Here is a 56,437-nt window from a genome sequence, read left to right as displayed (position 1 = left end):
TCCTGATCAATGACCGCCGTGTCGCCCAGTCGGCCGCGGATGACCGGGAAACCCGCAGCAGCTTTCTCAAGCGGCTGGAAGAGATCATCGGAACCCCGGAAACCACCGGGTCGCTGACCGCCCGCATCGGCGCGCTGGACAAGGCCCTGCTGGAAGCCGCCAGCCGCCCCGAGTCCGAGGCGCGTCTGGCCGCCGCCGTCAGCGCCGCCAGCGATCTGGCGCTGGGTCTGAACCAGGCCAGCGACGCCATTCAGGCCGAACGCGCCAAGGCTGACAGCCAGATTGCAGGCGCGGTCGGCACGCTGAACACCGCCTTGCAACAGGTGCAGGATCTGAACACGCAGATCCGCAGCTTCACCGGCGCCGGGCGCGATGTCTCGGCGCTGCTGGACCAGCGTCAGCAGATCATCGACGAAATTTCCGGCCTGGTTCCCGTGCGGGAAATCGCGCGGGACCATAATCACGTGGCGCTGATCACCACCGGCGGCGCGGTCCTGCTGGACGGAACCGCTGGCCAGTTCGGCTTTACCGCGGTTCACACCGTTGTCCCTGAAATGACCCAGGCCTCTGGCGGGCTGTCCGGGCTGACACTGAACGGCCGGCCGATGGCAACGGCGGGCGAGGCCAGCCTGATCAGCGGCGGCGAACTGTCTGCGCTGTTCGCGGTGCGCGACGATCTGGCGACGGAAGGTCAGGCCCGGCTGGATGCGCTGGCGCGCGATCTGGTGGAAAGATTTTCCGCCGCCGGTCTGGACCCAACGCTGACACCCGGGACCCCCGGCCTGTTTACCGATTCCGGGGGCGCCTTTTCTGCCACCAACGAAGCGGGTCTTTCATCCCGCCTGTCGGTCAACGCGCGGGTTGATCCCGCCCAGGGTGGCCTTGTCACACGGCTGCGCGACGGGCTGGGGGCCACCGCGACCGGCCCCTCCGGCAACGCGGGCCTGCTGCTTGCGCTGTCGAATGTCCTTGGCGCGGCACGGCCCACAGCCTCGGCCGCCCTGCCCGCGGCCAGCCGCAGCCTGGCCGGGCTTGCGTCCGATCTCCTGTCGCTGACCTCAACCGACCGGCTCTCGGCCGACAGCGAAACCGCCTATACCGCCGCCCGCTACGCCGCCCTGGATGAGATGGAGCGGGCGGGTGGCGTTGATACCGATGAAGAGATGCAGGCGCTTCTGGTGATCGAGAAGACCTACGCCGCTAATGCCAAGGTGCTGCAAACCGTGAATGACATGATCAACACCCTGCTGGAGCTGTGACCATGGACCGGATCGCCGCCAACGCCTTTCTGACCGCCGGGCTGTTTCGCCAGGGCGCCACGCTGAGGGCCGAGGTGACGCGCGTCTCGATGGAAATGACGACCGGCAAGAAGGCCGATACCGGCGCGGCGGTGGGGGGTGATTTCTCTGCGCTTGCGGCGATGGATCACGCGCTGGCGCGGATCGGGGGCTATGGTGCCATCACCACCGAAGCGGGTCTTCTGGCCGAAGCGATGCAAACCGCGCTGGGTGTCATCTCGACCGCCGCCGAAGACCTGTCCGGAAATCTGCTGCGCAATCTGGGCCTTTCGACGCCGGAAAACCTGACGGCTGTCACCCTTGAAGGGCGGCAGAAGTTTGAAGCGGCCATCGCCGCGCTCAACACCCGCCTTGCGGACCAAAGCGTCTTTGCCGGCGTGGTCTCTGAAACCGCGCCCCTGCCGGATGCCGATACGATCCTTGCCTCGCTTGAAACCGCGCTGACCGGGGTGACAACGGCCGCCGGAGCGCAGACGGCGATCAATGACTGGTTCGATGGCGCCACCGGATATGCCGCGTTGTATCAGGGGGGCGCGGCCCGCGCGGCGCTGCCGGTGGCCCCGGGTGACAGCGTCGATCTGCCGGTCACCGCGCTGGACCCCGCCCTTCGCGACACGTTGAAAGGTCTGGCGACGGTTGCGCTGCTGGACCGGGGCCTTCTGGCCGGCCAGGCCGATGCGCGGGCCGGGCTTGCGCAGGCCGCCGGCGTTTCGCTGGCGTCATCCGGCACCGCGCGGGCAACGCTGGCGGCGCGGATCGGCACGGCGCAGGCGGACATCGCCGATGCCAGGGCCCGAAACGAGGCCGAGAAAACAGCCCTTGGCCTTGCCCGGAACGGTCTGGTCGAGGCCGATCCCTATGAAGCGGCAACCCGGCTGGAAGACCTGCAGTCGCGGCTTGAATCGCTTTACCTGCTCACCTCGCGCCTGTCGAAACTGAAACTGACGGATTACCTGTGATGCTGCGCCTGATCCTTTGCCTTCTTTTCCTGGCCTGGCCCGCGCTGGCCGATCAGGTCCGCATCAAGGATCTGGTCGAGGTGGATGGCGTGCGCGGCAATGATCTGGTCGGTTACGGCCTTGTCGTCGGGCTGAACGGCACCGGCGACGGTATCCGCAACGCCCCCTTCACCGAAGAGATCATGGCCAACCTGCTGGAGCGGCTGGGTGTCAATGTCGCCGGAGAGGAGTACCGCCCGAAGAACGTGGCGGCGGTCTTCGTCACCGCGACCCTGCCGCCCTTTGCGCGGGCGGGCGGCCGGATCGACGTGACGGTATCCGCCATCGGCGATGCCAAAAGCCTGCTGGGCGGGACATTGGTGATGACGCCGCTGAACGGGGCAGACGGGCAGATCTATGCGGTGGCGCAGGGCACGATCATCGCCGGCGGCATTTCGGCCGAAGGCAAGGCGGCGCGGGTCGTGCAGGGGGTGCCGACGGCGGGCACAATTCCCTCTGGCGCACGGGTCGAACGGGAGGTTCCGTTCGACTTCACCACGATCTCATCGGTGCGGCTTGCCCTGAAGTCCGCGGATTTCACCACTGCGGCCCGGATCGAAAAGGTCATCAACGGCGCTTTCGGCAAGCGCGTGGCCACCATGCTGGATGCGGGAACAGTGTCCTTCGATCTGGAAAGAACCGGGCTGCCCCCCGCCCATGCGCTGGCCCGGATCGAGGGGTTGCTGGTCGAACCGGAAACCCGGGCGCGCGTGGTGGTGGACCAGCGGTCGGGCACCATTGTCATGGGGGCGGATGTGCGGATCAGCCGGGTTGCGGTGGCCCAGGGAAATCTGACGCTGCGGGTTGAGGAAAGCCCGCTGGTCGTGCAAGCCAATCCCTTTGCCGAAGGCGAAACGGTGGTGGTGCCGCGCAGCTCGGCCGACATTTCAACCGATGGCAAGGGTCTGGCCGAGGTTCCCCCCGGCACCAGCCTGTCAGAGGTGGTCGCCGGGCTGAATGCGCTGGGTGTCGCGCCCTATGACATGATCGACATCCTGAAAAGCATCAATGCCGCTGGCGCCCTGCATGCAGATTTCGTGATTCAGTAAGCATTGAGGCATGGCGCACCGTTCGGCCCGGTGCGGGTTTAGCCCGTTCTTCAACCCTCGGGCGGCCGCTTGCGGGTGTAATGCGGGGGTAAAATAGCACGGCAAGCGCATGATCCAGGGTTGCGACCGCGCAGTCGGCGTTCTGCCGCACTTCGCCCAAGGGTGGCCGGAATGCGGGTCGGCAGGCTGCTACAGATAGCCCTGCGCGCGAAAGCTGAGTTCGCGCGATTTGCCGATGATCAGGTGGTCATGCAGGGTAAGCCCCAGCGTCTGGCAGGCATCCTGCACCTGGGCGGTCATGCCGATGTCGGCCTCGCTGGGGGTGGGGTCGCCCGACGGGTGGTTGTGCACCAGGATCAACGCGCTGGCGTTCAGTTCCAGCGCGCGCTTCACCACTTCACGCGGATAGACCGGCACATGGTCCACCGTGCCCTTCGCCTGTTCCTCATCCGCGATCAGCACGTTCTTGCGGTCAAGAAACAGGATGCGGAACTGTTCGGTTTCCCGATGCGCCATGGTGGTGTGGCAGTAATCCAGCAGCGCATCCCAGCTTGACAGCAGCGGCCGGTGCATCACCCGCGCCCGCATCATCCGCTGTGCGGCGGCTTCGACGATCTTCAGCTCCTGCACCACCGCATCGCCCACGCCCCTGACCATCATCAGGCGCGGGACCGAGGCGGTCACGACGCGGTTGAAATCGCCGAACGTGTCCAGCAACAACCGGGCCAGCGGCTTGACATCCTGGCGCGGGATGGCGCGGAACAGCAGCAGTTCCAGCAGTTCATAATCCGGCATGGCCTGCGCGCCGCCCTCCATGAAGCGGGCGCGCAGCCGTTTGCGGTGATCGGAAATATAGCTGGGCAGGCGGCCGGTCAGCGCATGACCGGCCGCCTCATCCTCATCCCCCGACGGGGGGAAAAGCGGAAGATGCGCATCTGAGAAGCCGGGGTTTGCCATGGCAGAAAGCCTGCCACAGCCTTGGTGAAAGAAGGGTTAACGCCGCTTGGCCCGGCGTCAGCCCTTCATCCCGTCCCAGAAACTTTTGACCTTGGCGAAGAACGAACTGCCCTCGGGGTTGTTTTCCTCGCTCAACCGCTCGAACTCGTGCAGCAGCTCTTTCTGCCGCGCGGTCAGGTTGACCGGGGTTTCCACCGCCAGTTCGATCACCATGTCGCCCACGCCGGCCCCGCGCAGCGCCGGCATCCCCTTGCCGCGCAGCCGCATCTGCTTGCCCGACTGGGCACCGGCCGGCACCTTCACCCGCGCGCTGCCCCCGTCGATGGTGGGCACCTCGACCTCACCCCCCAGGGCGGCCGAGGGCATCGAGATCGGCACGCGGCAGAACAGGTGCACGCCGTCGCGCTGGAAGATCGGGTGATCCTTCACCTCGATGAAGATATACAGATCGCCCTGCGGTCCGCCGCGCAGGCCCGCCTCGCCCTCGCCGGCCAGACGGATGCGGGTGCCGGTTTCCACGCCCGAAGGAATGTTCACCGACAGGGTCCGCTCACGTTCAACCCGGCCCGCGCCGTGGCAGGTCTTGCAGGGGTTCTTGATGATCTGGCCCATGCCGTTGCAGGTGGGGCAGGTGCGTTCGACGGTGAAAAAGCCCTGCTGCGCCCGCACCTTGCCCATGCCCGAACAGGTGGGGCAGGTGACCGGCTCGGCGCCGCCTTCGGCCCCGGTGCCGTGGCAGGTGTCGCATTGCACCGACGTGGGCACGTTGATGGTTTTCTGAACGCCCTTCCAGGCCTCTTCCAGGCTGACGCGCAGGTTGTAGCGCAGGTCAGACCCGCGCTGCGCCCGGCTGCGCCCGCCACCACCGCCGCCGCCCCGGCCCATGAAATCGCCGAACAGGTCTTCGAACACGTCCGAAAACGCGCTGGCGAAATCGCCCTGCTGGAACCCGCCGCGCGGACCGCCGCCGCCCATGCCGCCTTCAAAGGCGCCATGGCCAAAGCGGTCATAGGCCGCCTTCTTCTGTTCATCCTTCAGAACGTCATAGGCCTCGTTCACTTCCTTGAACTGGGCCTCGGCCTGAGGATTCTGGGAATTGCGGTCGGGGTGCAGCTCTTTCGCCTTCTGGCGATAGGCTTTCTTGATCTCGTCGGGCGAAGCGCCGCGCGCAACCCCCAGCACCTCGTAGAAATCGCGTTTTGCCATCGCAAAACCCCTGTCCTGAACCGGGAGGGGGCGGCTCGTTGCCGAACCGCCCCCCGTTCCGGTTCAAGCGGAATTACTTCCGCTTGTTGTTGCCCAGATCCTCGAAGTCGGCGTCGACGATGTTCTCGTCATCCACCGGGCGCGGGTCATCCTCATCGCCCTTGCCGCCTTCGGCCTGGCTGGCCTTGTAGATGGCCTCGCCCAGCTTCATCGCGGCTTCGGTCAGGTTCTGGATGCCGCTGCGGATCTTGCCCGCATCTTCGCCTTTCAGCGCGTCTTCCAGCGGGCTCATCGCCAGCTCGATCGCCTCGACGGTGGACGGGTCCACCTTGTCGCCATGATCGGCCAGCGACTTCCGGGTCGAATGCAGCAGGCTTTCGCCCTGGTTGCGGGTTTCCACCAGTTCCTTGCGGGCCTTGTCGGCCTCGGCATTGGCTTCGGCGTCGCGGACCATCTTTTCGATGTCCTCGTCCGACAGGCCGCCCGAGGCCTGGATGGTGATCGCCTGTTCCTTGTTGGTGCCCTTGTCCTTGGCCTTCACCGACACGATGCCGTTGGCGTCAATGTCGAAGGTCACCTCAATCTGCGGCACGCCACGCGGGGCGGGCGGGATCTGTTCCAGATTGAACTGGCCCAGCATCTTGTTGTCGGCGGCCATCTCGCGTTCGCCCTGGAACACGCGGATGGTCACCGCGTTCTGGTTGTCCTCGGCGGTGCTGAACACCTGGCTCTTCTTGGTCGGGATGGTGGTGTTGCGGTCGATCAGCCGGGTGAACACGCCGCCCAGCGTTTCGATGCCCAGCGAGAGGGGCGTCACGTCCAGCAGAACCACGTCCTTCACGTCGCCCTGCAGAACGCCGGCCTGAATCGCCGCGCCCAGCGCCACCACTTCATCGGGGTTCACGCCCTTGTGGGGCTCTTTCCCGAAGAACTTGGTCACTTCCTCGATCACGCGGGGCATACGGGTCATACCGCCAACCAGCACAACCTCGTCGATGTCGTCCTTGGACACGCCGGCATCCTTCAGCGCGGCTTGGCAGGGCTTGATCGACTTCTTGATCAGATCGTCCACCAGGCTTTCCAGCTTGGCGCGCGTCAGCTTCATCACCAGGTGCAGCGGCTGCCCGGTGTTGCGGTCCATGCTGATGAACGGCTGGTTGATTTCGGTCTGGCTGGAGGACGAAAGCTCGATCTTGGCCTTTTCGGCGGCTTCCTTCAGGCGTTGCAGCGCCATCTTGTCCAGCGTCAGGTCGGCGCCGTGCTCTTTCTTGAACTCGTCGGCCAGATACTGGACGATCCGCATGTCGAAGTCTTCGCCGCCCAGGAAGGTGTCGCCGTTGGTGGACTTCACCTCGAACAGGCCGTCGTCGATTTCCAGAATGGTGATGTCGAAGGTGCCGCCGCCAAGGTCATAGACGGCGATGGTCTTCGATTCCTTCTTGTCCAGACCATAGGCCAGCGCGGCCGCGGTTGGCTCGTTGATGATGCGCAGCACTTCCAGACCGGCAATCTTGCCGGCGTCCTTGGTGGCCTGGCGCTGGGCGTCGTTGAAATAGGCGGGCACGGTGATCACGGCCTGGGTGACGGATTCACCCAGATAGCTTTCCGCCGTTTCCTTCATCTTCTGCAGGATGAAGGCCGAAACCTGGCTGGGCGAATACTTTTCGCCGCGCACTTCAACCCAGGCGTCGCCGTTGCCGCCATCCACGATGTTGTAGGGGACAAGTTTTTTGTCCTTCTCAACCTCGGCATCGCCAAGGCGGCGGCCGATCAGCCGCTTGACGGCAAAGATCGTGTTGCTGGCGTTGGTCACGGCCTGGCGCTTGGCGGGCTGGCCGACCAGACGCTCGCTTTCCGTGAAGCCCACGATCGAGGGGGTGGTCCGGGCGCCTTCGCTGTTCTCGATGACGCGGGGGGCGGCGCCGTCCATGATGGCGACGCAAGAGTTGGTGGTGCCGAGGTCGATACCGATGACTTTGGCCATGTGCGTATCCCTTTCATTCAGGCGATGCACCGGACAGGGGCCCTGCGTATTCGGCACCCCCGGCCGGGGTATGGTTTTGGCCCGATGTCTGGCACCGGACCGCTTGACTGGGCGTATATAGGCGGGCGTATTCGGCCCTGCAACGGTCTGGCACCAATGTCTGTTGCGAATTTTCGGGGATTACGATGGCAACCGGGGCTTTTCAGATCAGGGGCCTGCACGTCTGGCCGGGCTATCTTGATCGCCCGGCACAGGAATCGCTGGTGGCCGACCTGCGCAAGGTGGCGGAAGCGGCGCCTTTCGTCACACCCGTCACCCCCGGCGGCCGGCAGATGAGCGTTCGGATGACCGCCGCCGGGCGGCTGGGCTGGGTGACCGACCGGCGCGGGTACAGGTATCAGCCGCAGCATCCTTCGGGGGCGGCCTGGCCGCCGATCCCCCCGGCGGTGCTGGCCATCTGGCGTAATCTGACCGGGCTTTCCCGCGATCCGGACTGTTGCCTTGTCAACTTCTACGATTCCGGCGCCCGGATGGGCCTGCATCAGGACCGCGACGAAGGCGATTTCTCATTCCCCGTCCTGTCCGTCAGCCTGGGCGACGACGCGCTGTTCCGCATCGGCGGGGCCGATCGCAGCGAAGGCACGCAAAGTTTCTGGCTGCGATCCGGCGATGTGGTTCTGATGGGCGGGTCGGCGCGGTTGGCCTGGCACGGGGTTGACCGCATCCGCCCCGCGTCTTCAACCCTGCTGCCGCAGGGCGGGCGCATCAACCTGACCTGCCGGGTCGTGACGGCAGTCTGATCCGCCGCTCAGGGCCGGGCCAGCGAACAGCAGCCGGTCAGGTGCCGCGAACTTGCCGGACCGTCGGGCGTCTGGCCCGTCAGGAACACATCCAGCGCCAGGCCGAAGGCGTTGTCGGACATGCCGTCCGAACAGGCGGCCCCGCGCAAGACCGCCGTCATGCCCGTTGCGCCAAGGGCAACCAGGTTTGATCCGGGCTGAATTCCCCAGCGCGCCGTAACAGGCAGGGCCGTCTTGCCGGTTTCGGGGTCATCCAGCGTGGCGGTGCCGGCCACCGGGTCATAGGTCAGGCCCCAGAACGGCTCGGTTCCGTGGCAGTGCAGGGGCAGGTCAAGGCTGGCCCAACTGCCGGCGCCCGCGCGGCGCAGATAGGTCATCGAGGCGTAGCCGACGCCTTCGCCGGTGTTCACCTTGCCCCAGGTGCCGGACAGTTCCACCACCTCGACCCCGCGCGTGTTCGGGCGCAGCGTTGCCACCACCTGCGCCCGCGCCGAAGGTTCGGCGCGGATGTTCAGCACATCGCCGGCGGCCACGCCTGTCACATCGTAAAGCGCCGGCAGATCGTCTGCCTGCGCCGGCAGGGCCGACAGCGCCACAAGCAAAGCCAGTGCGCGGATCATCGACGCTTGCCCCAGCTTGCCGAGATATGCCCGCGGGTGAAGAATTCGATCATCAACCCGATGACCACACAGACCATTCCCACCTTTATCGGATAGACCATCGAGGTGAAATGCGGGTTGTAGTTCAGGAAAATGAAACCGCGCGTCTGGTCAATGATGTGAAACAGTGGGTTCCAGTCGAACAGCGCCCTGAGCGGTGCCGCCGTCATATTGGCCACCACCATCTTGCCGCTCGCGATCATGTTCACCCGCTGATAGATTTTTGAGGCGACGCCAAAGAATTCCGGCTGCCACGGGGTTGCCGAATAGAAGATCAGCCCGATGGCGGCGCCCGTCCACCAGGCCAGCAGAACCATCCCCAGCGCGGGGACCGGGTCTCTGATCGTGATCGGCTCAAACAGGGTGTGGTAGAACAGCAGAATGATCGCGCCCGAAAAGATCTGCCGGTACAGCGATGCCAGTGCCGCCGAGGTGACCGCGACGATGGGGTTCATCGGCGCGTGCATCATCATCGCCGAGGCCTGACCGTCCGCGCCGGAAACAGCGCCGATCGCGGCGGCATGGGCGCGGAACATGAACACGCCCGACATGACGTAAAGCACGAAATCCCCGCGGATCGCGACGCGCCGCAACCCCAGAATGTGGAACATTGCCACGAAGACGGTCACCATCAAGGCGGCGTTCACCACCTCCATCACCAGGCCAAGAACCGCATTGCTGTAGTTCTTGCGCAAGGCGCGCGCCGTGGAATGATAGATGAGTTCGAGAAGCTCGAACCCGGTTCTCATATGCGAGAGTCTGGTTGCCTGCGGTCGGAACATCCCGTGCCTTTTCGCCTGTCCTGTGGCCCCCAGCCTAAGCGGGACTTCTTGCCGATCCGTTGCCGGCAGAGGATAAGGGCCCGGCCCGTCTAAGGCAACAAGGAGAGACCCATGGATCACAATCACCTTATCCCCATCCTTCGCCAACTGGCGCTTGAGGCGGGGGATCGTATCCTTGAGGTCTATAACGGCCCCGATTTCGAGGTGCGCGCCAAGGGCGATGCCTCGCCCGTGACCGAGGCCGACGAAGCGGCCGATGCCCTGATTTCCGCCGGGCTGCGGGCCGCCTTTCCCGATCTTCCCCTCATCACCGAGGAACAGGCCGACAGCCATGCCCTTCAGGCGGCCACCTTCCTGATCGTCGATCCGCTGGATGGCACCAAGGAATTCGTCCAGCGCCGCGGCGATTTCACCGTGAACATCGCCTATGTCGAAAACGGCGTGCCGGTCCGGGGCGTGGTCTATGCGCCGGCGCAGGGGCGGCTGTTCTACACCCTGGCCGACGGAACTTCTGTTGAAGAACTGGCAGATGGCAGCCTGCGCCCGCTGCGCGTGGCAACGCCGGACAATGCCGCGCTGATGGTGGTGGCGTCGAAATCCCATCGCGATGCGGCAACCGACGAATACATCAACCGTTACGCGGTGAAGGATTCCCGCAGCGCCGGTTCCAGCCTCAAGTTCTGTCTTGTCGCCACGGGCGAGGCCGACCTTTACCCCCGGCTTGGCCGCACCATGGAATGGGACACCGCCGCCGGCGATGCCGTGCTGCGCGGGGCGGGCGGCATCTGCGTGCGCTTTGATGACCACACGCCGCTGACCTATGGCAAACCCGGCTGGGACAACCCCCATTTCATCGCCCATGCCCCCGGTGTGGTGCTGAAATGAAGACGCTGATCGCCATCCCCGCCCGCTATGCCAGCACCCGGTATCCGGGCAAACCGCTGGTTTCCCTGCGGGGCCCCGATGGTGACAAGACCCTGATTCGCCGAAGCTGGGAGGCAGCGATGGCCGTCCGGGGCATCGACCGCGTTGTCGTTGCCACCGATGACGACCGGATTGCCGACCACGCCCGCGCTTTCGGCGCCGAGGTGGTGATGACCTCCTCCGACGCGCGCAACGGAACCGAGCGCGTGGCCGAGGTGGCGACGCACCTGCCCGGCTTTGATGTGATCGTGAACCTTCAGGGCGACGCGCCGCTGACCCCGCCGTGGTTCGTCGAGGATCTGGTCGCCGGTCTTGCCGCCGATTCGCAGGCCGACATCGCCACGCCTGTCCTGCGCTGCGACGGGGCCGCCCTGTCGGGGTTCCGCGCCGACCGCCGCGCCGGGCGCGTTGGTGGAACCACCGCTGTTTTCGGGCAGGGTGGCCGCGCGCTCTACTTCTCGAAAGAGGTCATCCCCTACACCGGCCGCGACTATGCCGATGATGAGCCGACCCCGGTCTTTCACCATGTGGGCGTCTATGCCTATCGCCCCGCCGCCCTTGCCGCCTATTCCGGCTGGCCGGTCGGCCCGCTGGAAACGCTGGAAGGTCTGGAACAGCTTCGCTTTCTTGAACAGGGCCGCCGCGTCCTTTGTGTCGAGGTCGAGGCCCGTGGCCGCAAATTCTGGGAATTGAACAATCCCACGGATGTGGCAGTCTTGGAATCGATGTTGGCAGATATGTGCTGACGGGGCGCAAGGCGGTGCTTTTCCCCCCATTAGGTGCTTCCCGTAAGGTCTGTTACCCGGTATCTCACGCCCACGCCCGAATCCTGCCGCTGTTTCCGCAGGATCTTATGTAGCCAGACGGCTGTTCGTCCGTTTGTCGGGGAAATGAAACGAGTGATGTGATGAAGCCCAAGAAGGTTACAAAAGCCGTCTTCCCGGTCGCAGGTCTGGGAACACGGTTTCTGCCGGCAACGAAGTCGATCCCGAAAGAGATCATGACACTGGTCGACCGGCCGTTGATCCAATACGCGATCGACGAAGCCCGCGCCGCCGGGATCAAGGAGTTCATCTTCGTCACCTCGCGCGGAAAATCCGCGCTTGAGGATTACTTCGACAACGCCCCCGAGCTTGAATCGGAGCTGCGCCGCAAGGGCAAGACCGAGCTTCTGGAAATGCTCAAGGACACCAACATGGACAGCGGCGCCATCGCCTATGTCCGGCAGAACCGGCCCATGGGCCTGGGCCATGCCGTCTGGTGTGCCCGCCGCCTGATCGGCGACGAACCGTTTGCCGTCCTGCTGCCCGATGACGTGATCGCCGCCGAAAAGCCCTGCCTTCAGCAGATGGTCGAAGCCTATGCCGAAACCGGCGGCTGCATGGTTGCGGCCATGGAAGTGCCGCCCGCCAAGGCCAGCTCTTACGGCGTGCTCGACATTGCCGAGGATCGCGGCGCCATTGTCCGCGCCAAGGGTATGGTCGAAAAGCCCAAGGCCGAAGACGCACCGTCGAACCTTGCGGTGATCGGGCGCTACATCCTGTCGCCGCAGATTCTGGTCAACCTCAACCGCATGAAACAGGGCGCCGGCGGCGAGGTCCAGTTGACCGACGCCATCGCCGAAGAGGTCGACTCGAAGGCCGGCGTCCACGGCTTCCGCTTCCGTGGCCTGCGCTACGACTGCGGATCGAAGGCGGGGTTCCTGCAAGCCACCGTTGCCTTCGGCCTGTCACGCCCCGATCTGCGCGATGAGTTTCAGAGCTATCTGACCGACATGTTCGCGCAACAGCGGGCTGCGCAATAGGGCAATGGGGGCAGAGCCCCACGCCTATCCGATCCTTGATCTGCCTGCGCCCCAACGGGGCGCGGTGCAGGTCTGGCGGTCTTTCCGCCTGCGGCTGCGCCGCCGTGTCCTGATCGCGCGCGCGCTGCGCAAACGCCGCGAACTGACCCCGATCACCGACAGAACCGCCGGCCTGCGCCGCCGCGCCATCCTCTGCGTGATGGTCGTCCGCAACGAGGCCGAGCGTCTGCCGCATTTCCTGGAGTACCATCGCCGCCTGGGCGTCGATCACTTCCTGATCGTGGACAATGCCAGCACCGATGACACCGCGGCCCTGCTGCGCGATTGTGCCGATGTCTCGCTCTGGCAGACCGCCGCCAGCTACCGCCGGTCACGCTTCGGGCTGGACTGGACGAACTGGCTGCTTCTGCGGCATGGCCATGGCCGCTGGTGTCTGACGCTGGATGCCGACGAACTGCTGGTCTACCCGCATTGCGAGACGCGGCCCCTGCCGGCGCTGACGCGCTGGCTTGATGACCACGGCATCGACAGTTTCGGCGCCATGATGCTGGACCTTTACCCCGAAGGGCCGCTTTCCGCACACAGCTTTCAGCCGGGCGACGATCCGCTTGCCATCCTGCGCTGGTTCGACAGCGGCAATTATCAGGTGCAGGTCCAGCCCCGAATGCGCAATCTCTGGATTCAGGGCGGGGTGCGGGCGCGCACCTTCTTTGCGCAAGACCCCCGCCGCGCGCCGACGCTCAACAAGATTCCGCTGGTGCGCTGGCACTGGCGCTATGCCTATGTGAATTCAACCCACTCCGCCCTGCCGCCGCGCCTGAACGCCACCTTTGACGAAACCGGCGGCGAACAGATTTCGGGCGTGCTGCTGCACACGAAATTCCTGCCGTCGGCGGCCCGGCGGGCGGCCGAGGAAAAGACCCGCCGCGAACATTTTGCCGATCCGGCCCGCTATGCCGATTACTGGGACAGTCTGGCCACCGATCCCGTGCTGCACGGCCCCGCCTCGCAGCGCTATCAGGGCTGGCGGCAACTGGAAGGCCTTGGCCTGATGTCGCGCGGAGGCTGGATCTGATGCCGTGCAAAGGGCGCCAGTGTTTACTTGACCGGCCTCACATTCTAGACACGAACAGTTGTGGCATTGACCGGCGCGGGCGCTCACCTATGTGGACTGAAAGGATTTTCGGCGCTGCCATCGCCGCGCCCTGTCCCGCGGCAGGACGGTTGGCCTGCCGGTTCGGGCATGAATCCGTCAAGAACAGGGTCGTCGGGTGGGCTTGATCGGTTCATATCGCCTGCGGATGCGGCGACGGCGTCTGATCGCCCGGGCCGTGTTGCGGCGCAAGGATCTGGTCCCCGTGGCCCAGCGGACCGAGTCCCTGCGGCCGGATGCAATTCTTCTGTTCGCAACCCTGCGGAACGAACGGGTCCGCCTGCCCTATTTCCTGAAGTATTACCGCGATCTGGGGATCGACCACTTCCTGTTCGTTGACAACGACAGCACCGACGGAAGCCGCGATTATCTGGCCGCACAGCCGGATGTGTCGCTCTGGACGACGCCCGCGTCCTATCGGAAATCGCGCTTCGGGATGGACTGGATCATGTCCCTTCTGCGCGCGCATGGGCACAACCGCTGGTGCCTGACGGTCGATGTCGATGAATTCCTGATCTACCCCTTCTGCGAAACCCGCCCGCTGCGCGCCCTGACCGACTGGCTGGATGCCAGCAGTATCCGCACCTTCTCGGCCATGATGCTGGACATGTATCCGCAGGGCCCGATCCAGGATCAGCCCTATCGCGAAGGCCAGAACCCGTTTGAAATCGCCCAGTGGTTTGACAGCGGCAACTACACCTTCACCCGCAACTGGCCCTACGGAAACCTGTGGATTCAGGGCGGACCTCGCAGCCGCACCTTCTTTGCCAGCCGGCCGCGGCAGGCCCCGGCATTGAACAAGATTCCGCTGGTCCGCTGGGACCGCTCCTTCGCCTATGTCAGTTCGACACACATGCTTCTGCCGCGCGGGCTGAACCTTGTCTATGATCGCGCCGGCGGCGAAAAGACCAGCGGCTGCCTGCTGCACGCCAAGTTCCTCGACACCTTCGCCCTGAAGGCGCAGGAAGAGATGGCGCGCGGCGAACACTATGCCGAAAGCCGCGAATACAAGGCCTATCTCAACGGGTTGGCCGAACAGCCCGATTTCTGGTGCAAGTGGAGCGAGAAGTACATCAACTGGCGGCAGCTCGAAATTCTGGGTCTCATGTCCACGGGGAACTGGGCATGAGGCTGGGCTTCGTCATGCTGACGCATACCGCGCTGGACCGTGCCGCGCAGGTTGCGCGCTATTGGGCCAGCAACGGCTGCCCCGTGGTCATTCACGTCGACCGCCGCACCCCCGCCGCCGAGCATGATGCCCTGCGTGCCGGTCTGGCAGATCTGGCCAATGTCCGCTTCTCGCCCCGGCATGTCTGCGAATGGGGCACCTGGGGCCTTGTGGCCGCAACGCAGGCGGCCTCAAGCATGATGCTGGCCGAGTTCCCGGAGGTGCAGCGCGTCTATCTGGCCTCCGGCTCATGCCTGCCATTGCGCCCGGTTGGCGAATTGCAATCCTATCTTGACCAGCACCCCCGGACCGATTTCATCGAAAGCGTGACCGCCGCCGATGTTGACTGGACGATCGGCGGCCTGAACTCCGAACGGTTCACGCTGCGCTTCCCGTTCTCGTGGCGCAAGCACCGCGTCCTGTTCGACGGATATGTCCGCCTTCAGCGCCGCCTTGGAATACGCCGCCGCCTGCCCGAAGGGCTTGTGCCGCATCTGGGCAGCCAGTGGTGGTGCCTGACGCGGCAAACCCTGTCGGCCATTCTCGACGGGCCCGGCCGCGCCGCCTATGACCGCTTTTTCCGCAAGGTCTGGATCCCCGACGAAAGCTATTTCCAGTCGCTGGTCAGGATACATTCGACCAACATCGAAAGCCGCTCGCTGACGCTGTCCAAGTTCGATTTCCAGGGCAAGCCGCACATCTTCTATGATGACCACCTGCAACTTCTGCGCCGGTCTGACTGTTTCGTCGCCCGCAAGATCTGGCCGCAGGCCGACAAGCTGTATGAAACCTTCCTCTCGCCCGAAGCCGCCAGCCAGCCCCGCGCCGAACCGAACCCGGGCCGGATCGACCGGCTGTTTTCCAAGGCGGTCGAACGGCGGCTGACCGGCCGCGCCGGCCTTTACATGCAGTCGCGCTTTCCCACGCGGGAACGCGAAAACGGCCGGACCGCCGCGCCCTATTCGCTGTTCCAGGGCTTTGCCGAGCTGTTCGAGGATTTCGAGACCTGGCTTTCCAAATCCGCCGGCACCCGCGTGCATGGCAACCTGTTCGCGCCGGATCGTGTGCAGTTTGCCGGCGGTGTCGGCATCTACAATGGCTGCCTGTCTGACAGCACCGCCCTGCGCGACTATAACCCGCGTGCCTTTCTTGCCAGCCTGATCTGGAACACCCGCGGCGAACGCCAGTGTTTCCAGTTCGGGCCCGACGACGCGCAGAAGATCACCGAATTCATCGCCGGCGACCCCAACGCCCAGGTGTCGGTCATCACCGGCGCCTTCGCGATTCCGCTGTTCCGGTCCAACCTGAACTTCGGCATCATCCGGACCGAGGCCGCCCGGTTGCAGCGCATCGAATCCGAATTTCTTTCCGTCTTGCGGGCGCCCACCTCCAAGGCCCGGGTCCGCATCTGGAACCTTGCCGAGTTCCTGGAAAACCCCATAGAACCCCTTCAGACCATCGTCGATGAAATCAACCCGCGCAGCCCGCACCGCCTGTCCGAGGTGCCGCGGCTGGTTGATCTTACCGGCTTTGGTCAGTTCCTTCAGAATCTGCGCAATCAGGGCATGAAGCCGGTCCTGATGGGCGATTTCCCGGTAAATGGTCCTTCTCCAACCTCGGGTCGTCGTGCCCGGTCCAAGCAATGAAGTGATCGCCGATGCCTGTATTCACCTCTTTCGTCATGCTTGCCGGAATGCGGACAGGCTCGAACTTTCTTGAGGCGAACCTGAATGCCCTTCCGGGCGTTGCCTGTCTGGGTGAGGTGTTCAACCCGCATTTCATCGGCAAGAAGGATCAGACCGAACTGTTCGGCGTTGATCTTGAACAGCGCGATCAGAACCCCGCGCTGTTGTTGCGCCGCATCCGCGCGAAAACGCCCGGTCTTTCCGGCTTCCGCTATTTCCATGATCACGACGCCCGCATCCTGCCGCTGCTGCTGGACGATCCGGCCTGCGCCAAGATCGTGCTGACCCGCAACCCGGCGGAAAGCTATGTAAGCTGGAAGATCGCGCAGGCCACCGGCCAGTGGAAGCTGACCAACGTCAAGAACCTGCGGCAGGCAAAGGCACAGTTCGACCCCGCCGAGTTCGAGCGTTACCTGACCGCCGCGCAGGATTTCCAGTTGCAGATCCTGCGCGCGCTTCAGACCAGCGGGCAGACGGCGTTCTATCTTGATTACGAAGACATCGGCGATGTCGCGGTGCTGAACGGCCTGGCCGGCTGGCTGGGGGTCGAGGCGCGGCTTGAAGCGGTGGATGGCACGCTCAAGAAGCAGAACCCTGAAGAGCTTGGCACCAAGGTCGCCAATTTCGACCAGATGGAAACCGCGCTGACGCGGCTTGATCGGTTCAACCTGTCGCGCACGCCGAACTTCGAACCGCGCCGCCCGCCGGCCATTCCGTCCTATGTGGCCGCGTCGGGGCTGCTGTTCATGCCGGTCCGCTCCGGCCCCTCTGCGGCGGTGCGGGACTGGCTGGAAAAGCTGCACCCCGGCGAGGTGATCGAGGAATTCACCCAGAAATCGCTGCGCCAGTGGAAGCGGGCCAACTGCCCGCACCGCAGCTTTACCGTGCTGCGCCACCCGCTGCTGCGCGCCCATGCGGCCTTCCGCGAGATGATCGTCTCCGGTCGTCTGGCCGATCAGCGCGCCAGCCTGATCCGGCTGCAAAAGGCAGACCTTCCGCCGCCGGGCCTGCCTTTCGCCGATGCAGACCAGCACCGACAGGCTTTCCTGGCCTTCCTGCGCTTTGCCCGGCTTTCGGTTGCGGGCCAGACCGGCCCGCGGGTTGATCCGCACTGGGCCAGCCAGACCGCGGTTCTGCAAGGCTTCGCCGGGTTCCAGCCGCCCGATGTGATCTTGCGCGAAGACCGTCTGGCCGATGGCCTAGCCTATCTGGCGGCAGAGCTGGGCCTGACTGCCCCATCCGCCCCGCGCGCCGACAGTGCCGCCGAAACGGCCCTGTCGGAAATCTGGGATGCCTCTCTCGAAGAGGCCGCCGAAGAAGCCTATGCCCGCGATTATCTGGGCTTCGGCTTCGGCCGCTGGCGCGACTGAGGCCGCCATTCCGGTCCGCAGCCTGCCGGAAGCGTGCGGTTTGTGACGAAACTGAAAGACGAATTTACGCCCTGCGGCCACATTGTCGAAACTGGCGGGTTGAATCCGCAGCCCCTGCGCCTTCATAAAGCGTAAGGGTCAATCACGGGGTATCGGGGTTGCTGCAACCGCCCGCGGGCGGATGGGCGGCCTTGTGCGTTCGCGGTCGCCGCCCTTTCCCGGTTGCAACAAAGTGAGTGAAAGACCGCCGCTGCATGATTGAGCAGAACCTGATCCTGGTCCTTGCGTTCCTGCCCTTCGTGGCGGCGCTGGCAACGGCAACGTTGCCGGAAAATGCCCACGGGGCGGCGGCCTGGGTGTCGGGGGCGCTGCTGCTGGCGGGGCTTGGGGTCATGGCGGGGTTGCACGGCGCCGTTGCCGATGGCGAACCAGTGCGCGCCGTTCTGCGCTGGGTGCCGTCGCTGGGTCTGAACCTTTCGTTCCGCATCGACAGTTTCGTCTGGCTGTTCATCACCCTTGTGCTGTCCATCGGTATTCTGGTGGTGATCTACGCCCGCTACTACCTTGCCGAAACCGACCCGGTTCCCCGGTTCTATTCCTTCCTCATGGCCTTCACCGGCGCCATGATCTGTATGCTGATGTCCGGCAACATCCTGATGCTGGTGGTGTTCTGGGAACTGACCTCGATCATTTCGTTCCTGCTGATCGGCTACTGGTATCAGGGCCAGGCCGCGCGCGATGGTGCGCGGATGGCGCTGATCGTCACCGCAAGCGGCGGCCTGTGCCTGTTGCTGTCGATGCTGATCATCGGCCAGATCCTGGGCACCTATGACCTGGATCGCGTTCTGGCCTCGGGTGACCTGATCCGCGCGCATCCGCTTTATCCGCTGGTTCTGGTGCTGTTCCTGCTGGGCGCCTTCACCAAATCGGCGCAGTTCCCGTTCCATTTCTGGCTGCCCGGCGCCATGGCCGCGCCGACGCCGGTGTCGGCCTTCCTTCATTCGGCCACCATGGTGAAGGCCGGGGTATTCCTGCTGATCCGCTTTTCCCCCGCGCTGGGCGGGACCGAGCTCTGGTTCTTTGCCGTTACCGGCACCGGCATGGCCACGCTGCTGATGGGCGCGGTGATCGCGCTGTTCCGGCATGACCTGAAGGGTCTGCTGGCCTATTCCACCATCAGCCACCTTGGCCTGATCACCGCGCTGGCCGGGCTTGGCAGCAGCACCGCCATTCTGGCGGCGATCTTCCACATCGTGAACCATGCGGTGTTCAAGGCGTCGCTTTTCATGGCGGCGGGGATCATCGCGCATGAAACCGGCACCCGTGACATGCGGCGCCTCAGCGGGCTGATGCGCTACATGCCCATCACCGGAACGCTGGCCATCGTCGCTTCGGCCGCCATGGCGGGGGTGCCGTTGATGAATGGCTTTCTGTCGAAAGAGATGTTCTTCGCCGAGGCGGTGGATTGGCACAACGGCACCTGGCTGGACAATGCGCTGCCCTGGATCGCCACGCTGGCCAGCATATTTGCCGTCGCCTATTCGCTGCGCTTCATCGCCGCCGTGTTCTTCGGGCCCGCGCCGACCGACCTGCCGCAAACCCCGCATGAACCCGTGGCCTGGCTGCGCCTGCCGGTCGAGGCGCTGGTTCTGGCCTGCCTTGTGGTCGGGGTGTTCCCCGGCCTGACGCTGGGGCCGACGCTGAACCTGGCGGTCGAATCCGTGACCGGCACCACCCTGCCCGATTATGACATCGCCATCTGGCACGGCATCAACACCCCCCTGCTGATGAGCCTGGGCGCCCTTGCCGGCGGGGTGATCCTGTATTTCGCCTTTGCCCAGCGCATTGCCGAAGGGCCTGAAGGCCCGCCGCTGCTGCACCGGCTGCGGGCGCAGCGGCTGTTTGAAAAGGGTCTGCTGCTGCTGTCCTGGCGGGTGCCGCGCGCGGTCATGGCCATCATCGGCAGCGAGAAGCTGCAAACCCAGTTGCGCACCATCGTTCTTCTGGCGATTGCCGGTGTCGGGCTTGCGCTTTGGGGCACCCTGCAACAGGCGGCCGAACCGCGCACCAACGCGCTGAACCCGTCCTTTGCCCTGATGTGGATCGTGGGCGCCGCCTGCGCGCTGGGCGCCGCCTGGCAGGCGAAGTATCACCGCTTCGCTGCCCTTACGCTGCTGGGCGGCGCGGGGCTGGTCACCTGCCTGACCTTCGCGTGGTTTTCCGCCCCCGATCTGGCGGTGACGCAGCTTCTGGTCGAAATCGTGACAACCGTGCTGCTGCTGCTGGGCCTGCGCTGGCTGCCGCGCCGGCGCGAAGAGATTCACGAAGACACGCTGCTGCCCGCCCGCGCCCGCCGCCTGCGCGATCTGATCATCGCCTCGGTGGCCGGGGCCGGCATCGCCGCCATGGCCTTTGTCATCATGACCCGGCCGCTGATCCCGAACATCGGCGACTGGTTTCTGCGCAACGCCTATTACGAGGCGGGCGGCACCAATACCGTCAACGTCATCCTTGTCGATTTCCGGGCCTTCGACACCTTCGGCGAAATCACCGTTCTGGCCATCGTGGGGCTGACGGTCTTTGCGCTGCTGCGCCGGTTCCGCCCCGCCCCCGAAAGCCTGCGCGACCTGCGCCCCGAGGAAGAGGCCGACGCCGAAACCCGGTCGCTGGCCGATTACCTGCTGGTGCCTTCGGTCATCATGCGCTGGATGTTCCCGCCGATCATCGTGATCTCGGCCTATCTGTTCCTGCGCGGCCATGATCTGCCGGGCGGCGGCTTCTCGGCCGGGGTGACGCTGGCCATCGGCTTCCTGCTGCAATACCTGGGCCATGATGTCCGCTGGGTCGAGGCACGGCTGACCGTGCTGCCGATCCGCTGGATGGGCTTTGGCCTGCTGATCGCCGGTGCCACCGGCGTGGCCGCCTTCGCCTTCGGCTATCCGTTCCTGACGGCCCATGCCCAGTATGTTGACCTGCCGCTGATCGGCAAGGTTCCGGCCGCCACCGCGCTGATCTTCGATACCGGCGTGTTCTCGCTGGTGGTGGGGGCAACCGTGCTGATGCTGATCGCCATCGCGCACCAGTCGCTGCGCCTGTCGCGGATGCGCGAACACGAAGCGGCCGAAGCCCAGGCGAAAGAGGCCGCGTGATGGAAATTGTGCTCTCCGCCGCCATCGGCATCCTGGCCGCCTCGGGCATCTGGCTTCTGCTGCGGCCCCGCACTTTTCAGGTGATCGTGGGCCTGTGCCTGCTGTCCTATGCGGTGAACCTGTTCATCTTCTCGATGGGTCGGCTGACGGTGGGGGTGCCGCCGATCATGCCGCAGGGCGGGTTCGTCAACCCCACGCTTTACGCCGATCCGCTGCCGCAGGCGCTGGTGCTGACGGCCATCGTCATCAGCTTTGCCACCACGGCGCTGTTTCTGGTGGTCATCATCGCCTCGCGCGGGCTGACCGGCACCGACCATGTTGACGGGAAGGAGCGCGAAGGATGAACGGCGGCCCCGATCACCTGATCATCGCGCCGATCCTGATCCCGTTCTTCGCGGGCGCGCTGATGCTGCTTTACGAAGACCGCCGCCGCCGCGCCAAGTTCTTCATCAGCCTTGCCGCAACCGTGGCGCTGCTCTTCGTCGCGATCGAGCTTCTGAACCGTTCCAAGGGCAACGAACTGTCGGGCGGCAACGACATCGGCTTTTACCTGCTGGGCGACTGGGCTTCGCCCTTCGGCATCGTTCTGGTGATCGACCGGCTTTCCGCGATGATGCTGGTGCTGTCCTCGCTGGTGGCAATTCCGGCGCTGGTCTATTCGGCCGCCGGGTGGAACCGGCAGGGGCAGCATTTCCATTCGATGTTCATGTTCCTGCTGATGGGCCTGAACGGCGCCTTCCTGACGGGCGACCTGTTCAACCTGTTCGTGTTCTTCGAGGTGCTTCTGGCCGCCTCTTACGGAATGTTGCTGCATGGCGGCGGGCAGCTTCGGGTGCGCGCGGGGCTGCATTACATCGCGGTCAACCTGACCGCCTCGCTGCTGTTCCTGCTGGGCGTTGCCATCATCTATGGCGTCACCGGCACGCTGAACATGGCGCAGCTTTCCAAGCTGGTGCCGCTGATGGCACAGGAAAACCGGCCGCTGTTCCACGCCGGCGCCGCGCTGATGGGGCTGGCCTTCCTGATCAAGGCCGGCATCTGGCCGGTCTCGTTCTGGCTGCCGCTGGCCTATCAGGCCGGGGCGGCCCCCGTGGCGGCGCTGTTTGCCATCATGACCAAGGTCGGCATCTATGTCCTTCTGCGGCTGTCGATGCTGATGTTCGGCACCGCCGCCGGCATTTCCTCGGGCTTCGGCGCCGAGGTTCTGATCGCCGGCGGCATGGCAACGGTGGTCTTCGGTTTTGTCGGCGTTCTGGCCTCGCAGGGGCTGGGCCGGATGGCGGCGCATCTGGTGCTGGTCTCTTCGGGCACGCTGCTGGCGGTGAACGGGCTGGCGCTGGCGGGCGGCGGGGCGGCCCTGCTGGCGGGCGGGCTGTTCTACATGCTGAACTCCACCCTCGCGACCAGCGCCCTGTTCCTGCTGATCGAACCGATGAGCCGCGAAGAAGGCGGCATCGCCGCCATGCTGGCGCTGACCGCCGACGCCTATGGTCTGGATGAGCGCGAGGAAGACAGCCAGCCTGAAGTGGGCCTTGCCATTCCCGGCACGCTGACCGTGCTGGGCCTGACCTTCGGCGCCTGCCTGCTGGTGCTGGCGGGCCTGCCGCCCATGGCGGGCTTCATCGGCAAGGTCGCCATCCTGCGCGGCGTTCTGGCGACCGATGCCGTTTCACCCGCCGTCGGCTGGGCGTTTGTCGTGCTTCTGCTGCTGGCCGGTCTTGCCACGCTGATCGGCCTGGTCCGCATCGGGATTCAAACCTTCTGGGCTGGCGACGGCATCGTTCCGCGCGTGCTGGCGCTGGAAATCGCGCCGGCGCTGGCGCTGACCGCGCTGATGCTGGTGCTGACGATCAAGGCCGATGATGTGCTGCGCTACATGCGCGCCACGGCCGAGGCGCTTCATGCCCCCGCGATCTATGCCGATGGTGCGCTGGGCGCCCCCCGCGCCGTCGATGCCGAACCCGAGGAGGAGGAGTGATGCGCCTTGTTCCGCACCCCCTTCTGTCGCTGGCGCTGACACTGATGTGGCTGCTGCTGAACCGCTTTTCACCCGGTCACCTGTTGCTGGGCGCCGCCATCGGCCTGTTCGCCGGCTGGGTTTTCCAGAAACTGGAACCCAAGGGTCCGCGCATCCGCGCGTTCTGGCCGCTGATCCGGCTGATGGGGATCGTCAGCATCGACATCATCCGCTCCAACATCGCGGTGGCCTGGCTGATCCTGACCAATGGCCGCAACGGGGCCCGCCGGTCGGGCTTTGTCGAAATCCCGCTGCGCATCAGCAACCCTTCCGCGCTGGCCCTGCTGGCGCTGATCGTCACCGCCACGCCCGGCACCGCCTGGATGGAATACCGCCCCGGTTCGGGCGTGCTGCTGCTGCATGTCTTTGACATGATCGACGATGAGGCCTGGCGCAGCCTGATCCGCGACCGTTACGAAGCCCTGCTGCTGGAGGCTTTCGCATGACCGCCGCAACGCTGATCTGGTGGGCCCTGACCTATGCCCAGTTCATGCTGGCGCTGGCGGCCATCCTTGCCATGGTTCGCACCCTGCGCGGCCCGCGCGCGCAAGACCGGGTGCTGGCGCTGGATTCGCTCTACATCAACGCGATGCTGCTGTTCGTCGTCACGGGTATGCGTCTTGGCACCCCGTTCTTCTTCGAGGCGTCTCTGGTCATCGGCGTGCTGGGCTTCGTGGCCACGGTGGCGCTGGCCAAGTTCCTGATCCGCGGCGAGGTGATCGAATGACCTCGTTCGAAGCCCTGCCGCTGTGGGTTGCCATCCCGGTTGCGCTGCTGCTGGTGATCGGCAGTTCGCTCACCTTCCTCGGCACGCTGGGGCTGGTCCGGCTGCACAGCTTCTATGACCGGATTCACGCGCCGACACTGGGCACCAGTTGGGGCACGGCGGGCATCCTTCTGGCGGGGCTGCTGGCCTTTTCCTGGGGGCAGGACCGTGTGATCGTGCATGAACTTGTGATCGGCATCTTCGTGATGATCACCACCCCTGTCACGCTGATGCTGCTGGGCCGCGCCGCCCTGCACCGCGACCGCAAGGACGGCACCCCCGACATTCCCCCCGCGGCCGAACGCGAGACTCAGGAACTGCTCTGATCCGGCCGCCCCTGTCTGCGCCCCGCCCGCCGGGTTGACATCAGAAGGTTCGTCTCGCTGGTCATGACACCCTCGACCTCGCGGATGCGGAAGATGGTCTCATCCAGTTCGGCCAGCGTCTGCGCCCCCAGCTCGACCACCAGATCCCAGCGCCCCGCAGTTGAATGAACCGCCACCGCCTGCGGAAACCCCGTCAGCCGCGCCATGATCCGCTCGGCCCCGCGGCCTTCGATCCCCACCATCATCAGGGCCCGCACCGGCGCCGGGGTGGCGTCGGCACGCGTCAGCACGGTGAACCCCGCGATCTCGCCCGCGGCGGCCAGACGCTCCATCCTGGCGCGCACCGTGGCCCGGCTCAGCCCCAGCCGCGCCGCCAGATGGGACAGCGCCGCCCGGCCATCGCGCCGCAACTCCGCGATCAAACGCAGGTCGGTATCGTCCATTTCGTTTATCCTTGTCATCGCTTCGCGCATCATATTGCGCAAGATGATCATAATGTCGCTGGAAACCGTCACATTATGGAAAGATTAACACAGATCGGAGGAGACAGTTCCATGACAAGATGCACCCTGATCGGGGCACCGATCGACAGTGGTCAGCGCCGCCCCGGCTGCCTGATGGGCCCCGCCGCCTATCGCGTTGCGGGTCTGGCCCAGGCGATTTCCGACCTTGGCCATGCTGTCGAGGATCGGGGCGATCTGGCGCTGCCCGCCCTGCGCCCGGCCCGTTGCCCCAACGCCGCCGTTCATTCCCTGCCCGAAACGGTGGGCTGGACCGAGGCGCTGATCGACTCTGTCGATGATGCGCTTTCCGAAGGCACCTTGCCCATCGTCATGGGGGGCGATCATTCGCTGGCCCTCGGCTCGGTCGCGGGGGCAGCGGGCTTTGCGGCGCGGAAGGGGCGGCCGCTGTTCGTGCTGTGGCTGGATGCCCATTCTGATTTTCACACCCCGCTGACCACCACCTCGGGCAATCTGCACGGCACGCCCGTGGCCTATATCACCGGGCGCGGCGGGTTTGACGCCTTTCCCCCGTTTCCCGCCCCCGTCCCGGCGGACCGGGTCTGTCTTTACGGCATCCGCTCGGTCGATCCGGCCGAACATGCCGCGCTGATTGATCATCAGCTTATCCCCGTCGACATGCGCACGCTGGATGAAGAGGGCATCGTTGCCCCCCTGCGCCGGTTCCTGGCCCGGGTCCGCGCAGCGGGCGGGATGCTGCATGTCAGCCTGGATGTCGATTTCCTTGATCCCGCCATCGCCCCCGCCGTGGGCACCACCGTTCCCGGTGGCACCACCTTCCGCGAGGCGCATCTGGTGATGGAGATGCTGCACGAATCCGGCCTGGTCACCAGCCTGGACCTGGTGGAGCTGAACCCCTTCCTTGACGATCGCGGCATGACCGCGCGGCTGATGGTCGATCTGGTGGCCAGCCTGATGGGCCGCAAGGTGTTTGACCGCCCGACCCGGAGCAAGTGACATGACCCTGAACCTTGTCCCCTTTGTCAGCGTCGATGCGATGATGCGCCTGGTCCACCGCATCGGCATCGAAACCGTGCTGCGCGACCTTACCGCCGAGATCGAAGCCGATTTCCGCCGCTGGCCCGAATTCGACAAGACGCCGCGCATCGCCTCTCATTCCGACGTGGGGGTGATCGAACTGATGCCCACCTCGGACGGCCAGACCTATGGCTTCAAATATGTGAACGGCCATCCGTCCAACATGAAACGCGGTTTGCAGACCGTGACGGCCTTCGGTCTGCTGGCCGATGTGGCCACCGGCTATCCGGTGCTGCTGTCCGAAATGACGATCCTGACCGCGCTGCGCACCGCCGCCACCTCCGCCATGGCGGCCAAATGGCTGGCGCCCGCGGGGGCCGACTGCATGGCGCTGATCGGCAACGGGGCGCAGGCGGAATTTCAGGCCTTGGCCTTCCGGGCCATCTGCGGCCTGCGCGAAGTGCGGCTTTACGACATTGATCCCGCGGCCACCGAAAAATGCGCCCGCAACCTTGCCGGCTCTGGCCTGAAGGTCATCTTCTGCCGCACGGCAGAAGAGGCGATCCTGGGTGCGGGCATCATCACCACCGTCACCGCCGACAAGAACCACGCCACGATCCTGAACGACAACATGGTCGGCAACGGGGTGCACATCAACGGCGTTGGCGGCGATTGCCCCGGCAAGACTGAACTTGCCCAACCCATTCTGCACCGGGCGGACATCTTTACCGAATACACCCCGCAGACCCGGATCGAAGGCGAAATCCAGCAGCTTGACCCGAACCACCCCGTCACCGAGCTGTGGGAGGTCATTGCCGGCCGCGCCCCGGGGCGCACCCACCCCACGCAGGTCACGCTGTTCGACAGCGTGGGCTTCGCGATCGAGGATTTTGCCGCCCTACGCTATGTGCTGGCGCGGCTGCCGGAAACCGGCCTTGGCCAGATGCTGGACATGATCGCCGATCCCGATGATCCGCGCGATCTTTACGGGATGCTGATGCGCGCGGCCTGAGGCCCGGCGCCGCCCTTCAGCCCATGCCGTGCCGTTTCTGGGCCTCTACGAACTGGGATCGTCTGGCGCGGGCGACCGGCAGCGATGTCTTGTCATCCAGAACAACCGTCATGCTGTCCTTCTCGGCATCGACCTGCCGGATCGCACCCCAGGAAACCCAGTAGGATCTGTGGATCGCAAAGCCCATATCCTCGGACACCTGCGCCAGAAAGTCCCGCAGCCGGCCCCGCATGAAATGGGTCTGCTCATCGAAGGTGTAGATCGAGATGTAATGCTCTTCCGCCATGACCCATTTGATCTTGTCGATCTCGAACCGCTTGTCGGAAATGATGACGGTTGCAGTCGCAGCCGGGATCGGGGCCGCCGGGCGCGGGGCGGCAATCCTGGCCGGGGCTGCGGCCGGCGCGGGGGCCACTGTGGCGGTGGCAATCCCGACCGGAACGGCGATGGGTTCGTTGTCGTGCGGCCCGGGGCGGCGGGCAAGGTTGGCCATGACCTCGGGCAGGACAAGCGTCGAGAAGATGATCTCCAGCCCCGTGAACATCATGAAGTGGAACACCCAGACCAACAGGGTTTCCAGAACCGTCTTCGGAGTTTCCCCGAACAGGGGCAGGGCCCATTGCCCGGCAAAGGACGCCATCAGGGAACTGATCAGCAGCAACCAGATCGTCCGCAATTGTCGGAGACGAAAGCGGCGCCAGCACTTGGCGAAGAACATGAAGGCCGACACATAGCAGAAAAAGACCATCAGCCCGACAACGGCGATGATGGTGATCGCCTCCCACCGCTGCAGCTTCACCGGCTGATAGGGCTGGATCAGCGCAAACAGTCCGATGGTTGTCACGATAAACAGCTTGAACCGGGTTGATCCCACAAGTTCCCAGACAAAGGCGCTGCAAAGCGGGGCTGTTTCTCCGCTGGCAAAGGCGATGATTGGCTCGATCTGCGTCTTCATGCTTCACTCGTGACCAACGTCATATGCGAAACTGGGAGGGAAATAGCTGTACCGGCATTCTTCCGGTTCTCTGGCCTCATGTCGGGCACTCATCTCGAATATCTTGAAAGCTGTCTCCGGCTCCGAAGGCAAAGTTGCGTCACCGGGGTCTTCAGGCACGGATGATCGGTTCGCGAAGGACACTCCGCCTTGTGGCGGGCTGCCCGCACCTCACGGGAAAACGTGAACATCAACGAACCTCGTACTGCACCAACGCAGGCGGGCCGAAACATTTGCGGCACGCGATCTGTCGCGAGATTTAGCCAATCTTGTCAGGGCCTTCATGTCGTGTGTCGTGAACTACGCCCGCCGTGTCACGAACGGTGTGACGGTGGACACTCGGAACGGGTGGTATTCACTTTACCTGAACCACAGCGATGCAGCCCGACAGGGGCCACCCACACGTTCAAATCGCACACTCTGGCGGGGCTTCTGGCCAAGTCCGGGCCTTTATGGCCCGGCAAAACCTGCCCGTAATGGCATCGCCAATTTCAGCATTATGTCTTTCTCCGCGGATTTGATCAAGAAGAATGGCCGCACCCTTTTTTCGGATGCGGCCTTGGGGTTCTGGCGCTGTGCCGGTCAGTGGCTGAGCAGCGCGATCCCGTTCTGGGCGTGTCGGGCGGCCAGTTTCCGGGCGATGCGGCCGGGTTGAATCGGGCGGGCCGGTTGGGGCAGGGCGGTGGCGTCCAGCGTTTCAAGTTCCGGGAAGATCTCGAAAATCTCGCGCCGCGCCTCGGGGCCGACCGACTTCAGCGCCTCGGGGCCGGTGAACAGCGATTCCATCGGCGCGCCCGCGGCAAACACGATCTGATGCCGGTCGAATAGGATGTGGAAGTATTCCACCGCCGCCATCTCCTCGGCCACGTCGATGCCGTTGATCAGCAGCAGGTGCCGCGCGGGCACCAGCACCTCGCGCTCACCGAACATGCGTTCGGCAACCTTCGACGACACCAGCACCCGGTGCTGTGGCGAAACCACCACGTCCTGCAGCGGCAGGCCCCGGCCCAGGGCGCCGGCGCGGATGCGGATCGGGCGCAGCTTCGGATTGGCCTCCAGATCGCCGGCCGTGATCCGGCGCGACCCGACCCAGCGGATCGGCTGCAGCCCATGGTCCGCCGTTTCCACCAGATCGCCGCGGCGCAGATCTTCGATCGCCACCTCGCCCCGCGCGGTTTCGATCATGGTGCCGCGGGTAAAGCAGGGCACGCCGGTGTGTTCGGTGTCCATCGCCCCGCTGCCGACCAGCGTGAAAGTCACCGTTGGCCCACTCTGGAACGCGATGAAGTTCAGCGTGCCCGGCGTGCTGGTGGCCGCATCATGCTTCAACGCTTCCAGCGGGGTCGAGAAGTTCGTCCCGTAGGTGGAATTGTAAAGCGCCAGCGTGCCGTCGCTGTACCATTGCGTCAGATCGACAAAGTCGTTGTCACCCCACGAACCATCGCTGCCGTCCAGCGAACCGTTGGTGCCGTTGGTTTCCCCCGCACCGAAGTCCGCCAGGTGGATGCTGTCGCCCGCGCCGCCCGCGATGATGAAGCGATCATCCCCCGTGCCGCCCGTCAGCGTATCCGCCCCGCCGCCGCCGCCGAAATAGTCGCTGCCGCTCAGCGTGTCATTCCCGGCGCCACCATAGACCTGGTCGTTCCCGGCGTCGCCGTACATCTCGTCGTTGCCGTCATCGCCATGCAGCGTGTCGTTGCCGTCATAGCCGTAGATCACGTCGTCGTTTGCGCCGCCATACACCAGGTCGTCGCCACCGCCGCCGATAAGCAGGTCGTTGCCGTCTTCGCCATACAGCGTATCGTTGTCGCCGTTGGTGCTGACGCCATCACCCACCAGGTAATCGTCGCCCGTGCCGCCATAGATCAGGTCATTGCCAAGGCTGCCCTCGACATAGTCGTAGCCATCCCCGCCATAGACCGTGTCATCGCCATCGGCAAAGGTGTCGTTCAACTGGGCAAGAATGTAATCGTCGCCGGCCCCACCATACAGCAGGTCGGATCCGCCCCCGCCAACCAGAGTGTCATCGCCCTCTCCACCATCGAACGTGTCGTTTCCGGTGCCGGTGCCCGTCTCTCCCATGATTTGGTCGTTGCCGTCGCCGCCCTCGGCGTAATCACTGCCGTTTCCGCCAATGATCGAGTCATTGCCCGCGTCGCCGTACAGGCTGTCATTGCCGTCCTCGCCCCAGAGGGTGTCATTGTCGGCACCGCCATAGGCCAGGTCGTCACCGCCGGCGGCATAGACCACATCGTTCCCGGCTTCGCCATAGATCGTGTCGTTTTGTCCGACAGAGGGGTCGTATCCATCACCGGACAGAACGTCATTGCCTTCGCCGCCATAGAGAAGGTCTTCTCCGATGTTGGCCTGGATGTAGTCATTGCCATCCCCGCCATAGAGCGAGTCATTGCCATCGGGAATATCGTCCAGCCGTTGGCCAAAGATCTGGTCATCCCCTGCGTCACCGTAAAGCATGTCCGCCCCGGTCCGGCCAATCAGGACGTCAATTCCGTCTCCGCCGTAGAACGTATCGTTTCCGGTGTCGCCGTCGGTGTCGCCGGTAATGAAGTCGTTCCCGATGCCACCTTCGGCATAATCGCTGCCGTTGCCGCCAAAGATCATGTCATTGTCGGCGCCGCCGAACAGGCTGTCCTCGCCGTCGCGGCCCCGAAGCGTATCATTGCCCAGGCCGCCATCCAGAAGGTCATTCCCCACGCCGCCATCCAGGGAATCGTTGCCGTCCTGGCCCAGCAGCGTGTCGTCGGCCGTGCCGCCGAAAACCACGTCGTTCCCGATACCACCGTCCAGAAGGTCGCCGAAGGCAGATGTGGTGCCAAAGTAGCCCGAATGCAGGGTGTCGTTTCCGTCCCCACCATAAATCGAATCGCTCTCGGATGTGTTGGTATTGCTCTCGCCGCCACCGTTGGTTGCCGAGTCACCGCTGATCACATCATCGCCGGCATCGCCATAGAGAAGCTGTTTTACGTTGTCGCCGAAGATGCGGTCATTGTCGTCGCCACCATAGACGGTATCTTGATTGTCCTGGGTGTAGATCGTGTCATTGCCGGCGCCGCCTTCCAGAAGGTCGTTCCCGGCGCCGCCATTCATGGAATCGTTGCCGTCCTGCCCCAGAAGGGTGTCATGGGCATTGCCGCCGATCAGGACATCGTTGCCGATGCCGCCGTCCAGAAGGTCACCGAAGGTGTAAATGGTGCTGCCAAGGAAGCCGGAATAAAGGGTGTCGTTTCCGGCCCCGCCAAAAAGTGAATCGCGTTCTGATGAATCGGTGTTGGTCTCGATGCCCCCGTTGATCGCCGAGTCACCGCTGATGACATCGTTGCCGGCGTCGCCATACAGAATCTGGGTCTGGTTGTTGCCAAAGATGCGGTCATTGTCATTGCCACCATAGACCGTATCTTCACTGTTCCCGGTATAGATGGTGTCGTTTCCATCATTACCGGAGATGCTGTCATCCCCCGCACCGCCATCAATGGAATCGTTGTCGGCCCCACCTGAGATGCGGTCGTTTCCGGCCCCGCCATCAATGGTGTCATTGCCGGCCCAGCCAAACAGGCTGTCGTTGCCGCCAAGGCCTTCGATACTATCTCCGAAGGTGGTTCCGTCATAGGTGTCGTTGCCTGCGGTGCCGGGATAGGTGGCCATGACGTTCGCGCTCCTGAATTAAAACATGCTTGGCGCGGCAGGCAGTGAGCTGAACGTAGGAACACAACAATTCAGCCAGTCATGCCCAAAGCACCGGCGATCTTCCCCAAGGTTCATTTCGTTATGGTCGCGAAATATCTATTCTGGAGTCGTGAGCGGCCCCCGGATGTCGCGAAATGCCAGATTTGCAAGGACTTAGCCGTTTGCGTGACGTGAACGGCGGCTGCGTCGGTTGCGAAACCTGCCGCGTCGGATGCGCCGGACGCACGTTCTGCGCCGCCGCAAGGGCACCAGGCTGCCGCCGCCCGCGCCTCTCATGGCCTGACAAGCCGCCCTGAAATTCAGAACGTTGATCTGTACCGGGCCGCGATGTATTTTTCTGGTCGACACAAAGTTTTCAGACCTGAAGGGTGGCCGGCATGACTGATACGGGTGAGGGCGCCTATCCCGAGCGCAAGCGCGGCTCTGGTGTGAAGGTCGTCTACGAAATGCTTCGCGACGAAATCCTTGACCTTAAACTTCCGCCAGGCAGCCCGATTGATGAGGTTCACCTTGCCGAACGTTTCGGCATGTCGCGCACCCCCATCCGCGAGGCGCTGGTCAGGCTGGCGGGCGAAGGGCTGGTGGAAACCCTGCCGAACCGTTCGGCCATGGTGTCGAACATTGATGTCCTGAACCTGCACACCTTCTATGATGCGATCACGCTGATGTATCGTGTCACCACACGGCTGGCGGCGCAGTATCACCGTCCGGCCGATCTCAGCCGGATTCGCGGGCTTCAGCAGATGTATGCCGCCGCCGCCGCCGCGCAGGATGCGCTGGCCATGGTGGCGGTCAACCGCGACCTGCACGCCGCCATCGCGGAAGCCGGGCGCAACCCGTATTTCACCACCCTGACGCTGCGCCTTCTGGACGAAGGCCGCCGTATCCTGCGGCTGTATTACCAGTCTTTCGATGACCGCCTTCCGAAGCAGTATGTCGATGAACATGAGGCGATGATCGCCGCCATCGCCGCGCGCGACATCGACCTGTGCGACCGCCTTGCCCGGGCGCACGCCGACCAGATCGTCCGCCAGATCCAGCAGCTTTTCGCCCGCGACGAACGGCAGGAGATCGCGCTCTAGTCCTGTCGATTTCTTGTCGACAAATAAAATGCAAAAGGTATTATTCGGTCAGGAATCGGCGGACCGGGTGCCGCCGAACCATGCCGAACATGGGTCACAAGGAGTTCCCAGATGGATACCGCGATTTTCACCGGAGTGATTCCCGCGCTGATGACGCCCTGCACGGCAGACCGCCGTCCCAACTTCGATGCGCTTGTCCGCAAGGCGAAAGAGCTGATGGCCGCCGGCATGTCGGCGGTGGTCTATTGCGGGTCCATGGGCGACTGGCCGCTGCTGACCGATGAACAGCGGATGGAAGGCGTCGAACGTCTGGTCAAGGCCGGCATCCCGGTCATCGTCGGCACCGGCGCGATCAACTCTGCCAGCGCGGTGGCCCATGCCGCCCATGCGCAGAAGGTGGGCGCCGCTGGGCTGATGCTGATCCCCCGGGTGCTGTCGCGCGGAGCATCGCCGGTTGCGCAGCGCCATCACTTCAAGGCGCTTCTCGCCGCCGCGCCCGACTTGCCGGCCGTCATCTACAACAGCCCCTACTACGGCTACGAAACCAAGGCCGACCTGTTCTTCGCCCTGCGCGCCGAACACCCCAACCTTGTGGGCTTCAAGGAATTTGGCGGCGCCAAGGCCATGACCTATGCCGCCGAACACATCACCAGCGCCGATGAAAGCGTGATCCTGATGGCCGGCGTCGATACCGGCGTCTATCACGGCTATGTCAAATGCGGGGCAACGGGCACCATCACCGGCATCGGCAACGTGCTGGCCAAGGAAGTCCTGCACTTCGTCGCGCTGGCCAAGGCCGCCGCCGCCGGCGATCTGGACGCCCGCCAGCGCGCCCGCGAACTGGGCGAGGCGCTGGAAGTGCTGTCGTCGTGGGACGAGGGCTGCGATCTGGTGCTGTACTACAAGTACATGATGGTGCTGGAAGGCGATGCCGATTACGCCCTGCACTTCAATGCCACGGACGAGCTGACGCCCAGCCAGCGCGGCTGGGCCGAAGCGCAGTTCACCCAGTTCAAGACCTGGTACGCAGAGTGGAGCAAACTTCCGGGCGCGGTGCAGACCTGCAAGGTCTGACCCCGCCGCAGGCCATGGCCTGCCGTGACATGCAGCGCAGGGGCGCACCCTGCGCTGTTCGGGCCCGTTGCCCAAGCCCCGTGAACCGAAGGGTCGCCAGACCCGCCGACAAGGAAGAAGCCGTTGACCTTTGTTCCCCATGGAAAGCACCTGATCGCCGGTGAATGGATCGCCGGGCCTGACACCTTCGCCTCCGACCCGGCGCATGGCCCCGCCCATACCTTTGCCGTGGGCACCCGGGCGCTTGTGGACCAGGCCGCCCAGGCCGCGGAAGTGGCGTTCTGGTCCTTCGGCTGGGCCGACCGTGCCCTGCGCGCCGCCTTCCTGCGCCGCATCGCCGATGAGATCGAGGCCCGGGCCGCGGCGATCACCCTGATCGGATGCCAGGAAACCGGCCTTCCCGAAGCGCGGCTGAACGGAGAGCGGGGCCGCACCACCGGCCAACTGCGCCTGTTCGCGGCGCATATCGAGGCGGGTGATTATCTTGACCGCCGCCATGACGCAGCCCTGCCCGACCGCCAGCCGCTGCCCCGCCCCGACATCCGCATGATCCAGCGCCCCATCGGCCCGGTCGCGGTGTTCGGCGCGTCGAACTTTCCGCTGGCCTTCTCGACCGCAGGTGGCGACACCGCCGCCGCGCTGGCCGCGGGCTGCCCCGTGGTGGTCAAGGGCCACTCGGCCCATCCCGGCACCGGCGAAATCGTGGCCGAGGCGATTCATGCCGCCATCCTTGCCTGCAACCTGCATCCGGGCGTGTTCAGCCTGATCCAGGGCGGCAACCGCAGCGTTGGCGAGGCGCTGGTCACGCATCCGCTGATCAAGGCGGTGGGTTTCACCGGCTCGCTTGCTGGCGGGCGGGCGCTGTTCGATCTGTGCGCCGCCCGGCCTGAACCGATTCCGTTCTTCGGCGAACTCGGGGCGGTCAATCCCATGTTCCTGCTGCCCGCCGCCATGGCGGCGCGGGGCGATGCCGTGGCGCAGGGCTGGTCGGCCAGCCTGACCATGGGCGCCGGTCAGTTCTGCACCAATCCCGGCATCGCCGTGGTGATGGAAGATCAGGCGGCAGCATTCGTCGCCGCCACCCTGGCCGCCCTGCGGCAGGTGGCGCCCCAGGTCATGCTGACCGAAGGCATCGCGCGGGCCTATGTGCAGGGGCGCGACCGGATTGCCGCCGCGCCGGGCGTGCAAAGCCTGCTGTCACAGGACTGCGGTCCCCGCCAGGCAACGCCGCAACTGTTTCAGGTGCGCGGCCAGGACTGGCTTGCCGATCACGCCCTTGCGGAAGAGGTGTTCGGTCCGCTTGGACTGATCGTGACCGCCCGCGACGCCGAGGAGATGCTGGCCATTGCCCGCAGCTTCCCCGGCCAGTTGACCGCGACCCTGCACCTGAACGACGAAGACGCCGATCTTGCCCGCCGCCTGTTGCCGGTGCTGGAACACAAGGCCGGCCGTGTGCTGGCCAACGGTTTTCCGACAGGGGTCGAAGTCTGCGATGCGATGGTGCATGGTGGTCCCTATCCGGCCAGCACCAACTTTGGCGCCACTTCTGTCGGCACATTGTCGATCCGCCGGTTCCTGCGGCCGGTCAGCTACCAGAACCTGCCCGAGGCGATCTTGCCGAAGGATCTGTGATACAGGCCCGCGTCAGACCGAACCCGATGCCCTGCCCCCGCAGGGCAGACGGCGGACGGCTGAATATAGCTTGTATACTAAGTGTATTTTGTAATTGATTTGTGCCCCGCCACGCCCGATAGTGACAATACCGGAATCATAACATCACCCATGGGAGGGAACATGAAAACGGCGTTTCTCACCGCTGGCCTGCTGGCCGCCACCGCTGTGGCCATGCCGGCAAAGGCCGACAAACTGGACGACATCATTGCTTCGGGCACGCTGCGCTGCGCCGTCGTGCTGGACTTCCCGCCCATGGGGTCGCGCGATGCCAGCAACACCCCCATCGGTTTCGATGTCGATTACTGCAACGATCTGGCGGCGGCGCTGGGCGTGAAGGCGGAAATCGTCGAAACCACCTTCCCCGAACGTATTCCCGCGCTCATGTCGGGGTCGGTCGATGTGGCTGTCGCCTCCACCTCCGACACGCTGGAACGGGCCAAGACCGTCGGCTTCTCGATCCCCTACTATGCCTTTGAAAATGCCGTCGTCGCCAATGACAAGGCCGGCATCACCAACTGGGAAGGCATGAAGGGCAAGGTCGTGGGCGCCACCGCCGGCACCTATGAGGCGATCTGGCTGGAAGGCAAGGTCAAGGAATGGGGCGAGGGCGAGTTCCGTCCCTACCAGACCCAGGCCGACGTGTTCCTGGCACTGTCGCAGGGCCAGCTTGATGCCACCGTCTCGACCGTCGAAGTGGCCGAGGCCAACGTGAAATCGGGCAACTTCCCGGGCATTACCATCGCCGACAAGGCCCCGATGGTGCCGGACTATGTGGCCCTGATCACGCTGCGCGAAGAATTCGGCCTGATCAACTACATGAACCTGTTCATCAACCAGCAGGTCCGCACCGGCCGCTATGCCGAACTCTACAAGAAATGGGTGGGCGAAGGCGAACCGGCTGACCTGACCATCAAGGGCGTCTATCGCTGATCTTCAGACAGGATGCGATGCGGGGGTAGCCCCCCGCATCGCCTTGGCGTTCACGGATCTGGGGTGGCCATGTTCAACTATCGTTTTCGCTGGAGCCAGGCCCTCGACTCGCTTCCGCAGATGCTTGAAGGCGCGCTTGTGACCATCGAGATCGCGGTGCTGTCGATGCTGATCGGCATCCTCATCGCCATGGCGCTGACCTTGTTCCGACAATCCGGCAACCGCCTGCTGGGTGCGGTGGCAACAACCTGGGTCGAAATCGCGCGCAACACGCCGGCCCTGTTCCAGATCTACATGGTTCACTTCGGCCTGGGCGGGTTTGGGGTCCATCTTTCGCCCTATCTCTCGCTGCTGATCGGTATCGCCTTCAACAACGCGGGCTATCTGGCCGAGAATTTCCGGGGCGCCCTCAAGGCCATACCCGAAACCCAGACCCGCGCCGCCCGCTCGCTTGGGATGAGCGGCTTTCAGGCCTTCCGCAACGTGATCATGCCGCAGATGCTGCGGATTTCCTTCCTGCCCATGACGAACCAGATGGTCTGGGCCATCCTGATGACATCGCTCGGGGCCGTGGTTGCCATGAACACCGATCTTTACGGTGTCACCAGCGAACTGAACGCCCGCACCTTCCGCACCTTCGAACTTTTCGCCATCGCCGCGGTGATCTTCTACCTGATCACCAAGACCATCACCCTTTCGGCCCGCCTGCTTGCGGCCCGGCTGTTCCGGTATTGAGGGGGGTCTGCGATGCTTGATACGGCCCTTAACGTCAACGATCTGATCTTCCTGGCAAAAGGCGCCGGGATGACACTGGTCGTCACCGCCATTTCCGTGTTCTTCGGCACGGTGATGGGCATCGCCTTCGGCGTGATCCGTTACCAGATCGGCCCGTGGTGGGCCGCCCCCATCACCTTCGCGCTGGATGTCTTCCGCTCCATCCCGCTGCTGATCCAGCTTGTGCTGGCCAATGCCTTCGTCACCACGGTTCTGGGCTGGCGCATCTCGGGCTTCTCGGTGGCCTGTGCGGTGCTGTCGTTCTACACCGCCGCCTATTGCGCCGAAATCGTGCGCGGCGCGATCGAGGCGGTGCCGCCCACCCTGCGCCGCGCCGCCCGGTCGCTGGGCATGACCTGGGCGCAGGACATGCGCAACATCGTGATGCCGCTGGCGACCCGCGTCGCTCTGCCGTCCTGGATCGGCCTTGCGCTGGGCGTGATGAAGGACTCGGCCCTCGTCTATGTCGTGCAGGTGGTGGAGCTGCTGAAATCCACCCAGATCCTGATCACCCGCCTTCAGGAACCGCTGTTCCTGCTGATGATCTGCGGTCTGTTCTACTTCGTCATCTCCTTCCCGATCGCCCGGCTGGGCGGTTACCTGGAAAAACGGTGGTCCAATGATTGAGATCGAGAATGTCCGCAAATCCTTCGGCCCGCTCGAGGTGCTGAAAGGCATCAACCTGACCGTCGCCAAAGGAGAGGTGCTGACCGTCATCGGCGGTTCGGGCTCGGGCAAGTCCACCCTGCTCACCTGCATCAACGGGCTGGAACCCATCGACAGCGGGCGCATCGTCGTTGACGGGGTCGAGGTTCACGCCAAGACCACCGACCTGAACCGGCTGCGCCAGAAGATCGGCATCGTGTTCCAGCAATGGAACGCCTTTCCGCACCTGACCGTGCTGGAAAATGTGATGCTGGCGCAGGTCAAGGTGCTGAAACGCCCGAAATCCGAAGCCGAAGCGGAAGCCGTGCGCCAGTTGAAGCACGTCGGTCTGGGCGACAAGCTGGCCGTCTATCCCTCGCGCCTGTCGGGCGGGCAGCAGCAGCGGATGGCCATCGCCCGCGCGCTGGCCATGTCGCCCGACTACATGCTGTTCGACGAGGTGACTTCCGCGCTGGACCCGCAACTGGTGGGCGAAGTGCTGGATACGCTGCGGATGCTGGCCTCGGAAGGCATGACGATGATCTGCGTCACCCACGAAATGAAATTCGCGCGCGAAGTGTCCGACCGCGTGGCCTTCTTCCACAAGGGGGTGATGGCGGAAATCGCGCCGCCCGAACAACTGTTCGGCGCGCCGAAAGACCCGGAACTGCAAAAGTTCCTGGCCGCCACGCACTGAACCATGATGCAAACCGAATCCGATGCCACCGATGCCCTTGTGATCGGGGCCGGCGTGGTGGGCCTCTCCATCGCGCTGGCCTTGCAGGACCGTGGCCTGACCGTCACTGTAGTTGACAGGGAAGGCCCCGCCGCCGGGGCATCGGCCGGCAACGCGGGGGCCTTCGCCTTCACCGACATCCTGCCACTGGCTTCGCCGGGCATGTTGCGCAAGGCGCCCCGCTGGCTGCTGGATGCAACCGGCCCGCTGACCATTCCGCCGGCCTATGCGCCGGCCATCGCGCCCTGGCTGTTCCGGTTCTGGCGGGCTTGCCGGCCCGCGCAGGTGGCGGCCTCCACGGTGGCGCAGACCGCGCTGATGGATCTGTCCAAGGCCGAGCTTGAACCCTTCCTGCAGGCAACCGGCACCCTGCCGATGCTGCGCAAGGACGGCAACCTTCAGGTCTATGAATCCGAGGCCGAGTTCGAGACCGCGCGCCCGGGCTGGCAGGTCCGCGCCGCGCATGGCATCGCCTTCCGGCACATGGGCGCCGAAGAAATGGCCGAGCTGCAACCCGGCCTGTCCCCCCGCTTTGTGCGCGGCACCTTCACGCCGGGCTGGTATTCCATCGCCGATCCGCGCCTTTACACCCTTGCGCTGGCCGAACGGTTCCGTGGCCGGGGCGGCCGCATCGTGCTGGCGCAGGTCGGGGCGCTGGCCCCGCAGGGCGACGGGGTGGAAATCGCGGTCGTGGGCGGGCCCGCGCTGCGGGCCGGCAAGGTGGTGCTGGCCGCCGGCGCCCATTCGCATCTGATCGCGCGCAGCCTTGGCGACCGGATTCCGCTGGAAACCGAACGCGGCTACAACACCACGCTTCCGCCCGATGCCTTTGACCTGCGCACGCAGATCACCTTTGGCGGCCACGGGTTTGTGGTCACCCGCCTGTCAACCGGCATCCGGGTTGGCGGCGCGGTCGAACTTGGCGGGCTGAAACGGCCGCCAAACTATCGCCGCGCCGAGGTGATGCTGAAAAAGGCGCAGGGCTTCCTTCCCGGTCTCAGGGCCACGGGGGGAACGCAATGGATGGGCTTCCGCCCCTCGCTGCCCGACAGCCTGCCCGCCATCGGGGCATCGCGGGCAACGCCGCGCGTCCTTTACGCCTTTGGTCACGGCCATCTTGGCCTGACCCAATCCGCCGGAACGGCGCGGATCGTGGCCGACCTGCTGACCGGCAGACCCGCCGCCCTTGATCTTGCCCCCTTCTCGCCCCAACGGTTCTGAGGCCCCCATGGCAACGCATACCTTCTCCTGCATTGATGGTCATACCTGCGGCAACCCCGTCCGGCTGGTGGCGGGCGGCGGTCCGCGGCTGGAAGGGGCGAACATGCTGGAGCGTCGCGCCCATTTCCTGCGCGACTATGACTGGATTCGCACCGGGCTGATGTTCGAACCGCGCGGCCATGACATGATGTCGGGCTCGATCCTTTATCCGCCGACCCGCCCCGATTGCGATGTCGCCGTGCTGTTCATCGAAACCTCGGGCTGCCTGCCGATGTGCGGGCACGGCACCATCGGAACCATCACGATGGGCATCGAGAACGGCCTGATCACGCCCCGCGCGCCCGGCCGCCTGGCCATCGAGGCGCCGGCGGGCCGGGTCGACATTGCCTATCGGCAAGAGGGGCGCTTTGTCGAAGAAGTGCGCCTGACCAACGTGCCCTCGTTCCTTTATGCCGAGGGCCTGACGGCCGAGGTCGAGGGTCTGGGTGAAATCGTGGTCGATGTGGCCTATGGCGGCAATTTCTATGCCATCGTCGAACCGCAAAAGAACTTCCGCGACATGGCCGATTTCACCGCGGGCGAACTGGTCGGCTTCTCGCCCCGGCTTCGGGCCGCGCTGAATGCCAAGTATGAATTCGTCCACCCCGAGCATCCGGCGATCAACGGCCTCAGCCATATTCAGTGGACGGGCCAGCCCACGGTTCAGGGCGCCCATGCCCGCAACGCGGTGTTCTATGGCGACAAGGCCATTGACCGCAGCCCCTGCGGAACCGGCACGTCGGCGCGCATGGCGCAGCTTGCCGCCAAGGGCAAGCTGAAGGTCGGTGATGAATTCTGGCATGAATCCATCATCGGCTCCATCTTCAAGGGCCGGGTGGAAGATGCCTCCCGCGTCGGGGATCGCCCGGCCATCATTCCGTCAATCGCAGGCTGGGCCCGGATGACAGGGTACAACACCATCTTCATTGATGACCGCGATCCCTTCGCGCATGGGTTCGTGGTCCGGTGACGGGGCAGGCGCAGATCATCCTGCCGGGGCTGGCCGAGGGGGCCATTCTGGCCTGTCGCGAACCGATCAGCTTCTGGGGCGGGGTTGACCCGGCAACCGGCCGGGTGATCGACGTGCATCACCCGCTGGCCGGCCAAAGCCTGGTCGGGCGTATTCTGGTCATTCCGGGAACGCGGGGGTCTTGCACCGGGTCGGGCGTTCTTCTCGACATGGTGCTGAACGGCCGCGCCCCGGCCGCGCTGGTCTTTGCCGAACCCGAAGATGTGGTGACCCTGGGCGCGATGGTTGCCGCCGGCATGTTCGGCAAGACCCTGCCCGTGCTGCGTCTGACGCAGGACGCCTTTGATGCGCTTTCCGGCGCGCAGTCCGCCCGCATCGACGAAAGCGGAATCGTGGCAGACGGGCTGACCATCCCCGCGGTGTCCGCCACCGTGGACGGCCCCGCCCTGTCTGCCGAAGATCGCGCCATGCTGGACGGCTCGCAAGGCGAAGCGGTGGCGCAGGCCATGCGCATCCTGTGTGGCATGGCGGCCAATCAGGGCGCGGAACGGCTGATCCCCGTCAGCCAGGGCCATATTGACGGCTGCATCTACGCGAGCCCCGCCAACCTGACCTTCGCCGAGAAGATGGCCGACATGGGCGCCCGCGTGCGGATACCCACCACGATGAACGCCATCTCGGTCGATCATGCCAACTGGCGGCAACAGGGTGTGCCGCCGTCCTTTGGCGGCCCCGCGCAGCGGCTGGCCGATGCCTATGTCCGCATGGGGTGCCAGCCGACCTTCACCTGTTCGCCCTATCTGCTGGACACCGCACCCACCGAGGGCGAGGCCATCGCCTGGTCTGAATCGAACGCGGTGATCTATGCCAACAGCGTGCTGGGGGCCCGCACCGCCAAGCACCCCGACTTTCTGGATCTGTGCATCGCCCTGACCGGACGCGCGCCCCTGTCCGGGGTCTATCGCGATGCAGACCGTCAGGCGCGGCGGATCATCGAGGTCGAGTTGCCCGCCGGAGTGGATGATTCCTTCTGGCCGCTCGTCGGCTATCTGGCGGGCAAGATCGCGCCAGACCGGATTCCCGTCCTGAAAGGTCTGGCGCCTGCCGGGCCGGTGCCGGAAAACCTCAAGGCGCTGTGTGCAGCTTTTGGTACTACCTCCGCTGCACCCATGCTGCACGTTGACTGCATCACGCCCGAGGCCGGTCAGATTGCCCCGGACGCCGATCTGGTCCGGCTTGCCAGGTCCGATCTGGTGGCCGGCTGGCAGCTTCTGAACGACGGGCCCGAAGCGGTGGAACTGATCGCCATCGGAAGCCCACATGCCTCATTGGATGAATGCCGCGCGCTGGCCGATGCCCTGCAAGGGCGGCGCGTCCGGGTGTCCACCATCGTCACCGCAGGGCGTGCCGTCATTGCCCGGGCCCGCGCCGATGGCACGCTGGAACGGCTGCAGCAGGCCGGTGTGCAGGTGCTGCCCGACCTGTGCTGGTGCTCCATCTCCGAGCCGGTCTTCCCGCCGACCACGCGCACGGTGATGACGAATTCGGGCAAATACGCCCATTATGGGCCGGGCCTTTCCGGCCGCGCCGTGCGCTTCGGCAGCCTTGCCGCCTGTGCCGCCGCCGCCGTCACGGGCCACGCGCCGCGCAAACTGCCCGACTGGCTGATGTAAGGGGAACGCGATGCGGTCAAGCAAGACCATTCATGTGATCTCCGCCCATGCCGAGGGCGAGGTGGGCGATGTGATCGTCGGCGGCGTCACCCCGCCACCCGGCGCAACCCTTTGGGAACAATCGCGCTGGATTGCCCAGGACCAGACATTGCGGAACTTCGTCCTGAACGAACCGCGCGGGGGCGTCTTCCGTCATGTCAATCTGCTGGTGCCGCCCAAGCACCCCCAGGCCGACGCGGGTTTCATCATCATGGAGCCCGAAGACACCCCCCCGATGTCCGGCTCGAACTCGATCTGCGTGGCAACCGTCCTGCTGGACAGTGGCATCCTGCCGATGACGGAACCCGAGACGCAGATCACGCTTGAAGCGCCGGGCGGTCTGGTGCGCGTGCGTGCGGAATGTCGCAATGGCAAGGCCGAACGTATCTTCGTGCAGAACCTGCCCAGTTTCGCGGCCCGTCTGGATGCCCGGCTCGAGGTCGAGGGGCTTGGCACGCTGACCGTTGATACCGCGTATGGCGGCGACAGCTTCGTGTTTGTCGATGCCCGGGCGCTTGGCTTCGCCCTGACCCCGGATGAGGCGCATGACATCGCCCGGCTGGGAACCCGGATCACCCGCGCGGGCACCGAACAGCTTGGCTTCCACCACCCCGAAAACCCGGATTGGCGGCATTTCTCGTTCTGCCTGTTCGCCGGCCCTGTCAGCCGCGACGGCACCGAACTGCGCGCCCGGTCTGCCGTGGCCATCCGGCCCGGAAAGGTGGACCGCTCCCCCACAGGCACCGCACTTTCGGCGCGCATGGCCGTGTTGCACGCGCGCGGCGAAATGGCGGTGGGGGATCGTCTGACGGCGGTTTCGCTGATTGACTCCACCTTTGCCGGGCGCATCCTTGGAACAACGCGGGTTGGCGACCTGCCCGCCATCCTGCCCGAAATTTCCGGCAGGGGCTGGATTACCGGCATCCATCAGCATCTGCTTGATCCCTCGGACCCCTGGCCCGAAGGATACCGGCTGAGCGATACCTGGGGCGCGCGCTGACGCCGCGAACCTGATTGCCGGGGGAAACCCGCGCTGTGCCGGTCAGACCCCCGACGGTGCCCCGGTTCGGCGATAGCTGATCTTTCTGGCAAGCCAGCATCCGATCACCAGACCGCGGACGCAGCCTTCGCCGTCCCGCTCGATCAGCACTGTCCATTCCCCCGGGGGGGCGGCATCCATGGCGCGGCGGCTGGTGATGGTCCACAGATCGCGGGCAAGCGGATACATCCGCTCCATCGGGCCGGTTCCCAGCATCCCGGTGAAGGTGACGTAGGCGGCCCCGTCGCGGAAGCGGATCTCAAGCGAGGTTCCCAGTTCGTCCGACTGGTAGTGTCCCGCCAGCTCGGTTCCGTCTGCCCAGTCAAGCGACGTAACGGCCCGGGCCACAACCCGCAGGTTCTCGGCCTTGCGGTCCATCCGCAGAACGCCCTCGTTGCGGCACAGCTCAATGCCATAGCCCTGGGCCACATCGCCCGACAGCAGCGGCAGAACCGTGGGGGACGGGGCGTAGTGCAGGCGGACGCCGGCCGGATGATCGCCCGTCCTGACCAGAAGTTTCTGTTCTTCGTCGAGCCACAGCCCGTTCCACCCGCTGGCAGCCAGGGCGGGTTCCCCAACCCGGCACCCCAGGGTCGCCCCCATCAGGGACCAGGCGGCGCGCATGGCGCTGGCCTCGTGGTTGAAGATCACCACGACCGACAGGCGTTCGGTCGCAACATGCAGCCGGAACGAGCAGAACCCCCGCAGACCGCCGCCGTGGCTGGTGACCTCATATCCGGCCAGCACGTCGCGGCGCAGCCCGTAGCCATAGGCCGCCGGCGTGCCATCGGTGAAGCTGACCGGACCGGAGATGCGGTTATACAGGCTGTCGGGGTTATCCCGTGTGGCGTCGATATGGCATTCCCAGGCCAGCATATCGTCAAGCGAGGCCGAGATGCCGGCATCTCCGAACCAGTGCAAACCGCTTTTGGCCGGCAGGAAGCCAACTTCGTCATTGCCCTCATAGCCAACCACATCATCCAGCGGTTTGCGCGTGTCGGGGGCAAGCGCGGCGGTGGCCATGTTCGCGGGCCGGAAGATGCGTTCGCGCAGCAGATCGCCGAAGTCGCGCCCCGTGGCGCGGCGGATCAGGTCTGCCAGCAGGCGGAAGTTTCCGTTGCAATAGGCGTAATGCTGGCCCGGCGGGAAATGCCCGCCCTTGGCCTGCGCCAGAAGGGTCAGGCCATCCTCTTCCGTGAAAATGCCTTCCGGCTCTGCCCCGTGCAGGACTGTCAGCGCCCAGTAATCCCGCAGGCCAGACTGGTTATGGCACAGGTGCGCCACTGTCGGCAGCGGCGCGGCGTGGTTCGGTAGCAGATCGGGCAGCAGCGGGGCCAGAACCTCGGGGTCATCGAACAGGTCCAGAAGCAGCACGCAGGTCATGTGCTTCGAGATCGAACAGATCGGCAGCCGCGTCTGCGTGGTCATCGGCAGGTGCCGATACATGTCGGCAAAGCCCCAGGCGCGCCGGGCAATCACCTGTCCGTCCTTGACGACACCCGCCACCCCGGCCGGCCCGCGATGCTGGCCCGGAAGCAGGTTCAGCGCATGGTCCAGCGCGGCAAGATCCAGTTTGGTCATGGTCGTTACTGCGCCTTGAAGCACAGCAGGGTGTCGGGCGTTGCCTCCGACAGGAAGTCTTGCAGATCGGTCAGGGACAGGGCGGCGCAGCCGGCGGTCGGGGAATATTCGGCCCGGGCCACATGCAGAAAGATCGCGCTGCCGGCGCCTGCCACCACCGGATCATCATTCTGCCCCAGCACGACAACGATGTCATACAGGTGATCTTCGCGCCACATCTCTTCATGGCTGGCGGCAAAGGGCAGGCGGACAAGCCGGTTATACTCGGGGTGATCCGGCGCGTCGCACCAGCCATCCGCCGGGTCGATCGGGGTGCAGGGAAAGGCGGAGGTCGGCGGGCCAGCCAGCCGGTCGGCGCGGTAGAACACCCGGCGGATCGGCCAGCAGCCGATCGGGCTGATGCCATCGCCTTCGCCCCCCTTCACGGCAATGCCGCCCCGGCCCACGGCGGCGCGCCAGGTCTTGCTCCCATAGCTGGCCTGATAGCCATCGCCATGCGGTGTCACGATCAGATCCAAGACAGGCTCCCTTCAGGAATTCAGCGGAAAATGGCAGGCAACGGCGCGGCCCTGACCCATGTCTTGCAGATCCGGGTCATGGGTGCGGCAGATGTCCTTGGCAAAGGGGCAGCGCGTGTGGAACCGGCACCCCGGCGGCAGGTTCATCGGGCTGGGAATCTCGCCCGTCATCAGCGGCCGTTCGCGTGTGCGCTGGCGCGGATCGGCCCGGGGCACGGCCGAAATCAGCAGCATCGTATAGGGATGCAGCGGCCCGGCGAAAATGTCTTCGGTGCGGCCCACCTCGACCAGGCGGCCAAGGAACATCACTCCCACCCGATCGGCGAACTGGCGCACGACCGAAAGATCGTGGGTGATGAAGAAATAGGTCAGCTTCAGTTCATCCTGCAGGTCGCTCAGCAGGTTCAGCACCTGCGCCTGGATCGAGACATCCAGCGCCGACACGGATTCGTCGCAGACCACGAAATCCGGCTTGTTGGCCAGCGCGCGGGCGATCCCGATGCGCTGGCGCTGACCGCCGGAAAACTGGTGTGGGTAGTTGCGCAGGTAGGTGTGGCGCAGGCCCACCATGTCCAGCAGTTCGGCGCAGCGGTCACGGATCACCTCGGCCGAGCCATAGCCGTGGGTGCGCAGCGGTTCGGCCAGAATGTCCTCGATCCGCATCCGCGGATTGAGCGAGGCGTAGGGGTCTTGAAAGACGATCTGCAACTTCTTGCGCAGGGCGCGCATTCCGGCATCGTCCAGCGCGGTGATGTCCTGCCCGCGATACGAAATCTGGCCGCCCGACGGTTCCTGAAGACGCAGCATGATGCGGCCAAGGGTGGTCTTGCCGCAGCCGGATTCTCCGACCAGGGCAAAGGTTTCCCGTTCGCGGATGTCGAGTGTGACCCCATCGACGGCCCGCACCACCTTGCCCTGCCCCGCCAGCGTGCCGCCACCCACGCGGTAATGCTTGGTCAGATTTCGGGCTGAAATGACAATCTCGTTCACAAGGGCTCTCCCTGGCTGATCGCATCCTGCCGGGCGTGCAGCCAGCAGCGGGCGCGATGATCCTTCTCCAGATCGGTGACGGCGGGTTCCCGGGTCTGGCAGATGGCCATGGCATCGGTGCAGCGGGGGCGGAAGCGGCAGCCTGACGGCAGCCTTGCCAGATTGGGCACCATGCCCGGAATACTGGGCATACGCCGTGCAATCCGGCTTTCGGTCGATTTCGGGATCGAGGCCAGCAGGCCACGCGTATAGGGATGCGACGGGTTCTCGAACAGGTCAAAGACATTGGCCTGTTCGACGATCTGGCCCGCATACATCACGTTCACCTCGTCGCACATCTCGGCGATGATCCCCAGGTCATGGGTGATCATGATGATCGAGGTTCCCACGCGGTCGCGCAGTTCCTGCATCAGGCGCAGGATTTGCGCCTGCGTCGTCACGTCCAGCGCGGTGGTGGGTTCGTCCGCGATCAGCAGCTTCGGTTCGCAGATCAGCCCCATCGCGATCATCGCCCGCTGCCGCAGACCGCCCGAAAGCTGGTGCGGATAGGCGTCAAGCCGGGCCTTCGGTTCGGGGATGCCGACCAGTTCGAACATTTCAAGCACACGGTCGCGGATGGCCCGCCGCCCAAGGCCCTGATGGATGCGCAGCGGTTCGCCCACCTGTTCCCACACCTTGCGGACGGGGTTCAGCGAGGTCATCGGTTCCTGGAACACCATGGCCATGTCGCGGCCACGGATCTGGCGCAGCCCGTCCGGGCTGATCGAGGCAAGCTCGATCCCGTCAAGATTGATGCTCTTGGCGCTGACCTGGCCCTGCGGTTTGGGCACCAGCCCCATCAACGAAAGCGCCGTCATGCTTTTGCCCGAGCCGGATTCCCCGACCAGACCGACGATCCGCCCGCGGCCGACATCGAAGGAAATGTCGTCCAGCACGCGCACATTGCCACGGCCGCCGCGAAATTCGGTGCGCAGTTCGCGCACGCTCAGCACATTGCCCGAAGGGTTTGCCATTGCTCAGTCCTTCATGGAAGGGTCAAGCGCATCACGCAGCCCGTCACCGATGAAATTGAAGGCAAGCACCGTCATCAGGATCGCCACCCCCGGCATGATTGCCACCAGAGGCGCCTGAAACAGGTATTCCTTGCCCTTTGCCACCAACAGGCCCCAGCTTGCCTCGGGCGGCTGCACACCGACGCCTAGGAAGCTCAGGCTGGATTCCCACATGATCGCCTCGGGGATCGACAGCGAGAACAGCACGATCAGCGTTGGCGTCACATTGGGGAAGATGTGGCTGAACATGATTCGCACGCGGGAGGTTCCATTTGCGCGGGCGGCCTCGATGAATTCTTTTTCCTTCAGCGCCAGCGTCTGCGACCGCACCACCCGCGCCACCCCGGCCCAGCCGACAAGGGCCAGCGCGATGAAGATGTTGAAGAGGTTTGCGCCCAGTGTGTACATCACCACCATCGCCAGCAAGAGCGAGGGGAAGGCGATCATCGTGTCGGCCAGCCGCATGATGACGAAATCGGTCTTGCCGCCCATATAGCCGCTGAGGATGCCCATGAAGGTGCCGATCAGCAGCGAAATCAGGCTGGGCACGGTTCCCACCACCAGCGAGATCCGGGCGCCATAAAGGATGCGTGTCAGCACGTCGCGTCCGAAATTGTCGGTTCCCAGCCAGTAGGTGGTGGACGCCGGCAGCAACTGTTCATCCAGCGCCACGCGATAGGGGTCATGCGGGCTGATGATCGGCGCGAAAATGGCCAGGAACACCAGCAGGCAGACGAAGACCAGCCCCACCATGGCCATGCGGTTCTTGCGGAAGCCGCGCATGGTATCGCGCAGGAAGCTGGCTTCCTCGATCACCTCGGGCAGGTCGTTGGTGACAGCGGCGGACTGGCTCATCGCGCGTCCTTTCTCATCTGGGAACGGATACGGGGGTCGAGGACCGAGTAAAGAATGTCAGCCACCAGATTTCCAAGGATCACAAGAACCGTGGCGAACAACACCGATCCTTGCAGAAGCGGCATGTCGCGGGCCTGGATTGCGTTGATCGAGATTCGGCCGACACCGGGGATGCCGAAGATCGCTTCGGTGATGACGGCGCCCGACAGCAGGCTGGCGACCTGAATCGCCATGATCGTGACCACCGGGATCAGGGCGTTCTTCAGCGCATGGCGCGAGATCACGCTGATTTCGCGCGCCCCCTTGGCGCGGGCGGTGCGAATGTAATCGTGGCGCATCACTTCCAGCAGGCTGGACCGTGTCAGCCGGGCGATGACGCCGGCCGAACTCCACCCCAGCACGATTGCCGGCAGGATGACGTATTCGAAACCGTAGAACCCGGCGACCGGTAGCCACTTCAACTGCACGGCGAAGATGTACTGCATCAGCAGCGCCGACCAGAAGATCGGCATCGACACGCCAAGAAGCGAAAAGCCCATGAAGAAGTGATCAACAAAGGAATCGCGCCGAACTGCCGACAGGATGCCGGCCGGAATACCGATCACCCAGGAGACCAGGGCCGCACACCCGGCCAGATACAGCGTGTTCGGAAAGGCGTTCATGATCAGCGTGGTCACGCTGCGGTTCAGCTTGATCGAGGTGCCCAGATCGCCCTGAAGTGCCGCGAACAGGAACCGGAAGTAGCGGGTGATCAGCGGATCATCGAGGTGCATCTGGGCGCGGACGCGCTCAATCACATCAGGGCTGGCGTGTTCCTTCATCAGCAGGGCGATCGGGTCGCCGGGAACCACGTTCAGCATGACGAAAAGAATGGCCGTGATCCCGATCAAGACCGGGATCGAGACCAGAATCCGTCTTACCGTGAACATCAACATGGGCAAAATGCTCTTGTGGCGGCGCCATAGGGCGGCGTGACTGGGGCGTGCGAATGGGGCGGCGGGACAAGCCCGCCGCCATCGGGGATTATTCCGCGATTTCCATCTTGTAGTAGTTCATGTCGCTCCAGCCGTTCCACGGAACGACGAAGTTCTTGACGCGCGGCTGCACCACATAGCTGTGGTCCAGGCTGAACATCGGCACCCAGGCCGCATCTTCCTGCACGATCTTCTCGCCCATCTCGCGGTAAAGCGCACAGCGCGCTTCGGCGTCGGACATGCCGCGCGCCTTGTCCAGCGCCTCGAACACCACCGGGTCGTTGTTGTTGAAGGCGCGGACGGCCGTCCCCGACTTCGAGAAGAAGGTGTAGAAGAAGTTGTCGGGGTCGTTGAAGTCGGCCGACCAGCTTTGGGTATAGTTGTCTATCACGCCGGCCTTGCGCTTGTCGAAATAGGCAGCTTCGTCCATCGTGTCGATGCTGACCTTGAAGCCGGCTTCGGCTGCCTGGGCTTGAATGATCTGGTTCATGTCAGACCATTTCGAAGACCAGCTCGACACCTGCGCCAGCTTGATCTCGACACCGTCGGGATAGCCGGCTTCGGCCAGCAGTTCCTTGGCCTTGGCGGGGTTGAACTCGATCGGCGTGGCCGGTTCATAGCAGGTCAGGCCGCGCGGCATGACGCCGTTTTCAAGCACGCCCTTGCCGTAGAAGTTCTTGTCCAGGATTTCCTGACGGTTGATCGCCATCTGGAAGGCCTTGCGCACGCGCACGTCATCGAACGGCTTGTTCGCCTGGTTGATGTGGTAATAGTACATCCCCACGCGCGGGCCGGTGCGGATCAGGTCTTTCCACTGGTCGCTGCCATAGAAATACGGCGTTTGCGACACCGCGTAATCCAGATCGAAGACATCCAGCTCATCGGTTTCGAACAAGAGCCGCAGCGTTTCGGAATCCGACACCACGCGCACAAGGATGCTGTCCAGCTTGGGGCGGCCGCGGAAGTAGGATTCGTTCGCCACCAGCCGCTGGCTGTCATTCAGCTCATAGCTTTCCAGCTTGAACGGGCCGGTGCCGTTGGTGGTTTCCGGGCTGAGGCCGAACTGATCGCCCGCGGCTTCGGTGAAGGCGCGGTTGAAGATCGAGGCCTGCGGGCTGGCCATCAGCGCAAGGAAGGCCGCATAGGGCTGCGACAGGGTGATCTGAACCGTATACTTGTCCAGCGCCTTGAGGCCGGCCACGCTGTCCGCCGTGCCGTCAAGCCGTTCATGCGCGCCGGCCACGAAATCCAGAATGTCGGTGCCAAGCGCCTTGGTGGCCGGGTTCAGCATCCGGTCGAAGGTATAGACCACGTCATCGGCCGTCAGTTCCGCGCCGTCGTGGAACAGCACGCCCTGACGCAGGTGGAAGGTATAGACCAGACCATCGGCCGAAACGTCCCACTTCTCGGCCAGACCCGGCACCAGCGCCGATTGGCCCGGGCTGGTGGTTTCGGCTTCGATCAGCCGGTCGAACACGTTCAGCGGCAGCATATAGGCGTCTGACGTTTTCTGCACGTCAGCGGTCTTGGGATCTTCGGGATAGGAAATCCGCAGCATCTGTTCTGCCAGTGCCGGCGTCATCAGCACAAGGCTTGCAAGACCGGACGCGAGCAGGAGTTTCATTTTGTTCTTCATGGCTTACCTCGTTGTCGGTTACCGGGTTTCCTTTGCAGCGGCCCCCCGGTCAAGGCACGGCTGTCAATGCGACTCGATCTTGGCTCTGGCATCCGGCCCGTCGCATGGCCGCCAGTTTTCCGTGCCCCCCGCCTCAGCCGGCCGAAGGCGCCCCGGTCCAGGGGCCGGGCTGTTCCAGTTGCAGCAGCCTGTCGGTGCCCGTGCGCTGGCGGATCACGCGGAAGCGGTCGCCATCGACCAGCACCTCGGGAACCAGTGCCCTTGAGTTGTAGGTTGAGGACATGCTGGCGCCGTAGGCACCCGCATTGTCGAAGGCCAGAAGATCACCCGACTTCAGCTCTCCAAGATCGGCGTAACTGCCGAAATCGTCCGAGCTTTCGCAGATCGGCCCAACCAGGCGGCAGGGCAGGGGGGCCGCGCCGCGCGGCGCATGGACCGTCAGCACCGGATGGCGCGCGTCGTAAAGCGCGGGGCGCATCAGATCATTCATCGCGGCATCAACCACGGCAAACCCGGCGCCATCCCCTTGCTTGAGATAAAGTACCTCGGTCACCAGTATGCCCGCCCGCGCACTTAGCCAGCGGCCCGGTTCGACATTCACCGCGCAGCCCAGATCGCCTACGGTTTCGGCAATGATCCGGGCGTATTCCGCAAGGTCGGGCCCGGGTTCTGCCCCCGAACCGATGCCAAGTCCGCCGCCCAGATCCAGCCGCGTAACTGTCAGCCCCTCGGCACGAAGCTGCCGCACCAACCCGGCCAGCGCGGCCCAGGCATGGCGGAACGGCGAAAGGTTCTGCACCTGTGAACCGATGTGAACGGCAAGCCCCAGACATTCGACCCAGGGCATTTTGGCCGCGCGCGCATAAAGCGCCGGAACATCGCCGATGGCGATGCCGAACTTGCTGTCCTTGCGGGCGGTGGTGATCTTGGCGTGGGTTCCCGCATCGACATCGGGGTTCACCCGCAGCGCCACCGTCGCGCGGCGGCCCAGCGATTGCGCCACCTCGGCCACCACATCAAGCTCGGCCGCGGATTCGACGTTGATCTGGTGAAGCCCCGCTTCAAGGGCGCGGCCGATTTCATCGCGCGTCTTGCCAACGCCCGAGAAGATGATGCGCGAAGCCGGGGTGCCTGCCGCCAGCGCCCGGTCCATCTCGCCGCCCGAGACGATGTCCATGCCACAGCCAAGCCGCGCGAATTCGGTCAGGACATTGAGGTTGCTGTTCGCCTTGACGGCAAAACAGACCGCAACCCCCAGCGGCCCGACGGCACTGGTCAGCTCGGCATAGCCGCGGCGCAGCTCTGATGCCGAATAGCAGTAGAACGGCGTTCCCACAGACTGGGCAATGTCGGCCAGGCTGACACCTTCCGCGTGCAGAACGCCGTCTTGCCGCGACAGCCAGCGCGGCTGTCCGGGCGTGGACAGGGGCGCAATCGCAGGGGGGGCGGAGGAGAGGGCAAGAGCTTCCGGCATGACATATCGCTGTGTTGTGATGGCTGTGTGACCATTCCAGACGAATTTATGCGGATTAAATATTTGATACGCACATCTTATTCGTTTCTGATATGGATGTGCAGCCGGAGGCCGGTTGCCAAGAGGACCACATGAAGCTCAATCAGCGTCAGATCGACATCTTCAACGCGATCATGGTTCACAAGAGCATGACCGCCGCGGCGGCTGCTTTGGGCACGTCACAGCCAACAATCAGCCGCGAAATCCGTGAGATGGAGCAGCGGATCGGGTTTGAACTGTTCCTGCGCTTCGGCAAGCGCCTGACCCCGACCGATCAGGCGGCCCTGCTGCACGAAGTGGTGCGAAGGTCGTTTGTCGGGATGGATGAAATCAGCCGCGCCGCATCTTCAATCCGCACGCGGAATGCCGCAAATTTCCGCATCGCCAGTATCCCTGCCCATGCGGAATCGATCATTCCGCGCGTGATCCAGCGGTTCCTGAAGGCGCGGCCGGCGATCCATTTCTCGGTTCATTCACATGAAGAGCCTTCGCTGCGCCATGAGATGACGACCCAGGTCTTCGATCTGGGCCTGACCGAGAACAGGTTTGAACGCGAAGGGGCCACGACCGAGACGATCCCCGCAGGGGACATGGTCTGTGTTCTGCCGGTCGGGCATCCATTGGCGCGAAAGGCCGCGCTGGCGCCCGAGGATTTTTCCGGCCAGCCGTTCATCTACTTCGGTCAGAACGACCCCTATCGCCACAAGCTGGACGAGGTGTTCTTCGCGGGCGATGTCGTGCGCAGCTACGCGGCCGAGACCACAACCGCGGCCAGCGTGTGCGCCATGGTGGCGGCGGGGGTGGGCATATCCATCATCAACCCGCTGACAGCAGCCAGCCATACCGGGCGCAACGTGGTGTTCCGCCGGTTGCAGGTTTCCGTGCCTTACCTGCTTGCCGTCTGGCGCCCTGCGCGAAGCGTCCGCACCGTGCAGGCTGACAAGTTCGTTGCAGCCCTGCGCGACGCGGCGGCCGAAATGTCAGCCTCGCTTCGCGTGGCGCTTGAGGTGTAACCGGCAGAACGTGGCGGGATCAGCCAGCCGGCGGCTTCCTGGTGCCGATGCTGGCGGCGCATCGTCAGGGGCCGTGGCTGGTCGCCTGATCCTCGATCTTCAGCACGATCTTGCCCACATGGCCCGGTGTCTCGATCCGCCAGTGCGCCTGCGGGGCCTGGTCCAGCCGGTATTCGCTGTCCATCACCACCTTGAACGCGCCGCGCGCGATCATCGGCCAGACATTCGCCTCGACCTCGGCCGCGATGCGGGCCTTCGACAGGTCGCTTTGCGCGCGCAGCGTTGATCCGGTGACGGTCAGCCGCCTCATCATCACCTCGGCAAAGTTCACCTCGGCCTTGGCCCCTTGCAGGAAGGCGATCTGCACCAGACGCCCCTCATCGGCCAGCGCCTTGATGTTGCGCGGGATATAGGCGCCCCCCACCATGTCAAGAATGACATGGGCCCCGCCTTCGGCCTGCATCAGGCGCGACCAGTCCTGAGTGCGGTAGTTCCAGGCGGCTTCGGCCCCAAGGTCGGTGCAGACCTTGCATTTTTCCTCTGATCCGGCGGTGGCGAAGACCCGCGCGCCAAGTGCCCGGGCAATCTGGATGGCCGTGGTGCCGATGCCGCTGGTGCCACCATGCACCAGAAGCCGGTCGCCGGCCTTCAGCCCGCCGCGCATCACCACGTTCGACCAGACGGTGAAACAGGTTTCCGGCAGGCAGGCCGCTTCGCGCAGGCCCATGCCCGCCGGCACCGGCAGGGCGTGGCTTTCATGGCAGACGGCGTATTCCGCGTATCCGCCGCCCGGCAGCAAGGCGCAGACCTTGTCGCCGATCGACCAGCGGGTGACGCCCGGCCCCAGTTCGACCACGGTCCCCGATCCCTCAAGCCCCGGCAGGGCCGAGGCGCCGGGCGGGGGCGCATAGGCCCCGGCACGTTGCAGCGCATCGGGCCGGTTCACCCCGGCCCAGGCCAGCCGGATCACGATCTGGCCATGGCTGGGCACCGGCACCGGCACCGAGCACGGTTTCAGCACATCCGGCCCACCAGGGGCGACGATTTCCATCGCCAGCATGGAATGCGACAGGTTCATGTCTTGCAGCCTTTCAGTTCGCGCCGGTCCCGGGCAGGTCTTCGGGCATCCTGGGCGCGTGAATCCGGTCCAGAATCCTGAATGGCCCAGCCATCAGTGCCTTGCCCAGCGGATTTTCCCGAAACGCCGCCTTGGCCTTTTCAAAGCGCATCACGCCTTCGATCCGGCGATCAAGGAAATCCCAGGTCGCCTGATGATCGGGGCTGTCATCGCCCAGCCAGAACAGCACGGTCGATCCATAGACCGCCGAAAGGCTGGCCCGTTTGGAATACCAGTTCAGATCGTCCGACGTGTCGCCAAGGGCTGTCCAGATCGCATCCGCCGTTCCCCAGATGGCCCGCGCCCCGTCGGCGGCGTGGTGGGGCAGGGAAAACAGGGTGCTGCCGCGCCGCACCAGCTCCCGGTCGGCCCCTACCAGCCGCAGCCGCACCGCCTGGGCCACCTTGTCGCGGAACCGCAGCGCCGACAGATCGGCCACCGCCAGCGCCTGTATCATCTCGCGGTCGCCGCGCTGGTGGTAGGCCAGCGCCAGATCGACCCCACCGCGCGGATAAAGCGCGCGGGCCAGCGCCAGCGGCACCCCCGAATCGCTCGCCGCTGCCCGCAGCGTGGCGTCAGACCAGCCGTCAAAGGGCACATGCACCAGCGCCGCGTCCAGAATCCGCTCTTTCCGCTCGTCTTCGCCCATCGTTCCCTCCGTTGCTGCCGCAAAGGTAGACACACCCGCCCCCCTTTGCTATAGGGCGCCGGCCTGCACATCTTGTGCAACTCTAACTTAGGAAGGTGGTGACAACCACATGCAGGTCAGCGTCCGCGACAACAACGTCGAACAGGCCCTTCGGGCCCTGAAGAAGAAGCTGCAGCGCGAAGGCGTGTTCCGCGAAATGAAGCTCAAGCAACATTTCGAGAAACCGTCGGTCAAGAAAGCGCGCGAACAGGCCGAGGCAATCCGCCGGGCCCGTAAACTCGCCCGCAAGAAAGCCCAGCGCGAAGGCGGTCTCTAAGACGTCAGCGACACTGGGGCCGGCAACGGTCCGAAAAGGTCAGCCCCCGTCCGTGAGGCCGGGGGTTTTCCATTTCCGGGGTCAGTGCCCGGTTGCCGGCATGTCCCGGTTGCCAAGCAGAAGGTCGCGCCCGGCATAGATGCCGTCCACCGATTGCAGCGCCAGCCGGTCTCGGTCGCGCGCGCGGGCATCGGCGATCAGCTCGTCCGCCTCCTCCTCGGTGGCGCCCAGCCGCAGCACCGCTTCGCGGCCCATGGCAACGGCGCTCTCATAGGTTTCGCGGATCTGGTAGTCGGCCCCCTTGGCGATCAGCTCGATCGCATGGCCCCGGTCAAAGGCGCGGGCCAGCACCGGCACCAGCGGGAATTCATGCTTCAGCATCTCGACGATCCGCGTCGTCGTCTCGGCCTTGTCGGTGGCCACCACCACCAGATCGGCGCTTCCGGCCCCTGCGGCATGTAGAATGTCCAGCCGCGCCCCGTCACCATACCAGACCTTGAACCCGAACGAGGCCGCCGCCTGGATCATCTCGGTATCATTGTCGATGGCCGAGATGCTGTGCCCCCGCGCCAGCAGCGGCTGGCCGACGATCTGCCCCACGCGGCCAAAGCCGATCAGCAGCACGTTGCCACGCAGGCCGCCAGCGCCCGTGACATCCTCGACCCCGTCCATGTTCACGCCGGACTTCGGTCGCAGCCGGTCATGCAGGATGACCATCAGCGGTGTCAGCACCATCGACAGAATGATGATCGCGGCCAGATTGGCGTTCCATTCGGGTTCCAGAATCCCGAACTGCGTGGCGGCAGCATACAGCACGAAGGCGAATTCGCCCCCCTGCGCCATCAGCACCGCACGTTCCAGCGATTCGGCCCGCTCCGCCTTGAACAGCCGCGCCACGCCATAGATCACCAGCATCTTCAGGATGATGAAGGCGGGCACGGAAATCGCGATCACCACCCAGTTGGCGGCAATGACATTCAGGTCCAGCGCCATGCCGACGCCCAGGAAGAACAGGCCCAGCA

Annotated in this window: 51 protein-coding genes (2 of these 51 only partly in view); 32 read left to right on the top strand and 19 right to left on the bottom strand. The window is 64.7% G+C overall.

Annotated elements, in window-relative coordinates; translation table 11 throughout:
• The 3 genes in view from flgK to C5F44_RS01060 are tightly spaced (at most 2 nt apart) and all read left to right on the top strand, a layout consistent with a single transcriptional unit that may run on beyond the window.
• On the top strand, nucleotides 1-1,259 hold the 3' portion of the coding sequence (gene flgK / locus C5F44_RS01070; RefSeq protein ID WP_107671641.1) for a flagellar hook-associated protein FlgK. 199 nt of this gene lie to the left of the window's left edge; only the last 1,259 of its 1,458 coding nucleotides appear in the window; its start codon lies off the left edge, out of view; its stop codon occupies nucleotides 1,257-1,259.
• A gap of 2 nt (nucleotides 1,260-1,261) precedes the next feature.
• A complete protein-coding gene (locus C5F44_RS01065) occupies nucleotides 1,262-2,257 on the top strand; it encodes a flagellin (protein ID WP_107671640.1) in 996 nt (331 codons plus the stop codon).
• Nucleotides 2,254-3,345 carry a flagellar basal body P-ring protein FlgI gene (locus C5F44_RS01060; protein ID WP_107671639.1) on the top strand — a complete coding sequence of 364 codons (1,092 nt, stop codon included), beginning with the start codon at nucleotides 2,254-2,256 and terminating at the stop codon, nucleotides 3,343-3,345. Before C5F44_RS01065 ends, C5F44_RS01060 begins: the two co-directional genes overlap by 4 nt.
• Nucleotides 3,346-3,534: 189 nt before the next feature.
• Here the strand turns inward: C5F44_RS01060 and radC are convergent, their stop codons facing one another.
• From radC to dnaK, 3 genes are all read right to left on the bottom strand, one after another.
• Nucleotides 3,535-4,302: a RadC family protein gene (gene radC / locus C5F44_RS01055; RefSeq protein ID WP_107671638.1), complete on the bottom strand. Its 768-nt coding sequence runs from the start codon at nucleotides 4,300-4,302 to the stop codon at nucleotides 3,535-3,537.
• Nucleotides 4,303-4,359: 57 nt separating this feature from the next.
• Complete coding sequence (gene dnaJ, locus C5F44_RS01050) at nucleotides 4,360-5,508, bottom strand: molecular chaperone DnaJ (protein WP_107671637.1); 1,149 nt, start codon at nucleotides 5,506-5,508, stop codon at nucleotides 4,360-4,362.
• A 73-nt stretch (nucleotides 5,509-5,581) separates the two neighbouring features.
• Entirely contained in the window at nucleotides 5,582-7,492 is a 1,911-nt protein-coding gene (gene dnaK, locus C5F44_RS01045; protein ID WP_107671636.1) for a molecular chaperone DnaK, read from the bottom strand.
• Nucleotides 7,493-7,677: 185 nt separating this feature from the next.
• Here dnaK and C5F44_RS01040 point away from each other — a divergent pair, with 185 nt between their 5' ends.
• Nucleotides 7,678-8,292 (top strand): alpha-ketoglutarate-dependent dioxygenase AlkB family protein, encoded by a 615-nt coding sequence (locus C5F44_RS01040; protein ID WP_107671635.1) that lies wholly within the window; start codon nucleotides 7,678-7,680, stop codon nucleotides 8,290-8,292.
• An 8-nt stretch (nucleotides 8,293-8,300) separates the two neighbouring features.
• Here the strand turns inward: C5F44_RS01040 and C5F44_RS01035 are convergent, their stop codons facing one another.
• Together C5F44_RS01035 and C5F44_RS01030 are read right to left on the bottom strand one after the other, a co-directional pair.
• Nucleotides 8,301-8,912 carry an SH3 domain-containing protein gene (locus tag C5F44_RS01035; RefSeq protein ID WP_107671634.1) on the bottom strand — a complete coding sequence of 204 codons (612 nt, stop codon included), beginning with the start codon at nucleotides 8,910-8,912 and terminating at the stop codon, nucleotides 8,301-8,303.
• A complete protein-coding gene (locus C5F44_RS01030; protein WP_235822472.1) occupies nucleotides 8,909-9,700 on the bottom strand; it encodes an ABC transporter permease in 792 nt (263 codons plus the stop codon). Before C5F44_RS01030 ends, C5F44_RS01035 begins: the two co-directional genes overlap by 4 nt.
• A 144-nt stretch (nucleotides 9,701-9,844) precedes the next feature.
• Between C5F44_RS01030 and cysQ the strand changes: the two genes are divergently transcribed.
• From cysQ to mnhG, 13 genes are all read left to right on the top strand, one after another.
• Nucleotides 9,845-10,618 (top strand): 3'(2'),5'-bisphosphate nucleotidase CysQ, encoded by a 774-nt coding sequence (gene cysQ, locus C5F44_RS01025; protein WP_107671632.1) that lies wholly within the window; start codon nucleotides 9,845-9,847, stop codon nucleotides 10,616-10,618.
• A complete protein-coding gene (locus C5F44_RS01020; RefSeq protein WP_107671631.1) occupies nucleotides 10,615-11,403 on the top strand; it encodes a 3-deoxy-manno-octulosonate cytidylyltransferase in 789 nt (262 codons plus the stop codon). The genes cysQ and C5F44_RS01020 overlap by 4 nt, the downstream gene beginning before the upstream one ends.
• Nucleotides 11,404-11,564: 161 nt before the next feature.
• Nucleotides 11,565-12,461: a UTP--glucose-1-phosphate uridylyltransferase GalU gene (gene galU / locus C5F44_RS01015; RefSeq protein ID WP_107671630.1), complete on the top strand. Its 897-nt coding sequence runs from the start codon at nucleotides 11,565-11,567 to the stop codon at nucleotides 12,459-12,461.
• Nucleotides 12,462-12,465: 4 nt separating this feature from the next.
• Nucleotides 12,466-13,536, top strand: coding sequence for a glycosyltransferase family 2 protein (locus C5F44_RS01010; RefSeq protein WP_107671629.1), 1,071 nt, complete (start codon nucleotides 12,466-12,468; stop codon nucleotides 13,534-13,536).
• Nucleotides 13,537-13,762: 226 nt separating this feature from the next.
• Nucleotides 13,763-14,743: a glycosyltransferase family 2 protein gene (locus tag C5F44_RS01005; protein WP_181318136.1), complete on the top strand. Its 981-nt coding sequence runs from the start codon at nucleotides 13,763-13,765 to the stop codon at nucleotides 14,741-14,743.
• Nucleotides 14,740-16,428 carry a DUF5927 domain-containing protein gene (locus C5F44_RS01000; RefSeq protein ID WP_107671627.1) on the top strand — a complete coding sequence of 563 codons (1,689 nt, stop codon included), beginning with the start codon at nucleotides 14,740-14,742 and terminating at the stop codon, nucleotides 16,426-16,428. Before C5F44_RS01005 ends, C5F44_RS01000 begins: the two co-directional genes overlap by 4 nt.
• 11 nt (nucleotides 16,429-16,439) lie before the next feature.
• Entirely contained in the window at nucleotides 16,440-17,837 is a 1,398-nt protein-coding gene (locus C5F44_RS00995; protein ID WP_107671626.1) for a nodulation protein NodH, read from the top strand.
• 254 nt (nucleotides 17,838-18,091) lie between these two features.
• On the top strand, nucleotides 18,092-20,986 hold the full coding sequence (locus tag C5F44_RS00990; RefSeq protein WP_107671830.1) for a monovalent cation/H+ antiporter subunit A: 2,895 nt from the start codon (nucleotides 18,092-18,094) through the stop codon (nucleotides 20,984-20,986).
• Nucleotides 20,986-21,330: a Na+/H+ antiporter subunit C gene (locus C5F44_RS00985; RefSeq protein WP_107671625.1), complete on the top strand. Its 345-nt coding sequence runs from the start codon at nucleotides 20,986-20,988 to the stop codon at nucleotides 21,328-21,330. Before C5F44_RS00990 ends, C5F44_RS00985 begins: the two co-directional genes overlap by 1 nt.
• A complete protein-coding gene (locus tag C5F44_RS00980) occupies nucleotides 21,327-22,964 on the top strand; it encodes a monovalent cation/H+ antiporter subunit D (protein ID WP_107671624.1) in 1,638 nt (545 codons plus the stop codon). The genes C5F44_RS00985 and C5F44_RS00980 overlap by 4 nt, the downstream gene beginning before the upstream one ends.
• On the top strand, nucleotides 22,961-23,449 hold the full coding sequence (locus tag C5F44_RS00975; RefSeq protein WP_107671623.1) for a Na+/H+ antiporter subunit E: 489 nt from the start codon (nucleotides 22,961-22,963) through the stop codon (nucleotides 23,447-23,449). Before C5F44_RS00980 ends, C5F44_RS00975 begins: the two co-directional genes overlap by 4 nt.
• Entirely contained in the window at nucleotides 23,446-23,730 is a 285-nt protein-coding gene (locus C5F44_RS00970; protein WP_107671622.1) for a K+/H+ antiporter subunit F, read from the top strand. The genes C5F44_RS00975 and C5F44_RS00970 overlap by 4 nt, the downstream gene beginning before the upstream one ends.
• On the top strand, nucleotides 23,727-24,095 hold the full coding sequence (gene mnhG / locus C5F44_RS00965) for a monovalent cation/H(+) antiporter subunit G (RefSeq protein ID WP_107671621.1): 369 nt from the start codon (nucleotides 23,727-23,729) through the stop codon (nucleotides 24,093-24,095). Before C5F44_RS00970 ends, mnhG begins: the two co-directional genes overlap by 4 nt.
• On the opposite strand, the gene C5F44_RS00960 is transcribed toward mnhG, so the two are convergent.
• Nucleotides 24,080-24,538 carry an Lrp/AsnC family transcriptional regulator gene (locus C5F44_RS00960; protein WP_107671829.1) on the bottom strand — a complete coding sequence of 153 codons (459 nt, stop codon included), beginning with the start codon at nucleotides 24,536-24,538 and terminating at the stop codon, nucleotides 24,080-24,082. The two genes, mnhG and C5F44_RS00960, sit on opposite strands and share 16 nt — an antisense overlap.
• 111 nt (nucleotides 24,539-24,649) lie before the next feature.
• Between C5F44_RS00960 and rocF the strand changes: the two genes are divergently transcribed.
• Both rocF and C5F44_RS00950 read left to right on the top strand, forming a co-directional pair.
• Complete coding sequence (gene rocF, locus C5F44_RS00955; RefSeq protein WP_107671620.1) at nucleotides 24,650-25,573, top strand: arginase; 924 nt, start codon at nucleotides 24,650-24,652, stop codon at nucleotides 25,571-25,573.
• Nucleotide 25,574: 1 nt separating this feature from the next.
• Nucleotides 25,575-26,606: an ornithine cyclodeaminase gene (locus C5F44_RS00950; RefSeq protein ID WP_107671619.1), complete on the top strand. Its 1,032-nt coding sequence runs from the start codon at nucleotides 25,575-25,577 to the stop codon at nucleotides 26,604-26,606.
• Between the two features lie 16 nt (nucleotides 26,607-26,622).
• On the opposite strand, the gene C5F44_RS00945 is transcribed toward C5F44_RS00950, so the two are convergent.
• Complete coding sequence (locus C5F44_RS00945; protein WP_107671618.1) at nucleotides 26,623-27,561, bottom strand: LytTR family DNA-binding domain-containing protein; 939 nt, start codon at nucleotides 27,559-27,561, stop codon at nucleotides 26,623-26,625.
• 621 nt (nucleotides 27,562-28,182) lie between these two features.
• The gene (locus C5F44_RS00940; RefSeq protein ID WP_107671617.1) at nucleotides 28,183-31,263 is read right to left on the bottom strand and encodes a Hint domain-containing protein; all 3,081 of its coding nucleotides are present in this window, start codon (nucleotides 31,261-31,263) and stop codon (nucleotides 28,183-28,185) included.
• A 419-nt stretch (nucleotides 31,264-31,682) separates the two neighbouring features.
• Here C5F44_RS00940 and C5F44_RS00935 point away from each other — a divergent pair, with 419 nt between their 5' ends.
• From C5F44_RS00935 to C5F44_RS00885, 11 genes are all read left to right on the top strand, one after another.
• Nucleotides 31,683-32,387 (top strand): GntR family transcriptional regulator, encoded by a 705-nt coding sequence (locus C5F44_RS00935; protein ID WP_107671828.1) that lies wholly within the window; start codon nucleotides 31,683-31,685, stop codon nucleotides 32,385-32,387.
• Nucleotides 32,388-32,498: 111 nt separating this feature from the next.
• Nucleotides 32,499-33,461, top strand: a complete 963-nt coding sequence (locus C5F44_RS00930) for a dihydrodipicolinate synthase family protein (protein ID WP_107671616.1) — start codon at nucleotides 32,499-32,501, stop codon at nucleotides 33,459-33,461.
• 123 nt (nucleotides 33,462-33,584) lie between these two features.
• Complete coding sequence (locus tag C5F44_RS00925; RefSeq protein WP_107671615.1) at nucleotides 33,585-35,093, top strand: aldehyde dehydrogenase (NADP(+)); 1,509 nt, start codon at nucleotides 33,585-33,587, stop codon at nucleotides 35,091-35,093.
• A gap of 162 nt (nucleotides 35,094-35,255) precedes the next feature.
• Nucleotides 35,256-36,065 (top strand): transporter substrate-binding domain-containing protein, encoded by an 810-nt coding sequence (locus C5F44_RS00920; RefSeq protein ID WP_107671614.1) that lies wholly within the window; start codon nucleotides 35,256-35,258, stop codon nucleotides 36,063-36,065.
• Between the two features lie 69 nt (nucleotides 36,066-36,134).
• The gene (locus C5F44_RS00915) at nucleotides 36,135-36,800 is read left to right on the top strand and encodes an amino acid ABC transporter permease (protein WP_107671613.1); all 666 of its coding nucleotides are present in this window, start codon (nucleotides 36,135-36,137) and stop codon (nucleotides 36,798-36,800) included.
• Between the two features lie 12 nt (nucleotides 36,801-36,812).
• The gene (locus C5F44_RS00910; RefSeq protein ID WP_107671612.1) at nucleotides 36,813-37,466 is read left to right on the top strand and encodes an amino acid ABC transporter permease; all 654 of its coding nucleotides are present in this window, start codon (nucleotides 36,813-36,815) and stop codon (nucleotides 37,464-37,466) included.
• Complete coding sequence (locus C5F44_RS00905; protein ID WP_107671611.1) at nucleotides 37,459-38,181, top strand: amino acid ABC transporter ATP-binding protein; 723 nt, start codon at nucleotides 37,459-37,461, stop codon at nucleotides 38,179-38,181. Before C5F44_RS00910 ends, C5F44_RS00905 begins: the two co-directional genes overlap by 8 nt.
• Before the next feature lie 6 nt (nucleotides 38,182-38,187).
• A complete protein-coding gene (locus C5F44_RS00900) occupies nucleotides 38,188-39,441 on the top strand; it encodes an NAD(P)/FAD-dependent oxidoreductase (RefSeq protein WP_107671827.1) in 1,254 nt (417 codons plus the stop codon).
• A 7-nt stretch (nucleotides 39,442-39,448) separates the two neighbouring features.
• Nucleotides 39,449-40,450 (top strand): 4-hydroxyproline epimerase, encoded by a 1,002-nt coding sequence (locus tag C5F44_RS00895; RefSeq protein ID WP_107671610.1) that lies wholly within the window; start codon nucleotides 39,449-39,451, stop codon nucleotides 40,448-40,450.
• The gene (gene lhpI, locus C5F44_RS00890) at nucleotides 40,447-42,123 is read left to right on the top strand and encodes a cis-3-hydroxy-L-proline dehydratase (RefSeq protein ID WP_107671609.1); all 1,677 of its coding nucleotides are present in this window, start codon (nucleotides 40,447-40,449) and stop codon (nucleotides 42,121-42,123) included. Before C5F44_RS00895 ends, lhpI begins: the two co-directional genes overlap by 4 nt.
• Before the next feature lie 10 nt (nucleotides 42,124-42,133).
• Nucleotides 42,134-43,162 carry a trans-3-hydroxy-L-proline dehydratase gene (locus C5F44_RS00885; protein WP_107671608.1) on the top strand — a complete coding sequence of 343 codons (1,029 nt, stop codon included), beginning with the start codon at nucleotides 42,134-42,136 and terminating at the stop codon, nucleotides 43,160-43,162.
• A gap of 42 nt (nucleotides 43,163-43,204) precedes the next feature.
• Here C5F44_RS00885 and C5F44_RS00880 read toward each other — a convergent pair whose 3' ends face one another.
• From C5F44_RS00880 to lysA, 8 genes are all read right to left on the bottom strand, one after another.
• The gene (locus C5F44_RS00880; protein WP_107671607.1) at nucleotides 43,205-44,782 is read right to left on the bottom strand and encodes a D-aminopeptidase; all 1,578 of its coding nucleotides are present in this window, start codon (nucleotides 44,780-44,782) and stop codon (nucleotides 43,205-43,207) included.
• A gap of 5 nt (nucleotides 44,783-44,787) precedes the next feature.
• Complete coding sequence (locus tag C5F44_RS00875; RefSeq protein WP_107671606.1) at nucleotides 44,788-45,300, bottom strand: L,D-transpeptidase family protein; 513 nt, start codon at nucleotides 45,298-45,300, stop codon at nucleotides 44,788-44,790.
• 12 nt (nucleotides 45,301-45,312) lie between these two features.
• Nucleotides 45,313-46,290 carry an ABC transporter ATP-binding protein gene (locus C5F44_RS00870; RefSeq protein ID WP_107671605.1) on the bottom strand — a complete coding sequence of 326 codons (978 nt, stop codon included), beginning with the start codon at nucleotides 46,288-46,290 and terminating at the stop codon, nucleotides 45,313-45,315.
• Nucleotides 46,287-47,303: an ABC transporter ATP-binding protein gene (locus tag C5F44_RS00865; RefSeq protein WP_107671604.1), complete on the bottom strand. Its 1,017-nt coding sequence runs from the start codon at nucleotides 47,301-47,303 to the stop codon at nucleotides 46,287-46,289. The genes C5F44_RS00870 and C5F44_RS00865 overlap by 4 nt, the downstream gene beginning before the upstream one ends.
• 3 nt (nucleotides 47,304-47,306) lie before the next feature.
• Nucleotides 47,307-48,197, bottom strand: coding sequence for an ABC transporter permease (locus C5F44_RS00860; protein ID WP_107671603.1), 891 nt, complete (start codon nucleotides 48,195-48,197; stop codon nucleotides 47,307-47,309).
• A complete protein-coding gene (locus C5F44_RS00855; protein ID WP_219908650.1) occupies nucleotides 48,194-49,126 on the bottom strand; it encodes an ABC transporter permease in 933 nt (310 codons plus the stop codon). Before C5F44_RS00855 ends, C5F44_RS00860 begins: the two co-directional genes overlap by 4 nt.
• Before the next feature lie 94 nt (nucleotides 49,127-49,220).
• Nucleotides 49,221-50,795 (bottom strand): ABC transporter substrate-binding protein, encoded by a 1,575-nt coding sequence (locus tag C5F44_RS00850; RefSeq protein WP_219908649.1) that lies wholly within the window; start codon nucleotides 50,793-50,795, stop codon nucleotides 49,221-49,223.
• Between the two features lie 145 nt (nucleotides 50,796-50,940).
• Entirely contained in the window at nucleotides 50,941-52,281 is a 1,341-nt protein-coding gene (gene lysA, locus C5F44_RS00845; protein WP_107671600.1) for a diaminopimelate decarboxylase, read from the bottom strand.
• A gap of 131 nt (nucleotides 52,282-52,412) precedes the next feature.
• Here lysA and C5F44_RS00840 point away from each other — a divergent pair, with 131 nt between their 5' ends.
• Nucleotides 52,413-53,333 carry a LysR family transcriptional regulator gene (locus tag C5F44_RS00840; protein ID WP_107671826.1) on the top strand — a complete coding sequence of 307 codons (921 nt, stop codon included), beginning with the start codon at nucleotides 52,413-52,415 and terminating at the stop codon, nucleotides 53,331-53,333.
• A gap of 64 nt (nucleotides 53,334-53,397) precedes the next feature.
• Here C5F44_RS00840 and C5F44_RS00835 read toward each other — a convergent pair whose 3' ends face one another.
• Both C5F44_RS00835 and C5F44_RS00830 read right to left on the bottom strand, forming a co-directional pair.
• Nucleotides 53,398-54,411: an NAD(P)H-quinone oxidoreductase gene (locus C5F44_RS00835; protein WP_107671599.1), complete on the bottom strand. Its 1,014-nt coding sequence runs from the start codon at nucleotides 54,409-54,411 to the stop codon at nucleotides 53,398-53,400.
• Between the two features lie 13 nt (nucleotides 54,412-54,424).
• Nucleotides 54,425-55,099 (bottom strand): COQ9 family protein, encoded by a 675-nt coding sequence (locus C5F44_RS00830; protein ID WP_107671598.1) that lies wholly within the window; start codon nucleotides 55,097-55,099, stop codon nucleotides 54,425-54,427.
• Nucleotides 55,100-55,208: 109 nt separating this feature from the next.
• On the opposite strand from C5F44_RS00830, the gene rpsU reads away from it, so the two are divergent.
• The gene (gene rpsU, locus C5F44_RS00825) at nucleotides 55,209-55,415 is read left to right on the top strand and encodes a 30S ribosomal protein S21 (protein ID WP_096519594.1); all 207 of its coding nucleotides are present in this window, start codon (nucleotides 55,209-55,211) and stop codon (nucleotides 55,413-55,415) included.
• Between the two features lie 81 nt (nucleotides 55,416-55,496).
• On the opposite strand, the gene C5F44_RS00820 is transcribed toward rpsU, so the two are convergent.
• Nucleotides 55,497-56,437: the 3' portion of a monovalent cation:proton antiporter-2 (CPA2) family protein gene (locus tag C5F44_RS00820; protein ID WP_107671597.1), read on the bottom strand. The gene runs 850 nt beyond the window's last position; 941 of the gene's 1,791 nt are visible here — the last part of the coding sequence; its start codon lies off the right edge, out of view; its stop codon occupies nucleotides 55,497-55,499.

It is taken from the genome of Fuscovulum blasticum DSM 2131 (assembly GCF_003034965.1).
GTDB lineage: Bacteria > Pseudomonadota > Alphaproteobacteria > Rhodobacterales > Rhodobacteraceae > Pseudogemmobacter > Pseudogemmobacter blasticus.
This window is presented reverse-complemented; position numbering and strand designations above follow the sequence as displayed.

What these genes read in the sequence shown, in the direction of transcription:
- C5F44_RS01065 (WP_107671640.1), top strand. Translation starts at nt 1,262, where the DNA reads ATGGACCGGATCGCCGCCAACGCCTTTCTGACCGCCGGGCTGTTTCGC.
- radC (WP_107671638.1), bottom strand. Translation starts at nt 4,302, where the DNA reads ATGGCAAACCCCGGCTTCTCAGATGCGCATCTTCCGCTTTTCCCCCCG.
- dnaJ (WP_107671637.1), bottom strand. Translation starts at nt 5,508, where the DNA reads ATGGCAAAACGCGATTTCTACGAGGTGCTGGGGGTTGCGCGCGGCGCT.
- dnaK (WP_107671636.1), bottom strand. Translation starts at nt 7,492, where the DNA reads ATGGCCAAAGTCATCGGTATCGACCTCGGCACCACCAACTCTTGCGTC.
- C5F44_RS01040 (WP_107671635.1), top strand. Translation starts at nt 7,678, where the DNA reads ATGGCAACCGGGGCTTTTCAGATCAGGGGCCTGCACGTCTGGCCGGGC.
- C5F44_RS01035 (WP_107671634.1), bottom strand. Translation starts at nt 8,912, where the DNA reads ATGATCCGCGCACTGGCTTTGCTTGTGGCGCTGTCGGCCCTGCCGGCG.
- C5F44_RS01030 (WP_235822472.1), bottom strand. Translation starts at nt 9,700, where the DNA reads ATGAGAACCGGGTTCGAGCTTCTCGAACTCATCTATCATTCCACGGCG.
- cysQ (WP_107671632.1), top strand. Translation starts at nt 9,845, where the DNA reads ATGGATCACAATCACCTTATCCCCATCCTTCGCCAACTGGCGCTTGAG.
- C5F44_RS01020 (WP_107671631.1), top strand. Translation starts at nt 10,615, where the DNA reads ATGAAGACGCTGATCGCCATCCCCGCCCGCTATGCCAGCACCCGGTAT.
- galU (WP_107671630.1), top strand. Translation starts at nt 11,565, where the DNA reads ATGAAGCCCAAGAAGGTTACAAAAGCCGTCTTCCCGGTCGCAGGTCTG.
- C5F44_RS01010 (WP_107671629.1), top strand. Translation starts at nt 12,466, where the DNA reads ATGGGGGCAGAGCCCCACGCCTATCCGATCCTTGATCTGCCTGCGCCC.
- C5F44_RS01005 (WP_181318136.1), top strand. Translation starts at nt 13,763, where the DNA reads ATGCGGCGACGGCGTCTGATCGCCCGGGCCGTGTTGCGGCGCAAGGAT.
- C5F44_RS01000 (WP_107671627.1), top strand. Translation starts at nt 14,740, where the DNA reads ATGAGGCTGGGCTTCGTCATGCTGACGCATACCGCGCTGGACCGTGCC.
- C5F44_RS00995 (WP_107671626.1), top strand. Translation starts at nt 16,440, where the DNA reads ATGCCTGTATTCACCTCTTTCGTCATGCTTGCCGGAATGCGGACAGGC.
- C5F44_RS00990 (WP_107671830.1), top strand. Translation starts at nt 18,092, where the DNA reads ATGATTGAGCAGAACCTGATCCTGGTCCTTGCGTTCCTGCCCTTCGTG.
- C5F44_RS00985 (WP_107671625.1), top strand. Translation starts at nt 20,986, where the DNA reads ATGGAAATTGTGCTCTCCGCCGCCATCGGCATCCTGGCCGCCTCGGGC.
- C5F44_RS00980 (WP_107671624.1), top strand. Translation starts at nt 21,327, where the DNA reads ATGAACGGCGGCCCCGATCACCTGATCATCGCGCCGATCCTGATCCCG.
- C5F44_RS00970 (WP_107671622.1), top strand. Translation starts at nt 23,446, where the DNA reads ATGACCGCCGCAACGCTGATCTGGTGGGCCCTGACCTATGCCCAGTTC.
- mnhG (WP_107671621.1), top strand. Translation starts at nt 23,727, where the DNA reads ATGACCTCGTTCGAAGCCCTGCCGCTGTGGGTTGCCATCCCGGTTGCG.
- C5F44_RS00960 (WP_107671829.1), bottom strand. Translation starts at nt 24,538, where the DNA reads ATGGACGATACCGACCTGCGTTTGATCGCGGAGTTGCGGCGCGATGGC.
- rocF (WP_107671620.1), top strand. Translation starts at nt 24,650, where the DNA reads ATGACAAGATGCACCCTGATCGGGGCACCGATCGACAGTGGTCAGCGC.
- C5F44_RS00950 (WP_107671619.1), top strand. Translation starts at nt 25,575, where the DNA reads ATGACCCTGAACCTTGTCCCCTTTGTCAGCGTCGATGCGATGATGCGC.
- C5F44_RS00945 (WP_107671618.1), bottom strand. Translation starts at nt 27,561, where the DNA reads ATGAAGACGCAGATCGAGCCAATCATCGCCTTTGCCAGCGGAGAAACA.
- C5F44_RS00940 (WP_107671617.1), bottom strand. Translation starts at nt 31,263, where the DNA reads ATGGCCACCTATCCCGGCACCGCAGGCAACGACACCTATGACGGAACC.
- C5F44_RS00935 (WP_107671828.1), top strand. Translation starts at nt 31,683, where the DNA reads ATGACTGATACGGGTGAGGGCGCCTATCCCGAGCGCAAGCGCGGCTCT.
- C5F44_RS00930 (WP_107671616.1), top strand. Translation starts at nt 32,499, where the DNA reads ATGGATACCGCGATTTTCACCGGAGTGATTCCCGCGCTGATGACGCCC.
- C5F44_RS00920 (WP_107671614.1), top strand. Translation starts at nt 35,256, where the DNA reads ATGAAAACGGCGTTTCTCACCGCTGGCCTGCTGGCCGCCACCGCTGTG.
- C5F44_RS00915 (WP_107671613.1), top strand. Translation starts at nt 36,135, where the DNA reads ATGTTCAACTATCGTTTTCGCTGGAGCCAGGCCCTCGACTCGCTTCCG.
- C5F44_RS00910 (WP_107671612.1), top strand. Translation starts at nt 36,813, where the DNA reads ATGCTTGATACGGCCCTTAACGTCAACGATCTGATCTTCCTGGCAAAA.
- C5F44_RS00905 (WP_107671611.1), top strand. Translation starts at nt 37,459, where the DNA reads ATGATTGAGATCGAGAATGTCCGCAAATCCTTCGGCCCGCTCGAGGTG.
- C5F44_RS00900 (WP_107671827.1), top strand. Translation starts at nt 38,188, where the DNA reads ATGCAAACCGAATCCGATGCCACCGATGCCCTTGTGATCGGGGCCGGC.
- C5F44_RS00895 (WP_107671610.1), top strand. Translation starts at nt 39,449, where the DNA reads ATGGCAACGCATACCTTCTCCTGCATTGATGGTCATACCTGCGGCAAC.
- C5F44_RS00885 (WP_107671608.1), top strand. Translation starts at nt 42,134, where the DNA reads ATGCGGTCAAGCAAGACCATTCATGTGATCTCCGCCCATGCCGAGGGC.
- C5F44_RS00880 (WP_107671607.1), bottom strand. Translation starts at nt 44,782, where the DNA reads ATGACCAAACTGGATCTTGCCGCGCTGGACCATGCGCTGAACCTGCTT.
- C5F44_RS00865 (WP_107671604.1), bottom strand. Translation starts at nt 47,303, where the DNA reads ATGGCAAACCCTTCGGGCAATGTGCTGAGCGTGCGCGAACTGCGCACC.
- C5F44_RS00860 (WP_107671603.1), bottom strand. Translation starts at nt 48,197, where the DNA reads ATGAGCCAGTCCGCCGCTGTCACCAACGACCTGCCCGAGGTGATCGAG.
- C5F44_RS00855 (WP_219908650.1), bottom strand. Translation starts at nt 49,126, where the DNA reads ATGTTCACGGTAAGACGGATTCTGGTCTCGATCCCGGTCTTGATCGGG.
- C5F44_RS00850 (WP_219908649.1), bottom strand. Translation starts at nt 50,795, where the DNA reads ATGAAACTCCTGCTCGCGTCCGGTCTTGCAAGCCTTGTGCTGATGACG.
- lysA (WP_107671600.1), bottom strand. Translation starts at nt 52,281, where the DNA reads ATGCCGGAAGCTCTTGCCCTCTCCTCCGCCCCCCCTGCGATTGCGCCC.
- C5F44_RS00840 (WP_107671826.1), top strand. Translation starts at nt 52,413, where the DNA reads ATGAAGCTCAATCAGCGTCAGATCGACATCTTCAACGCGATCATGGTT.
- C5F44_RS00835 (WP_107671599.1), bottom strand. Translation starts at nt 54,411, where the DNA reads ATGAACCTGTCGCATTCCATGCTGGCGATGGAAATCGTCGCCCCTGGT.
- C5F44_RS00830 (WP_107671598.1), bottom strand. Translation starts at nt 55,099, where the DNA reads ATGGGCGAAGACGAGCGGAAAGAGCGGATTCTGGACGCGGCGCTGGTG.
- rpsU (WP_096519594.1), top strand. Translation starts at nt 55,209, where the DNA reads ATGCAGGTCAGCGTCCGCGACAACAACGTCGAACAGGCCCTTCGGGCC.